Origin of the sequence: Paenibacillus sp. FSL R10-2748, from assembly GCF_038005565.1 — a bacterium.
Lineage (GTDB): Bacteria > Bacillota > Bacilli > Paenibacillales > Paenibacillaceae > Paenibacillus > Paenibacillus polymyxa_B.
In genome coordinates this window covers 57,672-115,342 of the sequence record NZ_JBBOTK010000008.1, presented here as the reverse complement: position 1 = coordinate 115,342, position 57,671 = coordinate 57,672, and the positions used below count along the sequence as shown (strand labels likewise).

Annotated in this window: 55 protein-coding genes (2 of these 55 cut by a window edge); 34 read left to right on the top strand and 21 right to left on the bottom strand. The window is 44.6% G+C overall.

The window, feature by feature from the left end; all coding sequences use genetic code 11:
* A protein-coding gene (locus tag NSS66_RS21475; RefSeq protein WP_076159906.1) for a sensor histidine kinase crosses the window boundary here: on the bottom strand, positions 1-1,134 show its 5' portion. 171 nt of this gene lie to the left of the window's left edge; only the first 1,134 of its 1,305 coding nucleotides appear in the window; it begins with the start codon at positions 1,132-1,134; the stop codon falls past the left edge of the window.
* Between the two features lie 211 nt (positions 1,135-1,345).
* On the opposite strand from NSS66_RS21475, the gene NSS66_RS21470 reads away from it, so the two are divergent.
* The 10 genes from NSS66_RS21470 (at position 1,346) to NSS66_RS21425 (ending at position 12,390) form a co-directional block, all read left to right on the top strand.
* A complete protein-coding gene (locus NSS66_RS21470) occupies positions 1,346-2,599 on the top strand; it encodes a cation:dicarboxylate symporter family transporter (RefSeq protein ID WP_023986561.1) in 1,254 nt (417 codons plus the stop codon).
* 257 nt (positions 2,600-2,856) lie between these two features.
* Complete coding sequence (locus tag NSS66_RS21465) at positions 2,857-4,368, top strand: methyl-accepting chemotaxis protein (RefSeq protein ID WP_023986562.1); 1,512 nt, start codon at positions 2,857-2,859, stop codon at positions 4,366-4,368.
* Between the two features lie 130 nt (positions 4,369-4,498).
* Positions 4,499-4,861 (top strand): DUF1304 domain-containing protein, encoded by a 363-nt coding sequence (locus NSS66_RS21460; protein ID WP_023986563.1) that lies wholly within the window; start codon positions 4,499-4,501, stop codon positions 4,859-4,861.
* A 156-nt stretch (positions 4,862-5,017) separates the two neighbouring features.
* On the top strand, positions 5,018-6,637 hold the full coding sequence (locus tag NSS66_RS21455) for an ABC transporter substrate-binding protein (protein WP_068938348.1): 1,620 nt from the start codon (positions 5,018-5,020) through the stop codon (positions 6,635-6,637).
* Between the two features lie 72 nt (positions 6,638-6,709).
* Positions 6,710-7,660: an ABC transporter permease gene (locus NSS66_RS21450; protein WP_023986565.1), complete on the top strand. Its 951-nt coding sequence runs from the start codon at positions 6,710-6,712 to the stop codon at positions 7,658-7,660.
* 4 nt (positions 7,661-7,664) lie between these two features.
* A complete protein-coding gene (locus tag NSS66_RS21445; protein WP_013308329.1) occupies positions 7,665-8,510 on the top strand; it encodes an ABC transporter permease in 846 nt (281 codons plus the stop codon).
* A gap of 58 nt (positions 8,511-8,568) precedes the next feature.
* Positions 8,569-9,606, top strand: coding sequence for an ABC transporter ATP-binding protein (locus tag NSS66_RS21440; protein ID WP_053324419.1), 1,038 nt, complete (start codon positions 8,569-8,571; stop codon positions 9,604-9,606).
* On the top strand, positions 9,599-10,561 hold the full coding sequence (locus NSS66_RS21435) for an ABC transporter ATP-binding protein (RefSeq protein ID WP_053324420.1): 963 nt from the start codon (positions 9,599-9,601) through the stop codon (positions 10,559-10,561). Before NSS66_RS21440 ends, NSS66_RS21435 begins: the two co-directional genes overlap by 8 nt.
* A 49-nt stretch (positions 10,562-10,610) precedes the next feature.
* The gene (locus NSS66_RS21430; RefSeq protein ID WP_340959727.1) at positions 10,611-11,069 is read left to right on the top strand and encodes a hypothetical protein; all 459 of its coding nucleotides are present in this window, start codon (positions 10,611-10,613) and stop codon (positions 11,067-11,069) included.
* A gap of 490 nt (positions 11,070-11,559) precedes the next feature.
* Entirely contained in the window at positions 11,560-12,390 is an 831-nt protein-coding gene (locus NSS66_RS21425; protein ID WP_340959726.1) for a hypothetical protein, read from the top strand.
* Positions 12,391-12,429: 39 nt separating this feature from the next.
* On the opposite strand, the gene NSS66_RS21420 is transcribed toward NSS66_RS21425, so the two are convergent.
* Positions 12,430-12,906: a L,D-transpeptidase gene (locus NSS66_RS21420; protein ID WP_023986571.1), complete on the bottom strand. Its 477-nt coding sequence runs from the start codon at positions 12,904-12,906 to the stop codon at positions 12,430-12,432.
* A gap of 459 nt (positions 12,907-13,365) precedes the next feature.
* Positions 13,366-13,581: a helix-turn-helix domain-containing protein gene (locus NSS66_RS21415; protein ID WP_235322351.1), complete on the bottom strand. Its 216-nt coding sequence runs from the start codon at positions 13,579-13,581 to the stop codon at positions 13,366-13,368.
* 1,354 nt (positions 13,582-14,935) lie between these two features.
* Between NSS66_RS21415 and NSS66_RS21410 the strand changes: the two genes are divergently transcribed.
* Complete coding sequence (locus tag NSS66_RS21410) at positions 14,936-15,259, top strand: hypothetical protein (protein ID WP_340959725.1); 324 nt, start codon at positions 14,936-14,938, stop codon at positions 15,257-15,259.
* Positions 15,260-15,449: 190 nt separating this feature from the next.
* Here the strand turns inward: NSS66_RS21410 and NSS66_RS21405 are convergent, their stop codons facing one another.
* On the bottom strand, positions 15,450-16,037 hold the full coding sequence (locus NSS66_RS21405; protein WP_340959791.1) for a Y-family DNA polymerase: 588 nt from the start codon (positions 16,035-16,037) through the stop codon (positions 15,450-15,452).
* Positions 16,038-16,868: 831 nt separating this feature from the next.
* Here NSS66_RS21405 and NSS66_RS21400 point away from each other — a divergent pair.
* Positions 16,869-17,360, top strand: coding sequence for a hypothetical protein (locus tag NSS66_RS21400; RefSeq protein WP_023986577.1), 492 nt, complete (start codon positions 16,869-16,871; stop codon positions 17,358-17,360).
* 70 nt (positions 17,361-17,430) lie between these two features.
* Here the strand turns inward: NSS66_RS21400 and NSS66_RS21395 are convergent, their stop codons facing one another.
* The 3 genes from NSS66_RS21395 to NSS66_RS21385 form a co-directional block, all read right to left on the bottom strand.
* Positions 17,431-17,895 (bottom strand): hypothetical protein, encoded by a 465-nt coding sequence (locus tag NSS66_RS21395; RefSeq protein WP_023986578.1) that lies wholly within the window; start codon positions 17,893-17,895, stop codon positions 17,431-17,433.
* 462 nt (positions 17,896-18,357) lie between these two features.
* Positions 18,358-18,573, bottom strand: coding sequence for a helix-turn-helix domain-containing protein (locus NSS66_RS21390; protein ID WP_235322353.1), 216 nt, complete (start codon positions 18,571-18,573; stop codon positions 18,358-18,360).
* On the bottom strand, positions 18,525-18,857 hold the full coding sequence (locus tag NSS66_RS21385) for a hypothetical protein (RefSeq protein WP_039275274.1): 333 nt from the start codon (positions 18,855-18,857) through the stop codon (positions 18,525-18,527). The genes NSS66_RS21390 and NSS66_RS21385 overlap by 49 nt, the downstream gene beginning before the upstream one ends.
* 361 nt (positions 18,858-19,218) lie before the next feature.
* On the opposite strand from NSS66_RS21385, the gene NSS66_RS21380 reads away from it, so the two are divergent.
* The 5 genes from NSS66_RS21380 to NSS66_RS21360 all read left to right on the top strand — a co-directional run bounded on the left by NSS66_RS21380 (position 19,219) and on the right by NSS66_RS21360 (position 26,917).
* Entirely contained in the window at positions 19,219-19,776 is a 558-nt protein-coding gene (locus NSS66_RS21380; protein ID WP_023986581.1) for a GNAT family N-acetyltransferase, read from the top strand.
* A gap of 271 nt (positions 19,777-20,047) precedes the next feature.
* Positions 20,048-22,720 carry a pyruvate, phosphate dikinase gene (ppdK, locus tag NSS66_RS21375; protein ID WP_340959724.1) on the top strand — a complete coding sequence of 891 codons (2,673 nt, stop codon included), beginning with the start codon at positions 20,048-20,050 and terminating at the stop codon, positions 22,718-22,720.
* Positions 22,721-22,938: 218 nt separating this feature from the next.
* On the top strand, positions 22,939-24,237 hold the full coding sequence (locus NSS66_RS21370; protein WP_340959723.1) for an ABC transporter substrate-binding protein: 1,299 nt from the start codon (positions 22,939-22,941) through the stop codon (positions 24,235-24,237).
* Positions 24,238-24,651: 414 nt separating this feature from the next.
* Positions 24,652-25,380 carry a LytR/AlgR family response regulator transcription factor gene (locus NSS66_RS21365; protein ID WP_023986584.1) on the top strand — a complete coding sequence of 243 codons (729 nt, stop codon included), beginning with the start codon at positions 24,652-24,654 and terminating at the stop codon, positions 25,378-25,380.
* Between the two features lie 433 nt (positions 25,381-25,813).
* A complete protein-coding gene (locus tag NSS66_RS21360) occupies positions 25,814-26,917 on the top strand; it encodes a hypothetical protein (protein ID WP_023986585.1) in 1,104 nt (367 codons plus the stop codon).
* 79 nt (positions 26,918-26,996) lie between these two features.
* Here the strand turns inward: NSS66_RS21360 and NSS66_RS21355 are convergent, their stop codons facing one another.
* Positions 26,997-27,833 carry a helix-turn-helix transcriptional regulator gene (locus NSS66_RS21355; RefSeq protein ID WP_340959721.1) on the bottom strand — a complete coding sequence of 279 codons (837 nt, stop codon included), beginning with the start codon at positions 27,831-27,833 and terminating at the stop codon, positions 26,997-26,999.
* A gap of 137 nt (positions 27,834-27,970) precedes the next feature.
* Here NSS66_RS21355 and NSS66_RS21350 point away from each other — a divergent pair, with 137 nt between their 5' ends.
* Complete coding sequence (locus tag NSS66_RS21350; RefSeq protein WP_028541935.1) at positions 27,971-29,257, top strand: Gfo/Idh/MocA family protein; 1,287 nt, start codon at positions 27,971-27,973, stop codon at positions 29,255-29,257.
* 111 nt (positions 29,258-29,368) lie between these two features.
* Here NSS66_RS21350 and NSS66_RS21345 read toward each other — a convergent pair whose 3' ends face one another.
* On the bottom strand, positions 29,369-30,205 hold the full coding sequence (locus NSS66_RS21345; RefSeq protein ID WP_340959720.1) for a carbonic anhydrase: 837 nt from the start codon (positions 30,203-30,205) through the stop codon (positions 29,369-29,371).
* Between the two features lie 218 nt (positions 30,206-30,423).
* Between NSS66_RS21345 and adhP the strand changes: the two genes are divergently transcribed.
* Positions 30,424-31,440: an alcohol dehydrogenase AdhP gene (gene adhP, locus NSS66_RS21340; RefSeq protein WP_209940812.1), complete on the top strand. Its 1,017-nt coding sequence runs from the start codon at positions 30,424-30,426 to the stop codon at positions 31,438-31,440.
* 76 nt (positions 31,441-31,516) lie between these two features.
* Here the strand turns inward: adhP and NSS66_RS21335 are convergent, their stop codons facing one another.
* Positions 31,517-31,882 (bottom strand): winged helix-turn-helix transcriptional regulator, encoded by a 366-nt coding sequence (locus NSS66_RS21335; protein ID WP_013308345.1) that lies wholly within the window; start codon positions 31,880-31,882, stop codon positions 31,517-31,519.
* 187 nt (positions 31,883-32,069) lie between these two features.
* On the opposite strand from NSS66_RS21335, the gene NSS66_RS21330 reads away from it, so the two are divergent.
* The 7 genes from NSS66_RS21330 to NSS66_RS21300 all read left to right on the top strand — a co-directional run bounded on the left by NSS66_RS21330 (position 32,070) and on the right by NSS66_RS21300 (position 40,005).
* A complete protein-coding gene (locus NSS66_RS21330; protein ID WP_023986590.1) occupies positions 32,070-33,266 on the top strand; it encodes an MFS transporter in 1,197 nt (398 codons plus the stop codon).
* A gap of 31 nt (positions 33,267-33,297) precedes the next feature.
* Positions 33,298-34,140 (top strand): aldo/keto reductase, encoded by an 843-nt coding sequence (locus tag NSS66_RS21325; RefSeq protein WP_340959718.1) that lies wholly within the window; start codon positions 33,298-33,300, stop codon positions 34,138-34,140.
* Between the two features lie 166 nt (positions 34,141-34,306).
* Positions 34,307-35,329, top strand: a complete 1,023-nt coding sequence (locus NSS66_RS21320) for a LacI family DNA-binding transcriptional regulator (RefSeq protein WP_023986592.1) — start codon at positions 34,307-34,309, stop codon at positions 35,327-35,329.
* 184 nt (positions 35,330-35,513) lie between these two features.
* The gene (locus NSS66_RS21315; RefSeq protein WP_340959717.1) at positions 35,514-36,989 is read left to right on the top strand and encodes a glycoside hydrolase family 32 protein; all 1,476 of its coding nucleotides are present in this window, start codon (positions 35,514-35,516) and stop codon (positions 36,987-36,989) included.
* 67 nt (positions 36,990-37,056) lie between these two features.
* Positions 37,057-38,475, top strand: a complete 1,419-nt coding sequence (locus tag NSS66_RS21310) for a sucrose-specific PTS transporter subunit IIBC (protein WP_023986594.1) — start codon at positions 37,057-37,059, stop codon at positions 38,473-38,475.
* 467 nt (positions 38,476-38,942) lie between these two features.
* The gene (locus NSS66_RS21305; protein WP_081391277.1) at positions 38,943-39,497 is read left to right on the top strand and encodes a hypothetical protein; all 555 of its coding nucleotides are present in this window, start codon (positions 38,943-38,945) and stop codon (positions 39,495-39,497) included.
* Between the two features lie 103 nt (positions 39,498-39,600).
* Positions 39,601-40,005 carry a hypothetical protein gene (locus tag NSS66_RS21300; RefSeq protein WP_023986596.1) on the top strand — a complete coding sequence of 135 codons (405 nt, stop codon included), beginning with the start codon at positions 39,601-39,603 and terminating at the stop codon, positions 40,003-40,005.
* A gap of 98 nt (positions 40,006-40,103) precedes the next feature.
* On the opposite strand, the gene NSS66_RS21295 is transcribed toward NSS66_RS21300, so the two are convergent.
* A complete protein-coding gene (locus tag NSS66_RS21295) occupies positions 40,104-40,892 on the bottom strand; it encodes a helix-turn-helix domain-containing protein (RefSeq protein ID WP_023986597.1) in 789 nt (262 codons plus the stop codon).
* Positions 40,893-41,071: 179 nt separating this feature from the next.
* On the opposite strand from NSS66_RS21295, the gene pyk reads away from it, so the two are divergent.
* Positions 41,072-42,487, top strand: a complete 1,416-nt coding sequence (pyk, locus tag NSS66_RS21290) for a pyruvate kinase (RefSeq protein WP_023986598.1) — start codon at positions 41,072-41,074, stop codon at positions 42,485-42,487.
* 126 nt (positions 42,488-42,613) lie between these two features.
* Here the strand turns inward: pyk and NSS66_RS21285 are convergent, their stop codons facing one another.
* The 7 genes from NSS66_RS21285 to NSS66_RS21255 form a co-directional block, all read right to left on the bottom strand.
* Positions 42,614-43,012: a hypothetical protein gene (locus NSS66_RS21285; protein ID WP_023986599.1), complete on the bottom strand. Its 399-nt coding sequence runs from the start codon at positions 43,010-43,012 to the stop codon at positions 42,614-42,616.
* Positions 43,013-43,268: 256 nt separating this feature from the next.
* Positions 43,269-44,408: a GerAB/ArcD/ProY family transporter gene (locus NSS66_RS21280; RefSeq protein ID WP_308457640.1), complete on the bottom strand. Its 1,140-nt coding sequence runs from the start codon at positions 44,406-44,408 to the stop codon at positions 43,269-43,271.
* Positions 44,380-45,531, bottom strand: a complete 1,152-nt coding sequence (locus NSS66_RS21275; RefSeq protein WP_023986601.1) for a GerAB/ArcD/ProY family transporter — start codon at positions 45,529-45,531, stop codon at positions 44,380-44,382. Before NSS66_RS21275 ends, NSS66_RS21280 begins: the two co-directional genes overlap by 29 nt.
* A 15-nt stretch (positions 45,532-45,546) precedes the next feature.
* A complete protein-coding gene (locus tag NSS66_RS21270; RefSeq protein ID WP_023986602.1) occupies positions 45,547-45,798 on the bottom strand; it encodes a hypothetical protein in 252 nt (83 codons plus the stop codon).
* 74 nt (positions 45,799-45,872) lie between these two features.
* Positions 45,873-47,078 carry a Ger(x)C family spore germination protein gene (locus NSS66_RS21265; protein WP_023986603.1) on the bottom strand — a complete coding sequence of 402 codons (1,206 nt, stop codon included), beginning with the start codon at positions 47,076-47,078 and terminating at the stop codon, positions 45,873-45,875.
* 36 nt (positions 47,079-47,114) lie between these two features.
* On the bottom strand, positions 47,115-48,710 hold the full coding sequence (locus NSS66_RS21260) for a spore germination protein (protein WP_076295736.1): 1,596 nt from the start codon (positions 48,708-48,710) through the stop codon (positions 47,115-47,117).
* Between the two features lie 153 nt (positions 48,711-48,863).
* On the bottom strand, positions 48,864-49,208 hold the full coding sequence (locus NSS66_RS21255; protein WP_023986605.1) for a DUF805 domain-containing protein: 345 nt from the start codon (positions 49,206-49,208) through the stop codon (positions 48,864-48,866).
* A gap of 430 nt (positions 49,209-49,638) precedes the next feature.
* On the opposite strand from NSS66_RS21255, the gene NSS66_RS21250 reads away from it, so the two are divergent.
* The 3 genes from NSS66_RS21250 to NSS66_RS21240 all read left to right on the top strand — a co-directional run bounded on the left by NSS66_RS21250 (position 49,639) and on the right by NSS66_RS21240 (position 53,008).
* Positions 49,639-52,074 (top strand): LamG-like jellyroll fold domain-containing protein, encoded by a 2,436-nt coding sequence (locus NSS66_RS21250; RefSeq protein ID WP_340959714.1) that lies wholly within the window; start codon positions 49,639-49,641, stop codon positions 52,072-52,074.
* A 386-nt stretch (positions 52,075-52,460) separates the two neighbouring features.
* Positions 52,461-52,661: a cold-shock protein gene (locus tag NSS66_RS21245; protein ID WP_007428290.1), complete on the top strand. Its 201-nt coding sequence runs from the start codon at positions 52,461-52,463 to the stop codon at positions 52,659-52,661.
* Positions 52,662-52,792: 131 nt separating this feature from the next.
* On the top strand, positions 52,793-53,008 hold the full coding sequence (locus tag NSS66_RS21240) for a cold-shock protein (protein WP_013308357.1): 216 nt from the start codon (positions 52,793-52,795) through the stop codon (positions 53,006-53,008).
* A 109-nt stretch (positions 53,009-53,117) separates the two neighbouring features.
* On the opposite strand, the gene NSS66_RS21235 is transcribed toward NSS66_RS21240, so the two are convergent.
* Positions 53,118-53,936, bottom strand: a complete 819-nt coding sequence (locus tag NSS66_RS21235; protein WP_023986607.1) for an alpha/beta fold hydrolase — start codon at positions 53,934-53,936, stop codon at positions 53,118-53,120.
* Between the two features lie 187 nt (positions 53,937-54,123).
* Between NSS66_RS21235 and NSS66_RS21230 the strand changes: the two genes are divergently transcribed.
* Entirely contained in the window at positions 54,124-54,456 is a 333-nt protein-coding gene (locus NSS66_RS21230) for a hypothetical protein (RefSeq protein ID WP_013308359.1), read from the top strand.
* Between the two features lie 51 nt (positions 54,457-54,507).
* On the opposite strand, the gene NSS66_RS21225 is transcribed toward NSS66_RS21230, so the two are convergent.
* Positions 54,508-55,053, bottom strand: coding sequence for a GNAT family N-acetyltransferase (locus tag NSS66_RS21225; RefSeq protein ID WP_071559460.1), 546 nt, complete (start codon positions 55,051-55,053; stop codon positions 54,508-54,510).
* Positions 55,054-55,243: 190 nt separating this feature from the next.
* The gene (locus NSS66_RS21220; protein WP_258297471.1) at positions 55,244-55,816 is read right to left on the bottom strand and encodes a hypothetical protein; all 573 of its coding nucleotides are present in this window, start codon (positions 55,814-55,816) and stop codon (positions 55,244-55,246) included.
* Positions 55,817-56,029: 213 nt separating this feature from the next.
* Here NSS66_RS21220 and NSS66_RS21215 point away from each other — a divergent pair, with 213 nt between their 5' ends.
* The 3 genes in view from NSS66_RS21215 to NSS66_RS21205 are tightly spaced (each overlapping or abutting the next) and all read left to right on the top strand, a layout consistent with a single transcriptional unit that may run on beyond the window.
* Entirely contained in the window at positions 56,030-56,443 is a 414-nt protein-coding gene (locus NSS66_RS21215; RefSeq protein ID WP_258297472.1) for a GntR family transcriptional regulator, read from the top strand.
* A complete protein-coding gene (locus NSS66_RS21210) occupies positions 56,440-57,153 on the top strand; it encodes an ABC transporter ATP-binding protein (RefSeq protein ID WP_023986611.1) in 714 nt (237 codons plus the stop codon). The genes NSS66_RS21215 and NSS66_RS21210 overlap by 4 nt, the downstream gene beginning before the upstream one ends.
* A protein-coding gene (locus NSS66_RS21205; RefSeq protein ID WP_023986612.1) for an ABC-2 transporter permease crosses the window boundary here: on the top strand, positions 57,150-57,671 show its 5' portion. Its footprint extends 246 nt past the window's final position; only the first 522 of its 768 coding nucleotides appear in the window; it begins with the start codon at positions 57,150-57,152; its stop codon lies off the right edge, out of view. The genes NSS66_RS21210 and NSS66_RS21205 overlap by 4 nt, the downstream gene beginning before the upstream one ends.

Here is a 57,671-nt window from a genome sequence, read left to right as displayed (position 1 = left end):
ATCATACTTGGTCGTGTACCCTGGTGTGAAGACCGTTTCCCGTTTCCGCTGAGGAATACCCGGACCGTTGTCGGTAACACTAAAGGAAGCTATATCCTCTTTTCCCGGGAGACAACGAATGGAAACGTCGATCCTTCCGTTGTCCTTCATTGCTTCAACCGCATTGGCTGTCAGGTTATTAATAAGTGTCAAAACGGTATAAACATGCAGCTTGGGTAACAAAGGATCGACATCTAGGGTAAAACGAATGGACTTGTCCAGCGATTGCGCATATTTGCTGTTCGTTCGGATGATTAGCTCCCCAAGCTCTTGAGAAGCCATGTAATGGACTCCGCTTTCGGCATCAATCAGCTTGGACAAACCAGCAAAAATCCGCTGGCTGTCTTTTTTAATCTCGTGAACCTGTCCGGAAATACGAAGTGCCTGTCTGGCGTAATGTTCTCTATCCTTCAGAGATTCATCCTGCTGTAGCTCACGGTACAGCTCGTAGCTTTCACGAGTGATTTGTTCTGCATGTGATAGTGTTTTGCCTAACTGGACCGACTCCTCATACAAGTCCGATACAAGGAGTAAAATTCGCTCTGTCTGCTGCCTTTGTGCCTCTTCATGCTGAACCGATTGATTTAGCCGAATCATATTATAAAACCCAAGCACGAAGAAGCTGCGGATCATAGCCATGAAAGCTACTTTGCTGATCTTAATGATGTCCCAGAAATCGCCGTCCATGCTCCACCGGACGCTAAGTTCCGACACACTTGCGGCAACCTCAATCCCTACAGAGAGGATGCCCACGCGGAGTGCGCGGTAAGGCTCAGCATTAATGTTAAGGACCTGGAAGAGCAGACCGTAGACCATGTAATAAAAAAAGGTAGGGCCATGTAGTGTCAGCAACTCTTCAAAGGGAAGACCGGGCTGAGTGTAATGATTGAGTAAGATGCGAAAGGCCACTACAGCTATCCCTGCAAGCACTCCCGATAATGCAGGCGGAATATGACGAATAGATAACAGAAAGAAAAAAAATACAGGCGTACCAAAGCTGAGACGGAATGTATTAGCGAACGGGTGAATATTCAGCTCACCTGCGAGCGGTACAAATACAAGCATGAGCAGGAAAAGGAGCGTATTCAACTTCATCCATATTCACCTCCTGGGTATTCAGTCAGAAAGGCAATGTGAGCTAAATTCACAGGCTCGCCGTTAAAGTTTGTGAATTTATAGAAAAAAATAAATGTGGCTGTAGATAATTGTCGTTTTTTATAGATCAGATTGTAGTATAAATAACATCATTTGAATATTAAGAACAGCATACTGCAAAAATATACAAATCAGCCAGGGGGGACACGAAGTGAAAAAGATTAATTTGACGATGCAAATCTTTATCGGTCTGGCTTTAGGTATTATTATTGGTGCCTTATTTTACGGCAATTCAGGGGTGGAAGTCTACTTAAAGCCAATCGGCGATATTTTCATCCGCTTGATCAAGATGATTGTCGTGCCTATTGTGATCTCAACGCTCATTATCGGCGTTGCCGGCGTGGGAGACATGAAAAAACTAGGTAAACTTGGCGGCAAGTCTATTCTGTACTTTGAGATTGTAACGACAATCGCCATCCTTTTCGGACTGCTTGTTGCCAACTTGGTTCGACCGGGTGACGGCGTGGATATGTCCCACCTGGCCAAGAGTGATATTCATTCCTATGTGGAGACTGCAGAGAAGTCAGGCCATAGCTTTATAGATACGATTGTGCATATTGTTCCTACCAATATTATTCAAGCTCTGGGCGAGGGAGATATGCTGGCTATTATATTCTTCTCCGTACTGTTTGGACTAGGGGTAGCGGCGATTGGTGACAAGGGCAAGCCCGTGCTGAATTTCTTTGAAGGCGTAGCCGACGCCATGTTCTGGGTAACCAATCAGGTCATGCGCCTGGCTCCGTTCGGAGTATTCGCACTGATTGGAACGACAGTGGCCAAGTTTGGATTGGCCTCGTTATGGCCATTATTGAAGCTTGTTTTGTCGGTGTACGGCTCCATGGCGCTGTTCATTGTGATTGTTTTTGGAATTATCGCCAAGCTTTGCGGTACCCGTCTCTGGACCATGATTAAAATTTTGAAAAGTGAGCTGTTGCTTGCATATTCGACGGCCAGTTCGGAAAGTGTTCTGCCTAAGATCATGGAGAAGATGGAGAAGTTCGGATGTCCTAAAGGAATTACTTCCTTTGTCATTCCGATTGGGTATTCTTTTAATCTGGACGGTTCCACCCTGTATCAGGCACTGGCTGCGATTTTCATTGCCCAAATGTACGGCATTGACCTGCCAATCACGACACAAATCACGCTGGTGCTAGTTTTGATTATTTCATCCAAAGGTATTGCAGGGGTGCCGGGTGCTTCCTTTGTCGTTTTGCTTGCTACACTTGGAGCAGTGAATCTCCCGCTGGAAGGTTTGGCTTTTATCGCTGGTATTGATCGCATTCTGGATATGGCGCGTACGGTAGTCAATGTATTAGGCAACTCGCTTGCCGCTGTGGTCATGTCCAAATGGGAAGGCCAATATGATAAAGAAAAGGGCGAAGAATACGTTGCTTCAATTAAATAAGATGCGACGAACTGAATAGTTGACAGAAAGAGCACCTTTGTGAAGTATTGCGAAGGTGCTCTTTTCGTTTCCAGACTTATTAAGACCTTTCCTTTTTCGACATTTTTCGATGTTTTTTGTATGAATATATAGGTATATGGACATAAAAATGATTCTTATTACCTATGCAATTTTAGATTTATTTATAATGATTCTTAATAAAATTCCGATATTAAACTATATCGTTTTATATATTGGCTTAGAAGGGAAGAGCATATATGTTTTTTAAAAAAAATGAGACCGACTCACTTGCTCCTTTAGTAGAAGAAAGCCGCAAACTTTCACAAAGAATACAGCAGAAGGATTATTCCGCCGCAATACAAGTTTCAACCAAATCTTCCGAGGTTCAAGAAATCGCAAACAATGTCAACCAAGCGCTTGAGTCCATGAAAAAGGATGCTCAACATGTTGACATCCGTCTGAAGCTTGTTACCAAGGCTATAGAGATTGGCTTATGGGACATGGAGGTGGTTGCGGGTGATCCCGTCAATCCAAGTAATACGTTCACATGGTCAGAAGAATTTCGTGCTATGCTGGGGTATCAGAGCGAAAAGGACTTCCCCAATGTATTAAACAGCTGGGCATCCCGGCTGCACCCCGAAGATCATGATAGGTCATTGGCAGCTTTGTCAGATCATTTGCTGGATTTTACGGGAAAGACGCCTTATGACGTACAGTATCGTTTGAAGCTGAAGCATGGAGAATACCGCTGGTTCCGGGCTACCGGAACGACGATCCGCGATCAGCAGGGAGTGCCGCTTCGAATTGCGGGTGCTCTATTGGATGTGCACGACCAGAAGATTAAGTCCGAGGAGTTGCAGGCTCTAGTTACAAGATATGATCTCATCAATCGTGTTTTGGTGGAGGCTCCATATGATGTCATTCTGGCTGATGGAGACATTGAGAACCCGGATAATATATTTTGGTGGTCCCAGCAATTCCGCCACACCTTGGGCTTTAAGGATGAGCAGGACTTCCCGAGTGTACTAAGCAGTTGGAGTTCGCGTATACATCCTGACGATGCCGAGCATGCGTTTAAGGCTGTAGTTGATCATTTAAATGACTATTCAGATCGTACGCCATATGACATGGTGTGTCGCTTGCAAAGTAAAAATGGCGAATATCGCTGGTATCAAAACAGTGGAAGAAGCATACGCGATAGCAAGGGAGTGCCTATTCGTATTGCCGGGACCATTCGTGATATCACAGTGGAAAAGGAAAAGCAGGCTGTCGCGGATGAGCTTACGCTCAAAATCCAGCATCTCTCCGATTCCATTACGGAAATGGTGAACGGCGTTAACTCGGTTAGTAACCAGGCGCAGGAGCTGGCAACAGCTCAGGAGCAATCGACAGAGGCAGCGAATCAAGCCAAAGTCAGTGCAGAAGAAACCCAAAATATTTCCAACTTCATTAAAGAGATTGCGAATCAAACAAATCTGCTGGGTCTGAATGCTGCCATTGAAGCATCGCGTGCGGGCGAGCAGGGGCGGGGTTTTGCGGTAGTCGCAGATGAAGTGAGAAAACTCGCCATTCACAGTGCTGATGCAACCGGAAATATCGAGACCAGTCTGGACGAAATGAAGACACTCATCGAGCGGATTTTGCACAATATCGGTAACATGTCTACGCTGACACAGACACAAGCCGCGCTAACGCAGCAAGTGAATGCGTCTACGGACGAGATCAACAGCATGTCCAAATCTTTGTTGGATTTTGCAAGAACGATGTAAGGCTTCATGTAGAAATGAGGCCGGGCCTTAGGCTCGGTCTCTTTACTGTTTTTGGAAGATGAACTATACTTTTCGAGGATAGATCTAAAAATCACCTCATAGTAACTTTATGTGGAAAAGAGGAATATACTTGAGCTTACTTAGTTCAATATTGGTCGGAATTGTAGCTCTGGAGCATGTGTACATTCTAATATTGGAAATGTTTCTGTGGACGACTCCGCGGGCGATGCGTACGTTCGGCACCTCGAAGGAGCTGGCAGAAGCAAGCAAATCCCTGGCTGCAAATCAGGGGCTGTACAACGGCTTTTTGGCAGCCGGATTGGTGTGGGGCTTGTTCTATCCAGATACTGTGATCGGGCGGCAAATCCAATTATTCTTTGTCATTTGTGTGGTAGTGGCTGCGTTGTATGGTGCATTAACTGCTAATAAGTCTATTTTATTAAAGCAAGGCCTGCCTGCCATCCTGGCACTGATCAGTTTGTGGATACTCTGAAGACACCCTTACCGGGTGTTTTTTTCTAGATTCGATCACATAATGTCTGGAATGCTAATGACAAGGGGAATAAACAGTTTTTGATCGATTGTAAATCCGACTATTCCGATTTATAATAAATTTATTACATACTAAGAGGACACGGGGGCTAGAGCGATGCGTCGTAATTTGACTGGTGTATTGGTATTAATTGTATTAATGTTGGTTGTAAGTGCATGCTCCGGCGGGAATTCTGGATCTACGTCTGAGACGAATGGGAATACGCCTGGTACAGCTACCACAACAGCTGATAACGGACAGCCTAAAGATGGCGGCAGCCTGATCATTGGCGTACAAGCTGATCCGGTGGTGCTGAATCCAAACTATGCGGGTGATCGGGTAAGTCTGACGATAGACCAGGCGATATTCGCACCATTGTTTCAAGTGAACAATGGCAAAAAGACATTTTATTTGGCAGACAGTCTGACTCCTTCAGCAGACAAGCTGACTTATACACTAAAACTGAAAAAAGATCTGACTTGGCATGATGGCGAGAAGCTGACAGCTGACGATGTCGTTTTCACCATTAACAAAATTTTGGACGAGAAGCAGCACAGCTTTTTGAGAAGTAATTTTATGGTTAATGGCAAACCGGTACAGGCGAGCAAGGTTGATGATACAACGGTCGATTTCAAGCTTCCTCAGCCAGCTCCTGCTTTTGAGGCAGCACTGGTACAGGTATCCCCGATTCCGAAGCACATTTTCGAGAATGAAGCGGATATTGAGAAAAGCACGAAAAACAACTCTCCGATTGGATCAGGTCCTTTCAAATTTAAAGAGTACAAAACTGGTGAGTACGTTACACTCGAACGGTTCGATAACTATGTTGGCGGCAAGCCGCATCTGGATTCAGTAACATACCGGATTGTTAAAGATTCGAATGCTGCGAATTTGGCCCTTCAAAATGGTGAGATCAATGTAAACTATCTCGATCCGCAAAATGTAGAGACCATTAAAGCAACAGATAAGTTTGACATTTTCCCTTACAGCGAAGGTCGCTTGGCTTATCTGATGTTTAATGAAAACAGTGATACGAAGCAGTTGAACAAAAAAGAAGTACGTCAGGCGCTTTCTTATGCATTGAATCAGGATGAATTGATTCAAGTCTCCTATGGCTCCAAGGATTATGCAGATACTGCGAAATCTGCTCTGACACAGGATGTACTGTATCACACGAACGACGTTGCATTTTTCAATAATGATGTGAACAAGGCGAAGGAGCTGCTGAAATCGGCTGGAGCTGAAGGACTGAAGCTGCGCATTATCATTCCGGGCGGCAACAAGGTACAGGAAGCACAAGCGCTCTATATCCAGCAGAAGTTCAAGGACATAGGCGTTCAGCTGGACGTGAACAGCATGGATTCCTCGGCATGGTCGCAAAAGTTCGTCGATACGAATGCCAAGGACTTCGATCTGGCGATCAGCGGCTATATCATGGGGTATGACCCTGATGCATATCGTATTTTGTATAGCACCGGATCGTCCTCCAATTATTCGCATTATTCAAATAAAGAAGTGGATAAGCTGCTGGAAGAGGGCGCGGGTGAGTCGGATACGACTAAACGTGGAGAAATTTATAAAAAGGTACAAGAGCTGCTGGCTGAGGATGCTGTCATCTACCCGATTGCTTACACCAAGACTATTGTAGCCTTCGACAAGCAGTATGGCGGTATTGATCAGGCTGTGTTGAAGCCGGTCGTGATTTTCGAGGATTTGTCCAAAATTTATCACAAATAAGACAGGGTTTTCAAAAATAAGCTGGGCTAACCAGCTTATTTTTTTCGAAAACAGCAAGGGGAAGGGAAACGTATGAGACAACTCATCGCCAGAAGGTTGCTGCAAGTTATACCGATGCTATTTTTTGTGTCCATCGTCTGCTTCGGCTTGATCAAGCTGGCTCCAGGTGATCCGGTTCTCTCTTTTGTTACACCGAATATGCATCTGGAAGACATTGAACGAATGAGGCATAGCTTGGGGCTGGACCAGCCCGCTTATGTGCAGTACATATTATGGCTTAAAAAGAGCCTAACGGGTGATCTCGGCTACTCGCTAATTAATCACCAGCCTGTGCTGGATCAGATTCTCGATCGTCTACCGGCTACAGCCGGGTTAATGGGCGCATCTATCATACTGGCTGTGCTGATTGCAATTCCACTCGGTTTGACGGCTGCGGCTAATCGGAATCGCTGGATCGACAAGCTCATTAATCTGATGTCGTACATCGGGATTTCTGTTCCGCTGTTTTGGCTCGGTATTTTACTTATTTATTTATTTGCGATTTATCTGCACTGGCTTCCGAGTACAGGGATGCGTACCATCGGTACGGATTCGGTGCTGGATGTGATTAAGCATGGAATTTTACCATGTTTTGTACTGGCCTTCGGCTTTCTGTCTGTGTATGTGAGGTACATCCGTTCCAGCACGATTACGCAGCTCAAGGAAGAGTATGTGCAGATTCAATACGCGTTTGGGTCTGGAAAAAGACTGGTTTTGTTTCGACATGTGCTCAAGCATGTGCTGCTGCCCATCATTACGCTGCTCGGAATGTCGGTTGCGGACCTGGTGGCTGGAGCCATTGTGACGGAGACGGTATTTTCCTGGCCGGGCATTGGCTCGCTGGGCATGACGGCGGTAAAAGGAATGGATTATCCCGTCATCATGGGGATTACTTTATTTTCCGCTCTGCTGCTGATCCTGGGTAATCTGCTTGCAGATATCTTATACAGCATTGCGGACCCGAGAATTAAATCAACGAGGTGAATTCATGAATCGGAGCAAATGGCGCAACATCGGGATCGAGCTGATGACGAGCAAAATGGGCGCCGTCGCCCTCATACTATTGATCGTATTCTCGCTGGGGGCGATTTTCGCATTTTTATCGCCGCAGGACCCGAATAAGTTGAACGTGCTGGAGCGTCTCCAACCGCCGGGAGCGGCACACTGGTTTGGGACGGATGATTATGGGCGGGACTATTTTACAAGAGCACTGTACGGTGGACGTGTATCATTGCTGGTAGGTTTTGCGTCCATGATTATTGCGACCAGTATCGGTGCAGTGGTAGGTATTGTGAGCGGATATTTTGGAGGATGGATCGACAATCTGCTTATGCGGGTTTTGGAGCTGATCATGTCGATTCCGTCTTTCTTGGTTATTTTGCTGCTGAGTGTGTTTTTGAAGCCGGGCGTCGGCAATATCATTGTTATTATCGCCCTGCTCATGTGGATGAACATTGCCCGGGTGGTTCGTGCAGAGACAATGACGTTGCGCGAACGGGAGTATGTACTATACGCCAAAGCTTCGGGACAAAGTACGTTTGGTATTATTATGAAGCACATCGTACCGAATCTGATTCCGGTAATTATCGTAGGGGCGACGAACAATATCGCTTCAGCGATTATGATGGAATCGTCACTGAGCTTCCTCGGCTTTGGTGTTCAGCTACCTAACGCTACGTGGGGCAGTATGCTGAATAATGCCCAAGGATATATTGCACAGGCCCCATATATGGCATTATTCCCGGGTCTACTTATTTTACTGACTGTGTTGAGCTTTAATGTTTTGGGAGATGTGTTGCGTGTAGGCTTTGAACCCAAATTAGTAAAACGATGATTCATAGCACAGATCCATTACAAATGGCTCCAGGAGCGACAGGAAGGAGCGAAACACAATGACGGAACATCTATTGTCCGTCGAACAGCTGGAGGTCTCCTTTTTCACTCGTGAAGGGGAAAATCAGGCAGTTCGAGGGGTTAGTTTTCATATTGATGCTGGAGAAACGGTAGGAATCGTAGGAGAATCCGGCAGCGGCAAAAGTGTTACAGCGAAAGCGATCATGTCGATGATCGCCCCGCCGGGCAAGCGGCTGAACGGCGATATCCGTTATCGGGGACAAAGTCTGACCGCCCTGACGGAAAAGCAATGGCGCAAAATACGCGGAAACCAGATTGCGATGGTCTTTCAGGACCCGATGACCTCACTGAATCCGGTCAAAAAGGTTGGCTATCACCTGGTTGAGGTGATCCGCAGACATCGAGGACTGAGCAAGGAAGCGGCTACGCAAGCAGCTGTAGAACTGCTGCGACAAGTAGGCATTACCGAGCCGGAGCGCCGAATGAACCAATACCCGCATCAATTCAGTGGCGGGATGCGCCAGCGGGTGATGATTGCCATGGCGCTCTCGTGCAGCCCGGAGCTGCTGATTGCAGATGAGCCGACTACAGCGCTGGACGTGACGATTCAGGCGCAAATCTTGGAGCTGCTCAAGACGCTGAAGCAGCAATCCGACATGTCGATTGCTCTGATCACCCATGACCTGGGCGTCGTCGCCCAGGTGTGTAGCCGTGTCATCGTCATGTACGGCGGTATGGTGATGGAGGAGGGGCGCGTGGACGATATCTTTTATCGTCCGGGCCACCCGTATACGCAGGGCCTGCTGCGTTCTGTGCCCCAGCGCACGAACGGCTTCCGCGAGCGGCTGGTGCCGATTGAGGGCACGCCGCCAGACCTGCTGAACCCGCCATCGGGCTGTCCGTTCATGGAACGGTGCCCGCATGCGTTTGCCCGCTGTGTGGAGCGGCCGCCGATGGTGGAGCTGCGCCCGGATCAGCGAGCAGCCTGCTGGTTGAACGAGCCGGACGCAGTGCCTGCTGGAGTCTACGAGACGCCCGAAGCGGGGCAAGCGGAAGGGGGGAATAACGGTGAGTGAAGCAAACGATGTATTGGGTGAGCATCAGCCCTTGGTAGAGGTACACCAGCTTAAGAAGCATTTTGTGACCGCAAAGGATTTGTTAGGGCGTAGCTCTGAGGTGCTCAAGGCGGTGGATGGCGTGAGCTTTCAAATCAAGCGTGGTGAGACGTTCGGACTGGTCGGTGAGTCAGGTAGTGGGAAATCAACGGTTGGACGCTGTCTGACACGGTTATACGATTATACAGAAGGTATGGTACGCTTTGACGGTCAGGATATTTCCAAGCTGAACGACAAACAGCTCAAGCCGCTGCGTCGGCGCATTCAGAGCATTTTTCAGGACCCATATTCCTCTCTTAATCCGGGTATGAACGTGCTTGACCTGATCGGTGAGCCGATGGATATTCACAGATTGCATCAGGGGAGTGAGCGTAAGGATGCTGTAGTGGCTTTGCTTGAAAAGGTAGGGCTGAAGCGGGAACATCTGTATCGCTACTCGCACGAGTTCAGCGGCGGGCAGCGCCAGCGGATTTCCATCGCTCGTGCTCTCTCCGTGAACCCCGAGTTCATCGTCTGTGACGAGCCGATTTCGGCACTGGATGTGTCCATCCAGGCGCAGGTCATTAACACGCTGGAGGATCTCCAGCAGGAGTTCGGGCTGACGTACCTGTTCATCGCCCATGACTTGTCGATGGTGCGGCATATTTCAGACCGAATCGGTGTGATGTACCATGGGCGACTGGTAGAAGTAGCTGATGCAGATGAGTTGTATGAGCAGCCCGCTCACCCTTATACGCAGGCGCTGCTGTCCTCCATCCCTGTGCCTGATCCGAGAGCAGTCGGAGAGCGGGAGGGACTGGAGGGGGGCTTGGCCCAACCAGACGGCTCATTAGTATGGGACAAGGATAACAACAGTGCAACCGAGCTGAGAGAAATCAGTCCCGGCCATTATGTAGCATACCCGGTTAACCGTTAGGGTTAAGAGCGGTTGTACGATGTGCATGACCCAAAGGAGGTAAAAAACGATGACTGAATCGACAAAAAGAGTACGTATTTCCCAATGGGACGCGCTCTTGCTGGAATCATTACGCTCTTTAGGCTGGTCCCAAGAGGAATTAATCCGTCGGGTGCAGCAAAATGAGCTGCCAACGGACGGACCATCCGATTTTGATTATACAGAGCTTGTCACCGGGCTGGCGTCCAAAGAGCCGGAGGTGTTTGTCAGCGCGGTAACGGACGGATATCAGATCAAGTACAATACGATCCGGGGTATTCGTTCGTGGATTGCCGTTGCGTTCGGGCGGGAGCCTGAGCTGTCACTGGAGGAAGGAAGCGAAGCTGTTACATCCGAACTGACGAAGGCTGAGTATGATCGGCTGGAGAGAGTGCTGTCGTTAGGCTGGTTCATCCAGGAATTACGTCCCGCGGCTGGCGAGACTTCAGGATTATACCGAATTGTACCTGCTGCACAGATTAAAAGTTGACTTTGTAGGGCTCGTTCTGCAAAATCAACAGAAGTGGAAAATGTCCAAGGTGAAAAGGCTACAGCCGATAACTGGTGTACTTAGAGAACTTTATTTGAAGTCAGGGAGTCAATGTGCTTTTCCTGATTGTGTTAAACGGATTGTGATTGTGGATATGGATTTTACTAAACTAGATAAGTAACGGTAAGGCTGGGCGGTTGCTCAGCTTTTTTCTTTACGCATGGAGTCGGTATGTCTGTAATCCCGTGAAAGCGCGCTTGCCAGCCCCAATGTCGTCCAACCTTATGGCGGAATGTTTGACTTGGGATGGTCTGCTAGAGCGGGCGAAAGTATCACCCTTGCCTTAACGTTTTCCAATTGTTATGTAATTATTTTCAATAAACAAGAAACAAATTCACGATTTTCACGTCTATGTATATAGATATAGTTTTAGGAAAACCTTGGATCAAGACCTGTAGAACAATAATTTTTTTACAAAGGAGCAATTAAAATGAAAAATCTAAGATTAAAATACGCTACTGCTTTCCTGTCGAGTGTAGTGCTTGTGGGAAGTGTAAGTGGTTTTTCTATTGCCAATGCTAATAGTACATTACGCCCTAATACGTATGTTCAAAGTTCAGTTAATGCTGTAAATCCATCTGTGTATCAGTCCATAACTAAGTTTAAAAAGAGCGAGACCCCAAATCAGTTGATTTGGAAGGAGAACAACATTTCGTTAGTGGCAAAAAAAATTGAGCTAGAAAATGCACCAAGTTCTGAGAAAAGTGTTATTACATCAATAACGATCAAAAAAGGAGAAAAGAGTTATACCATTAAAACAGATGGATATAATGATAAACTGCGTGATATATCGAGCGCAGTATTATCTCCTTCTAATACATGGTTGGCTATACAGGCACAGCGGAGTGCAGGAGATACGTTACTACTGATCAATCTTAAAACCGGAAAATCTACCATTGTAAATGATCTTTTAAAGGCTAAAGGCAAAAAAAATATAGAATCAATTACTGCTTATAACTGGTCACCTAAAGAAGATCAAATTGCCTTTTCGTACGGTGATACATCAAGCAGCTCCATAGCTATATATAACACAAATAAGGATGCCTTTATATATCTTCCTAGGGAAACGGATTACATCAGCACAAGTCTGATTTTATGGCATAAAAATGGGAAAAATTTAGACTATATAAGTGAGTATCCATCTGACCAAAAGAAATTATACAGATACTCAATGGACAGCAGAAAAGTGAAACCTGTTAAAAAAATTAGCCAGAGAGAATTTCAACAATGGTTCAAACTTGATAAATACAAATCAAATTAATACAAAAAAGGGCGGAGTTTTACCTCCGCTCTTAATTTTTTAGCTTTCGCTTATTGTGATCTTACCAGAACTACCGTTTTGCTCAAGAACTTGAATTAGTGCTCTTTGATCGCTGTTAGTAAGTCTAATGCAACCGTATGTTGGACGCAAAGGATACCATGTTAAAGATGTGCTCTTAGCAGGATCTCCGCCATGAATCATAATTTCGTCGCGGCCATTATTTGTAGCAGTCAGGAAGTTTCCACTTACCGCTTGATTCAGCCACACACGCTTATAAGGACCATAAGAGTAGTCAGAATCACCTTTAGCATAAACAATTGTTTTCGCGACACCCGTAGGAATGTCTGCATATTTAAGTCTCCAGTTCGTATGATCCTGACCGTTTTTTGCATCATTTGATCCACGGCCTAAAGCTTCTACAGGTCCAAATACCAAACTGCCACTATCATTATAAACTTTCAGTGTTCCTTTGTAATCTCGATTAGATGGAAAATTAGCAATAATGTGATAACCCATTGTTAAACGCCTCCATTAGTTTAGTTGAGAGTGGATTTGATGGAGTCGCTAACATCTAAATGGCTCCACATTCTTTGATGTTAGTCTTCAATTCCCTCTCACTTATGTAGGTGATTTAAGGCTGTGAATTACAACCAATCGTGAAAAATGCGAATACATAAAATTTTTTCAATTCATGTACTTTGCTCGATTATCCCCTACACTTATATAGGAGTTGGGGACTGTAACTACACAACCTGAATATGAACTTTTTCTAGATCGAGAAAATCCCTCTCTAAATTTGAATAGCCCCTCTAGCTAGAATAGATCCTGGGATAAACCTTTGGATTATCCTGTATAATTTAAAATTATGCTCAAGATGTGAGAAGAGTTGAGGAGTATATTCCAACTCGACCACAGCAAAAACTAAATAAGCTGCCTCCGGTAGAGTAACTGGAAGCAGCTTATCGCTAAGGACTCTTATTTTTTCATGATAAACTCAAGAAGTTCGGTTTTCATACTCTGGATGGCATCCTCTTTTGGCATAAGGATAAATTTACTTAATCGTTTAATATCTGGATCGAAATATTGGAAAATTGCATTCATAGCCTCTACATCGGATTTGGTTTGGGCAAGTTCTACTAATTTCATAAACTCATCATCTGACATAAATCGTGAAGCACCTTCTTTTTCCATTTGTTCACCGCCTGTTGTGTAATATGTAGTTCCTTGGCAACTTGGCCTTCCTTTTTATCGTTTATGTAAATTTCATAGATGACCTTTTTGCCTACCTCAGACCTTAGTCTATTAATGTATGATTTCATCATTATTTTGTTATCAGATTCTTCCGAAAACGAGGTTTGAAAGAGATTAGGCTTGGATTCTAAAGAAATTTCACGTTTCCGATTTCGTTTTGTACGATACTGCATTCTCCAAGCAATTCTATAAAGCTCGCGTCGGTAATCTTCGATAGCACCCATCGGAAATTTCCTCCCTTATGTTCATATACGTACATATAAGGTAGGAGTTCTCAAAATCAATATAACAACCAATTTATAGAATCAATTTTCTTTTTTTAGCGAATATAATAAAATTTTGAATTCTTTTGGAATTATCTGAAATTGCCGTGCAGAAACCCCTAAAATTCCGTGAAGAACCCGGGCGATTATATCGGCTTGTGTTGGTTCTTTTTTTGTTGGAAAAGTGGGGTGTATCATCCATCTGGCTCAGAAAAACTGGTGGTTGCAGGGGGATATATCATGGGATGGTTAGCAGAGGGCGTAAAAACGAAAAATTGACTTGACCATTCAGGAAGCTACTATAGTTGATGTTGATTATAGTGGGTCAACCATGCGGATCAACAGTAGGTATCAATCTCACGTTTAGTTGTGAAGAGTGAAAGAAAAGATTCTTCATTGAATCCAGCAGTGCTGGTTATGTAGGTATATTTATGTATAAAATGATATATATTTTTTCTTTTCTAGGCTTAATTCAAAAGGTTCATTAAAAAAAAGCGAGCATCTTGCAGCTGTTGGTATATAACTTGTGCCGTGTCGTTTAGGTAATCAGACAGAAGAAGTATTTCGTCCCATACATGCTGTGTAAATTTGAGATGTAGCAGCTCCACATTTTTGTCCATTGTATGATGATCGGACAACAGGTAGGTGAGATCTTTAACTGATATGATTTCATCCATTATAAATACCGTCTTTCATTGGTTATTATTTAGAATTAGATATTTTTACGCCAATCGGCATAAAAATTTTGTGAAGAGTCAGGATACTTTTAAAGGATTACGATACGACCCAAACTATCCAAGGGTCTAATGATTCCCGTGGTTTTCACCCTGTCCACCTCCGTTATTTGATCCAATAATACCAATATATCTTTAATTTTGCCTTTGCTAATAGGCTAAATTTACACAATTTGATTTGCTGAGATCAAAAAGAGAGGCAGGGGCTGTCTCTCTGAATGGTATGATATTAAAGTAGCATCTAATTGTACATTCCAGTAAGATATATTTAAAAATTTATGTTAGAAAGAGGTAATTATGTTAAAACATCATTTTTCAAAAAAATTGAGACAATCCATTGGAAAGGGAGAGTGTTTTTCTTTAATTCGATGGATGGTTATCTTGTTACTAGCTTTAAGTGTTTCTTTAGCTATGGCTGTTTACGGGATCTTATCAATAGATCTACCGAATTGGATAAAGCCACTGCCACCAAGCAACTGGATTGGATTTTATGGAAGTATGTTCGGGGCATTCCTCAACGGATCGGTGACCATATTTATTTTTAACGAAACACTTAGAGAAAATCGGAAGACGAATAGTGAAAATAAGCGAGTCCAAAGTTTACCGCTGCTGAAGCTATGAAGGTGTTATTGATATTGCCGGTTCGAAACATAGTGTATAAAAACTTCAATCTAGTCGTTTCGTTTAGAGATATTTTAGGGAATCACTACCATCAAACTTATAAACTAGGTTTCTCCAGCAACGATGGTCTTCCTATATTAACCTTAAAATGTACCACATCACCCATGTGGAAGACTGATAAAAAAGATTCCTATTTCATACATACGGAGTGACTTAAAAAAAGAATAGTACAAAGGTCTGTACTGCATAAAACAAGGGAGTAACGCCGAATATATAAAAGCGACCATAGAAGGTCGCTTTTTACATTTAGACAAATTGAGTAGCTCTGTAGAAGGGCTAAGCGAATTGTATATTCTTGCTGATAAATCCCTGTTGAATTAATCCTTTTCTTCATCTTTCTTTCAATCCCCCATATGTCTTTCACCAGCGGCGGCCACAGCAGGTGGGGAATATCCTGGTACGTGCATTCTGCGATCCCTGTTTTCTTGGAGTAATTGTCCAACTCCAATTTTGCAAGGAGCTTGTTCGGACCGATTCCAGCTGTGGACGGTAATCTAAGCTGCATAAGAATATCTTTCTGGATACGTTGAACTGCTTCGAGTGTTGTCCCGTGTAGGTGTGCTGTGGCATCTAAGGTAATCCAACTCTCATCAACGGAATATGTAGAAATAGCTTCAGTCGGTACGTACTGGTTTAGTAATTTAGTAATAGTCATAGATGTGTCCAGGTACAGTCCCATCTGAGCATTTACCATCTGGATACGCGGATCGGGAGGGATTTCATATAGTCGGTTTCCTGTCCGGATACCGAATTGTTTTTTAAAGCTGGAGAAGCCACAAGAATTACGGAGCCGGGGCGATTTTTATCGCCTACAACTGCTAAGAGGGTAGTAAGTGGGCCGAGCCCTCTGTCTACAGCTTCAATGGAAGCATAAAAGACTGGCAATAAATACAGGCGACCTCGTGATGGGGAAGTTTTGAGTAGTCAATCATGCTGTACCCCCTCTCAATATAGAACATTTGTTCTTGTGAATATATCACGAAAGTCCTTAGTATATTCATTATAATTTTTTCCTTTTTGGCGATAGAGTAAGTGTCATACAAGGTAAGGGAAATATTTAAAATCTTTATGCCACAAACCAATGCCGATATTAACAAGTAAAACAAGCCCCAAAAAACCTAGACAATCTAAATACCAGAGTATGGAATATGTATGTAGTTATTGTATAATAATTGTAAATACAGTGAGAGGAGAGAACATGCTAAAGAATCCAAATTTCCTTATTTTAATAATTTTCTTGGCTACATTAACAGTGCGAATTGTATATAATAATCCACCCATTATATTTATGACTGGTTGATGGGTATATACGCTATCCGTTTGATTGGCCGGACGTTGTACGAAAAATACCAGAATAATCATAGGACCAGTAATGTAACCGATACGATTGTAGAAGTGATTATGGTTATGATTTCAGTCGAAATTGTTCTGTTTTTATTTATGTCACAAGAAACATGGATGCATAAGTTGCTTTTTTTAATCGGAGAATCCTATTTTCTCATTTTATACTTTTTAAAGAAATCATACTAAAAAATAAGGAAGTGAATTGATGAAGAATCGAACTATTAAGATTGCAGTTGTTATTGTTTTAGTACTAGCATGGGGCATTTATGGCACTTATTATTTTTTGAATTTAAATACCTCTATTCAAAAAGCTGTGTTGGATCAGGTCGATATGGATAATGTCTATCTTCAGATTATAAGAACGCACACTAAAATTACTAATGAACCAGTCGATTATAACGTGCATGTGATGGAAAAGAGTGGAGTTAAAGCAATTTTGGATCAATTATCTGGCATTGAGCTTAAAAAAACAAGCGGAATGAATAACGGGGATAAAGTTCCTTTTTACTATACTATTATCATCCGCCCGAAAAGCAATCAGGATTCAACATTGAAGTATGAAATTACATTTAAGAATAATAAGTTAGTATCTATCTTTAATCAGGAAAAAAATTATAGGCAGGAATATATGATAACAAACGAATTCGACTACCACTCGTTCAAAAATTCAATCGATAAACTTTTCCAGAAGGAGTAGTTAGTTTGTATGAAAAAAGGTCGGTTGTCAAACTCAACCGACCTTTTTCTCAGTTATTTAGGAATCAGTCTTAGAAAACTTCCCATCCATTTCCGGAGTGTGCTTTTTGCACAACGCCATTACCCGAAATAAAACGGATAACGGTACCGTCTTGTAGAGTGTACTCAAGGAACGGGAATTTAATCTGATAAAGATCGTATCTTCCACCGTAAAGGGCAATTTGAGTGTTGATTTTATCAATGCCCGCAATACCGTCGCTAATGACATTTTCGACTGTCGAACCCGTGCCTGAGGCAAATAGCGTAGAGGCGAGGGAAGCAATTCCCATTGCTACCCCTACTGGTGTACTTGCAACGAAGACCAGCCCCAGAACCGTAGCTGTTATTCCTGTCAGCCCTGCTACGATTGCAGCTGTGTTGGCAGAACCACCTCTGAAATTACCGCTCTCTAATGCGACACGTTGTGCTTCACTCATTTTTAGTAATTGATACGGACTTGCCGTTACTGTTGCTGCATACTCTCGTGATCTTGCCATAATATATCAACCTCCTGATTTTTTGTGAGGAATTGATGGAGTCGCTGACATCTAAATGGCTCCACATTTATTTGATATCAGTCTTCAATTCTCATTCACTTATGTAGGTGATTTAAGGCTGTGAATTACAACCAAATCGTGAAAATTACGAAGACATGAATCTTCTCTTATTCATGTGCTTTGCTCCGATTATCCCCTACACATATGTAGGAGTTGGGGGCTGTAACTACACAACCTGAACATGCATTTTTTTCTGGATAAAGAAATTCCCCTTCTGAGCCCCTTAGAATATATATTGGAATACCCCGCTGGTTTATCCAATATAATATCCGAAATATGGGCAAGGAAAAATAAGAGTTGAGGAGTGTGTTGGATTTATTTTACAACAGACCTCAACCACAGCAAAAGCTAAATAAGCTGCCTCCAGTAGAGTAACCGGAAGCAGCTTATCGCCAAGGACTCTTATTTTTTCATGATAAACTCAAGAAGTTCGGTTTTCATACTCTGGATGGCATCTTCTTTTGGCATACGGATAAATTTACTTAATCGTTTAATATCTGGATCGAAATATTGAAAAATTGCATTCATAGCCTCTACATCGGATTTGGTTTGGGCAAGTTCTACTAATTTCATAAACTCATCATCTGACATAAATCGTGAAGTGCCTTCTTTTTCCATTTGTTCACCGCCTGTTGTGTAATATGTAGTTCCTTGGCAACTTGGCCTTCCGTTTTATCGTTTATGTAAATTTCATAGATGACCTTTTTGCCTACCTCAGACCTTAGTCTATTAATATATGATTGCATCATTATTTTGTTATCAGACTCTTCCGAAAACGAGGTTTGAAAGAGATTAGGCTTGGATTCTAAAGAAATTTCACGTTTCCGATTGCGTTTTGTATGATACTGCATTCTCCAAGCAATTCTATAAAGCTCGCGTCGGTAATCTTCGATAGCACCCATCAAAATTTCCTCCCCTTGTTCAAATACGTACATATAAGGTAGGAGTTCTCAAAATCAATATAACAACCAATTTGTAGAATCAATTTTCTTTTTTTGGCGAATATAATAAAATTTTGAATTATTTTGGAACTATTTGAAATTTCCTTATAGAGAGCCTCTAAAATTCTGTGAAGGGTATGGGCGATATGGGAAGCTACTAGAAGACCAAGTGTATGCTGGTATGGATGACGAGCAGGAGCAAAAAGAATCATGTCTGGCAAGCGGAAGGAACCGCTGTTGCAAAAAAGAACAGGTGAAGTCAGACGCTCATTTTTTATGCTATATTTTATACATAAGGAAAATTTGAGAGTTGAGGTGCAGCATGACATCAATGACTATTGTCAAATCATCCGTCACACCAGAATTAATGGCTTTTCAGGCAAGCACTGAAGATCAGGCTGAGGTTCAGGAGTTAATTTTAAAGACGGCCAGATGGCTGCACAGCAAAGGCTCCACGCAATGGGGCAACTTACTTAAAGGAAAAGATGATCACAACTTGGGCGGCGCTATTGCACGCGGAGAAGTGGTTATTTTCCGAGCATCGGAGGACCATAGCCTGGCAGGCGCAGTGATCTTGCAGCAGCAGCCCAGTGCATGGGACCGTAAGTTGTGGGGACTAGACGAAACGGATTCTGAAGGAGGAACCTCAGTATATCTGCATCGTTTGGTTGTGGATCGCGATAGCACCGGGAAGGGGCTAGGCCGTGAGCTGATGCAATGGATTGAACAAGGCATCCACTTCACAGGCAAGGATCGAATCCGTTTAGACTGTATTGCGGGCAATGACAAGCTTAGCGAGTTTTACAGACAATGCGGTTATACGTATATAGGCGAAACGAACGGCTATAATATTTTTGAAAAGATGCTAACAGAGATGTAGAAAAATAAAATCTGAGCTGAGCAAAGGGACGTCTAAACAGATGTCCTTTTTGTTTTTTTAAGTCGTGTCATTCTATCCCGATATACGTCTAATTCCGAATTAAAGTGTTTTATAAATAAGTTTATTCATTAATTAAAACATCATAAATGAATGTTATAGGTATATATTACGTCATATATATTGAAATTTCCTCCTGATTTGTGTTACAACTTTAAATAGACATATAGATTAATTCAGGCATGTATCTCGATAAGTGGAGGGAATGAATTTAATGCTGAAAAGAGTGTACTCATTTAACGAAGGTAAGTTGGGGATGAAAGCGCTACTAGGAGGAAAAGGCGCTAATCTCGCGGAAATGACGACACTGGGTCTCCCGATCCCTCCCGGCTTCACGGTGACCACCGAGGCGTGCCGAGCCTACTTTGCTTCAGGCGGCAAGCTTCCGGAGGGCTTATTGGGGGAGATCGTAATCGCCCTGCACGACATTGAGGAAGCGCAGTCGGCTATATTCGGAGATACGGAGCGGCCTTTGCTGGTATCTGTCCGTTCAGGCTCGGTAACCTCAATGCCCGGTATGATGGATACGATTCTGAATCTGGGTCTGAATGATGAAACCGTGCGTGGATTGGCAGAACAGTCGAGAAATGAAACCTTCGCCTATGACTGTTACCGCAGATTTATTCAAATGTTCGGCGAGGTCGTGCTAGGGATAGACTCCATCCATTTTAATCAGCTTCAGGAGCAGAGCAAGCAAACCAACGGGCGTGTCAGTGACCAAGAGGTTAGCGCAGGAGAATGGAAGGAACTGATCGCAAATTATAAAGATCTTGTCGCAGAGCGGAGTGGACAGCCGTTTCCACAGGATGTGTATCAGCAACTGCAACTGGCGGTGGAGGCTGTATTCCGCAGTTGGAACAATATGCGTGCCAAGGTTTACCGGAAGGCTTTCGGCATTCCAGATGAACAAGGAACAGCAGTGAGCATTCAGGCCATGGTGTTTGGCAATCTCGGCAACGATAGCGGAACCGGAGTGCTCTTCACTCGCAATCCCTCCACAGGTGTGAAGGAACTGTACGGTGAGTATATGGTAAATGCTCAGGGAGAGGACGTCGTGGCAGGAATAAGAACGCCTAACCCTATTCCACAACTTTTGGAAGAGCTGCCGCTAGTCTATGATCGTCTGGAAGAGCTGGCCTCATTGCTGGAGTGTCATTACCGGGATATGCAGGATATCGAATTTACGATTGAAAAAGGCAATTTGTATCTGCTACAGACGCGCAGCGGCAAAAGAACGGCGCAGGCGGCTGTAAAAATAGCTGTGGATCTGGTGGAGGAAGGGATTATCAGCAAAGAGGAGGCTATCCAGCGGATCGAACCGTCCCACATGGACCAGCTGCTGCATCGCTCCATTGATACTTCCACACCGCTGGAGGCAATTACCCAAGGTTTGCCAGCCTCGCCTGGCGCAGCGAGTGGGCGTATTGTATTCGACGCGGATACGGCAGTGAACTGGACTAAGGATGGGCAAAAAGTCATCCTGGTCAGTGTGGAGACCTCACCCGATGATGTTCACGGAATCATTGCCGCCGAAGGGGTGCTGACGAGTCGAGGTGGGATGACCAGCCATGCTGCTGTGGTTGCAAGGGGCATGGGTAAACCCTGCATTTGCGGCTGTGACGCGCTGAGCATTGATCTGAGCAGTCGGGGCGTCAGTATCGGTACCCTGACCTTTCAGGAAGGGGAGGATATTTCACTCGATTCGACCACCGGACAGGTGTACCAAGGCAGTCTGTCGCTCAATGAGCCGGTTATTACACCGGAGTTACTGAAGCTGCTGGAGATTGCGGACGGCATTCGGACGTTAAAGGTCTACACTAATGCGGATACGCCACTCGACGCAGTCAAAGCCCGTGAATTTGGAGCCGAAGGCATCGGGCTATGTCGGACGGAGCATATGTTTTTCTCTGGCAATCGTCTACCTATCGTTCAGGCGATGATTTTGGCCGATGATCAGGAGGAGCGGATTCTTCATTTGAATCGTCTGCTCCAAATGCAACAATTTGACTTTGAGGCTATGTTCAGTGCGATGGACGGTTTACCGATGACGATTCGCCTGCTGGACCCGCCGTTACATGAGTTCCTGCCGAATCTGGAACAGCTTCAGGAGCGACATCGGGAGCTTGTGCTTTCCGGCGGCCATGCGGAGGAGCTCCAGCGTCTTAAAAGCACTATCTCCAAGGTTCATGAACTACGGGAAATTAACCCTATGCTGGGTCTGCGCGGTGTTCGGCTGGGCATTCTGTTTCCAGAGATATACGACATGCAGATTGAAGCGATCTTTAAGGCCGCGGAAGCGGCACTACGCAGGGGCGTGGATGTGAGACCGGGGATTATGATTCCGCTGGTCGGTCACTCCAATGAACTCAAGCAAATGAGGGAACTGGTTGATAAGGTAGCCGTTCAGGTGCTTAGCGAGGAATTTAAGTGGTTCAAGTATCGGGTGGGCACCATGATTGAGGTTCCAAGAGCAGCCCTGCTGGCAGATAGCGTGGCCCAGTACGCGGACTTTTTCTCCTTTGGAACCAATGATCTGACGCAAATGACCTTTGGTTACAGTCGAGATGATGCTGAAGGTAAATTCCTCGGCTCCTATATGGAAAAAAACATACTGGAAACGAACCCTTTTCAGGTGTTGGATCAGGATGGCGTAGGCAAGCTGATCGAATGGGCTGTTGTCAAAGGCAGGGCAAAAAAGCCTTTTCTGGAGACAGGTATCTGCGGCGAGCATGGCGGGGATAGTGAGTCTATTCTCTTTTGTCACCGCAGCGGACTGGACTATGTCAGTTGCTCACCGTACCGGGTGCCATTTGCCCGCATTGCCGCTGCCCAAGCAGCTTTGCTTGTCAGAGCGGAGCAACCTGAGGGAGCGTTGTCCGCTTTGTAGCTTATTAGCATATTCAAGGCAGCCTTGCTTCAAAGGCTGCCTTGTTCGTTTTACAGCAACATTGATATGCAGATCTCGTCGAGAACAATAAATTTTATATAGAAATGAAAATGGGGATATCGTGTCTCGCCCTCCTACATATGATGATAGGGAAAGTTTTGTAAGCGTTTCAAAAAAAGAAGACATACAACCAAGTGAAGCTACAGGAGGCGGTTAAGGTGGACAATTACATGAGCTGGATAAAGATTGGATTTTTCCTCAGCGTTCTGTTTTTGCTTGCAGCGGCATGCAGTACCTCTCCCAAAATAAAGAACACAGACGGGCAAAAAGTGCGGCTTACGATGCTGGCTTGGGGTAATCCTGCGGAGGTGAAGGTGTATCAGCGGGCGCTGGATGCATTTGAAAAGGAAAACCTATATATCGAGGTTAAGCTGGTGCCTGTGCCGGGAGACCAATATGAGCAAAAGCTGCTGACACAGCTTCAGGAAAGTCGCGGACCGGATGTGTTTTATGCGTATGAACCGACGATTGCGCGTTTGATCGGGGCGAAGCAGGTGCAGCCTTTGGGTGAGTTTTTAAATAGTGATGCGAGTGATGTGAAGGCTGAGGATTTTCCGGAAGGATTGTGGGGACCGGCAAAGCGTGACGGGGAAATCTATGGGGTCACTCCCGACTCCAACCCGATGGTCATGTATTACAACAAAAAGGTATTTAAGGAAGCAGGCGTGAAGACGCCGCAAGAATACTATGACGAAGGCAAGTGGAACTGGGATGCTTTTGAGGAGGTTACATCCAAGCTGAAGGCAGCTGGAAAGCAGGGTTATATTGCGGAAAACTGGTGGGCTCACTGGTATTCATGGGTGTGGTCGAATGGCGGTCAGATCTTTGATGAACAAGGCAAATATGTGCTGGACCACAATGAAAAGGGCAAGGAAGCCTTCAGTTTTATGTACGATATGGTGAAAAAGGGAAATGCGGTATATCTCGGCTCGCTTCCCAAAGGGCAAGGGGCTGACGCGATGTTCATGTCCAATCAAGTCGGCATGCTGGCGGCGGGAAGATGGCTGGAGCCCTTGTTTAGTCAAAATAAAAGCCTCGACTTCGATTATATCTACTGGCCATCCAATACCGGTAAGAATGAGCCCGTCGCCATTCCGGTTGCCTATGTAGCTGTAAACAAAAATAGTCCGCATGTGCAAGAGGCCATGAAGCTGGCAGCATTCTACGTCTCTGTGAAGGGGCAGGAGGCGCGGCTAGTTGAAGGCGGGAATGCCATGGGTACACTTGCTGCGGCAGATGAGAGCATTAAGAAAAAGGCGACAATTGAGCATTCAAGCTATTTGACTGAAGGATGTAACATAGGGCATGCTCATGGATCTGCACTGGCCTATGATGCTCAGGTGCCGGGGTTGAACTCGGATATCACGGAAACCATCGACCTGATGTTCCTGGGCAAGCAGGATGCTGCGGCAACCATTGAAAAGTTGAATCAGATCATATCCAAGGCGGTCAAGTAGGCACGGGATGGGCTGTGACCGGGGAGGAAGGTGACAAGATGCAGAAAAAGCATCAAGCGCTGTGGGGCTGCCTTTTCATTGGCCCCCAGCTTCTGGGTCTGTTAAGCTTTTGTTAAAAATTGTTTTCCAGGTTCTGATTAGTTACCCCTTAAAAAGTCAGAGTTTCGCCTTAAAAACAAGCAAGGAATTCGAGTCGCCCATGTAGAAGTTGTTGTTGTCGAGGGAAAAAAGATTCCAAATAAGTCGTCTCGTGCTACGCCGTATTATGAAGGAAACCCGTCTGAAGATGAATTGCCCGTCCCCGTCATAGAATCACATATCAAGCAATTCGGTAAAGCGCCGCAGGCTGTAGCCACCGACCATAAATTTTCAACACTTGTATCTTAACTGTACAAATGAAGGAAGTGGTATGCCGTGAAGGTCGTAATTTGTGAAGACGAATGTTATTGGCGCGATGCGTTAAAAGCGTCTATATCTCGGTGGGCTTTAAATAAAAATATAGAGCTGCAATGTGCTGATTTTTATTCGTCCCAGAAATTAATTCAATATCTTAATGCTCACATAGATATAGACGTAGTTTTGCTCGATATTTCGCTAAGTAGTGAAGAAGATATTGATGGGATGACTACAGCAAAGCATATCCGAAAAATGGGCAATCGGGTACCTATCATTTTTGTTACCGTTGATTCTGCTCGTGCTATTGACGGATATTTAGTGGAAGCAATGGGCTTCTTGAAAAAACCTATTGACGAGAAGCGACTTTCGCTATTTTTGGATAGAGTAGTGAAGCAAAAAAAACCGGAGCGAGTGTTCACTATCATAGCAGAGTCCACCATAAATAGTGTTCGTCAAAGTGATATAGTTTTTGTGGAAGTGAATAATCATACGATAATCTATCATACAACAAAAGAGGAAATCTATCTTAGAGGAACCTTAAACAAAGTGATGCAGTTATTAGGCTGTGAAAATTTTATCCAGATACATAGGTCGTATGTAATTGCAAAATCTAAAATCTACAGAGTAAAAATAACTTATCCATATTCCGTCGATATTTTTAATGGTCATGAGATTACCAATCTCCCTGTGAGCAGGAATTATATTACTAACCTGCTTGAGGTATATTCAGATGATGTATTGCAGTGAATATTATAAATACAGTATGCTTTCTTGAAGTCTTTTGAACGAAATGTAGCGTCGTACTGATACCCTTGGCGTAATCAGTCCTATCATCAGAAAGGCATGCCCAAATTAATGAAGGGTGCCGCGAAACAGCTAATTTACAGCTGGTTTGCGACACCCTCTTTTAGTTGTCCGGACGGAAATTTACTCGTATTTCATGCTGTTTACGACATCAACATACTATCTACGCCAGTCCATTGAAATTTCTTCTGTACTATTTAATAATCTAGACACAACAGAAGAAACGATTGACTCATATTCAAAACTACGAAAGGAGAATGCGAGTGATATAGACTTTTACGTTATGCATCTTAGAGATGATCATGTAGATGACTTCCTAGAACGAAGCTTACTAATTTTTTGAAAATAAGTATCTCAATCGTGAAAGGAGTACATTATGAAATTTGTCAGAAAAAGTGTTAGTTTTATTTTGGCAATACTGCTCATGTACAGTGTTTCAGTAGTTCCCTCTTTCGCGGCAAGTGAAACAACGTCGCAAGCGGCTAAGGAAGAGACGAAGAAGGCAGAAATTCAATCCATGTCCTCGATACCGTATTCTGCAATGGATACTCAAAAATTTGAAAATCTAGATGAAATATCTCCGGACGAAGCGAAAAAGATTTCCACAGATTCAACCCAGAGCAGAACCGTTAAACCGCAAAGCGCATGGGGTATCTCTGAACCTGTATTTGTAGGAGATGGCACTCTCAGTGATTCATTTGATAGCTACGCGGTTTCTCTCACTGCAAAGCAGCTATCATTCCTAAAGCTGGATTCCAGCAATCCAAATCTGTTGGCTATTCTGTACAATGTCAATGCCAACGGCTCGTTAGGCAGTTCTACTGGATGGGGTGTTAAAGCAAACGGAGGTCAAGCATACATTAATATCCCGGCAGGTAAATATGCGATTGTAATTGGTTCTGCGACAGGTGAAGAAAAAGGCAGCTATAAATTGATGTGGAATGCTTCCAATCCATCGGGTGCCTCTGCCATTATCAATTGTACAGCTGACCTTTCCAGAGTCGTATTGTATTATGATCTTTCAACGATCCGCAGCAACGGAGATAATATCTTAACGGGACTCAATTGGGAAAACCACGAAACCTGGTATACCCCAAATGGGTATTCCGCTAGAGATATGAGCATTTCAGTAGCTGAAGTAAAGGGCGTATATTTGGGGTCGTTCTCCAGTAGTGCACCCTATTCTGCTCCAAATGCATTACTGATTGAAATCAATAAGGGGTCATGGCTGTATAGTAACAGCTATTATCGTAATGTAAAAGGAGATGTAACCCATATTATGGATTACACCGATCCTTCGGGTCTTCAAACTCCGAGAACCTTTGGAACAGGGGAAGCCGATTTTTCGTATGGTCCTAATTACATCGTTATTAATTTGGACACATTCCAGGTTTGCGAGTTCTTAAGTCCATTCAATTATTTTTATACTTCAGATGGTGGCCGCACCTATTCGCTTACCAAGCTACAAAAAATATCTTAAATCGAAATCTTCATCATTGTCTAAAAGCAAATTATTGAAGGCATCACCTTGATGGGAGTTAAGGAGTAGGGGCATTCCTCTACTCCTTTTTGTATTTTTTTCGGTACTGTAGCGGGGTGTGCCCGGTAAGATGCTTGAATACACGACCAAAGTGAGCAATGCTGTCAAAGCCCGTTTTTTCAGCAATGGAGGTTACTTTCCAGCTCGTTTCTCTCAAATACGCACGAGCCTGCTGCACCCGCACATCCTGAAGATATTCTACTAAAGTAAAACCTGTTGTCTGCTTGAAAATACGGCACAAATACGTGCTGCTAATATAAAAATGCTCAGCCAGCTGATCTAGCGACAGGCTCTCGTCATAATGAGCATGCAGGTATGCAATGACCGAGTACACGCGCTGCTGCTTTTCGCTACGTTCCGGTGCAATGGTATCGGCAGTGGCCGATTGTATGCGCCGGATGCGGATAAGGAGCTGGAGTAGCAAGCTTTGGAGATATAGTTGGCGGTAGGCATGTTCTTGGTGGTATTCATCTAGCATTTGCCGGAATAGATGCTCCAGCTCGCATTGTTCTTCCGCGGAGGGGCGAAGCAGAAAGCTTTTTTCTGGCAGAAGAAGCTGGTTCTGATCGCTGGAGGGAGAGACATTCATTGACGAGGCTGCAAATTCTTCATCAAAGTTAATCAAAATCCGTTCATGGCTACCACTACCCTTGTTACTCGTACGGTGAAAATCATGTTTGCTGATCCAAATCAGATCGCCCTTCTGGAGTGCGTAAACCCGCTGATTAATGTAGTAGTAGCGCTCTCCTGCCAGCAAATAATAGATTTCGTGCGCTTGGTGGACATGGTCGGCAGACATGCTGAATGGCACCATCCGCAGTGCTTGCTCGATGGCAAAACGGGGTGTAGCGATCATATCGATAGTCTCCTTTAATAAAAAATGCATAAGGATAATATATGTACACTTTACGGGAAAAATCATAATAAAAGCGAAGATTTCGCTCTTTCTTATACTATAAAATAAAAGCAATTCATGTAAAGGGTGTGAACCAATTGCCTAAAATCAAATATGCACTTGTGGGTACCGGAGGAAGAGCCGAATTTTTTTACGGTGAAGTTGTTACCGTTTTCAAAGATACCTCGGAGCTGATCGCGTTCTGTGACGTCAATCAGACGAGAATGGATTATGCCAATCGGCTGTTGCAGGAGAAATACGAGCATGAGCCGATTCCGACCTATAAAGCTCACGAGTTTGATCGGATGATCGCGGAGACGAAGCCAGATATCGTCATTGTCACGACCATTGACCGGGTGCATCATCGGTATATTATCCGGGCGATGGAGCTGGGCTGTGATGTCATTTCCGAGAAGCCGATGACGGTGGATGAAGATAAATGCCAAGACATTTTGGATGCCATAGATCGCACGGGACGGAAACTGCGCGTCACCTTTAACTACCGCTATGCACCACACAATACGAAAATCCGTGAGGTCATCATGGACGGAACGCTCGGAGAGGTGCTGTCGGTCAATTTCGAATGGCTGCTGAATACACAGCATGGCGCGGATTATTTCCGTCGGTGGCACCGAGACAAGCGCAATAGCGGCGGTTTGCTGGTGCACAAGTCGACGCATCATTTTGATCTGATGAACTTCTGGCTTGGCTCAAAACCGGAGACGGTGTATGCGATGGGGGATCTGAAATTTTACGGACGGGAAAATGCGGAGCAGCGTGGCGTGACGGATTTTTATCAACGAGCTTACGGCAGCAAGGCAGCGGAAAATGACCCCTTTGCGCTACATCTGGACCGTAACGAGCATCTAAAAAGTATGTATCTGGACGCTGAGCATGAGGATGGCTATGTGCGGGATCAAAGCGTATTTGGCGACAATATCAGCATTGAAGATACGCTGAGTGTCATGGTGAAGTATCAGAACAAGACGGTGATGAACTATTCACTGAATGCTTACATGCCTTGGGAGGGCTTTATCATCGTATTTAACGGCACAAAGGGACGGATGGAGGTTCGGGTATCCGAGCAATCTTATGTTAATTCCGGCGGCAGCAAGGCAGATGAGGGTGCACTAAAAGAGAAGACCATCACCATCTATCCCCACTTTGCAGCACCTTATGAGGTCGAAGTGGAGGAAGGCCAGGGGGGGCATGGCGGAGGAGATCCAGTTATGCTGCGTGATATTTTTGATAAGCCGGCAGAGGATCGGTTTCATCGTGCGGCCTCACATATCGACGGTGCATGGTCCATTTTAACAGGCATCGCCGCCAACCGTTCTATGCGTACAGGTCAGCCAGTGAAGGTGGAGGAACTGGTGCGCTTGTAATGAGCAGTAAATTTAATACCCAAAAGCCCCCTCTAACTAGATGAATAGAGGGGGCTTTTGGGTTGTATTTATATATAGAATGCACCTTACATCTTACGGCACTTTATTTTATTATTTATCGGCAGTCAGTTCCCGGGTTCCCAGCTGTTGTACAGGACGATGGTTATCGGGGAAAATGGCAGCAAACTGGTTGATTTGGTCTGCGGACATTTCAATAGGCTGCTCCAGCACTGTCCAATTGACATGTTCTGTGCATGGCGGGGTAGTCAGCGATCCGTTGTAACGAACGGAGTGCAGGTCTTTTGGCAGCAGCGTAGCGAGATTTATTTCTTCATCCAGAGCTGCTTCTTGGGAAATATCTTTCGGCAGTTTGGACCAGATGCGGTTGAAAGCCTTGTTTTCTTTGCCACTTTGGATAAGGACCCCTAAGACTGCTGTGCTTCCGTTGTCGCTTTGATGGACAAAATGAAGCTCCATTTCAGCATTTTTACCATCTATTTGGTGTTCGCTCGGGTGATGAAAATGAAACTGCTTTAAAGTGAATTTAGTACCGTCCAGCACGATGTTATTGTTGGCATCGGCAACACTGATTTGCACAGTGTGCCCATTATTTAAAATGGATGCTTTCGTATTGGTGTAATGAACTTGCAGAGGTTGCTGCGTTTGCGATGCTTCAAGATGGGTATGCTCTATATTGACAGGAGATTGTTCGTGGCCGTTACCACATGCTACAAAGTCTTTTTCCAGTTCTCCCCAATGTTCCGGTCCCCGATCTCCTGCATAGGACCAGTGTGGGCCTTCCTGAACAACTGCATGAGCGTTGTTAGCCGATGAGGATGAAGTGCTGGTGGTACTAGAAATGGCGGGCTGTGAATTGCATCCTGTTACCGACACGACCAAGATAATGGCAAATATGCTGAACAGGCAACCTTTCCAGTTTTTTTTCATGTTTCTTTATCCTTCTTCCAAAATAGAGTATGTGAAACTTTTTACATTGTAAATTATTGTACAAAGTTCCTACAAGGGTCCAAGGACTTAGAAAGAAGCGTTTTTCGATTAAATAGCTTTAAGTTAGATTTATATTTGTCCTTTTTGGGCAAAAATTACTATAATAATGAAGTGTATATTACAAAATAATTCCATATCTAATTAAAGGAGAGATCTACATGAAAGCAGCAATTGTTACAAAAGACAAGAAAGTCAGTGTAGAAGAGAAACCTTTACGCTCCCTGAAGCATGGGGAAGCGTTAGTCCAAGTAGAATACTGCGGAGTCTGCCACACAGATTTACATGTAAAAAATGCAGATTTCGGTGATGTTACAGGCAGAGTTCTGGGGCATGAAGGTATTGGAAAAATCATTGAATTAGGCGAAGGAGTAACCAGTCTTAAGATTGGTGATCGCGTAAGTATTGCCTGGATGTTCGAAAGCTGCGGTCACTGCGAATATTGCCTAACCGGGCGGGAAACGCTGTGTCGTGAAGTTAAAAATGCCGGATATACGGTAGACGGTGCAATGGCAGAGCAATGTATTGTCACAGCTGACTACGCGGTCAAAGTACCAGATAGTCTTGACCCTGCTGCTGCAAGTAGTGTAACTTGCGCAGGGGTTACAACATATAAAGCAGTTAAAGTAAGTGAAATCAAACCAGGACAATGGATCGGTATCTTCGGCATTGGTGGCTTGGGTAACCTGGCTGTGCAATATGCCAAAAATGTATTCAATGCTAAAGTTGTAGCCTTTGACATTAGTGATGAAAAACTAGAACTGGCTAAACAAATTGGTGCTGACTATATCGTTAACAGCATGAAAGAAGATCCGGTCGCCCGAGCTAAGGAGTTAACAAACGGTGCTGGTCTGGACGCAACCGTGGTTACTGCTGTTGCCAAAACACCTTTCAACCAGGCCATCGACGTTGTAAAGGCTGGCGCGCGTGTTGTAGCTGTAGGTCTTCCAACTGATAAGATGGATCTGGACATTCCACGTCTGGTTCTGGACGGCATTCAAGTTATTGGCTCCTTGGTCGGCACTCGTGAAGACCTTAAAGAAGCGTTCCAGTTCGCTGCAGAAGGTAAAGTCGTCCCTCTTGTACAAAAACGTCCGATCGAAGACATTAATGAGATCTTCGAGGAGATGGAGCAGGGCAAAATCCAAGGACGCATGGTCATCGATTTCACAAATTAAAATGATGTCCAATTCGTAACCCTTGGAATTCGGAGAGAGAAGCGCCTGCTGATGTATGCAGGCGCTCTTTTTGGCTTTACAGCTTATTCAGAATGTTATCTTCCAAAACCGCAGACTTATCCCCGTATTCTTTAATAATATGTCTTTCTCCCCAAGCACAAAGAGAATCTAAAATGCCTTTCAGACTACATCCATATTCACTAAGCTCGTACTCCACTTTGGGTGGAACCTGATTATAGCTAATCCGATTGACAATGCCGTCTTCCTCTAATTCACGAAGCTGCTGAGTCAGCATTTTTTGTGTTATGGAAGGCATCATCCGTTTTAATTCGCTTGTCCGCATCTTTCCATGTGTCAAATGACACAGAATCACGCATTTCCATTTCCCGCCAATCACCTCTAACGTCGCCTCAACAGAGATGTTGTATTTTTTCTTCCCCAATGCAGATCCCCCCATGTGTATCACTTCTGTTATACATACCTTAACAGCCTGTTTTAATCAAAAAGAACTTTATCTAGGGTACTTTTTAGTACCTATATCACTAAAAAGTACGTACTGTTCATATTTGCTTGAATAACTCATAATAACATCTGCTGGTCGAAGATTTCTATAGATAGGAGTGAAAAACATGTCGCCAGAATCAAAACGAAGTATCTGGCCATTACTGGCTCTAGCCGTAAGCGCCTTTGCGATTGGAACAACCGAGTTCATCAGCGTGGGACTACTTCCCCTGATTGCTGAAGACTTGCATATATCTGTAACGATGTCTGCACTAACTGTAACGCTATATGCATTAGGGGTTACCATCGGGGCACCTGTCTTGACCTCATTAACATCAAGTGTTCCCCGTAAAACGTTGCTGCTGTGGATCATGATTATATTTATTGCAGGTAATAGCCTCGCTGCGGTCTCTAGCGGAATTGCCTTGCTGCTGATTGCACGTGTGATCTCAGCGTTCGCCCATGGGGTGTTCATGTCTATCGGTTCCACCATCGCGGCCGATCTTGTGCCGGATGATCGGCGAGCGAGTGCTATTTCCATTATGTTCTCCGGGTTGACCGTAGCCACAGTCACAGGTGTACCTTTGGGTACCTACATTGGGCAGCAATGGGGTTGGCGGGCTGCATTTATGGCGATTGTGGTCGTCGGTGTAGTGGCACTCATCGCCAATCTGATTCTGCTGCCATCTACGCTGCGCAAAGGGAACAAGACTCCTTTCCGCGAGCAGGTCAAACTGGTTACCAATGGTCGCTTGCTACTCGCATTTATCATTACAGCTTTGGGGTATGGAGGCACATTTGTGGTGTTTACTTATTTATCTCCATTACTTCACGACATAACCGGATTTCAGCAAAGTACGGTAACGTTTATACTTTTGCTGTATGGAATTGCGATTGCCATCGGGAATGTTATTGGCGGAAAAGCAGCCAACCGCAAGCCGCTTTCAGCTTTGTTTTACATGTTTCTGATTCAAGCAGTGATCCTTTTTCTCCTGTTGTTCACGGCACCTTTTAAAACGGCAGGACTGATTACGATCTTCTTTATGGGATTGCTTGCGTTTATGAACGTGCCCGGGCTACAGGTATATGTAGTCATGTTGGCCGAAAGGTTTGCACCCAAAGCTGTCGATGTTGCCTCTGCTGTTAATATTGCAGCTTTCAACGCAGGGATAGCCATCGGAGCTTATGTAGGCGGGATTGTAACGGATTCACTCGGTCTCATTCATACGGCCTGGATCGGGAGCATTATGGTTTTCGTTGCGGTTCTGCTCACAGGCTGGAGTCGTATGCTCGAAAAAAGGGATACAACCACCATTACAGGTTAAAGCTTTTAAAAAATAGAGAGGAAGATACAAAATGACACAAAACTTACAAAGCACAACATTGTTAAACAATGGAGTTCACATGCCTTGGTTTGGCATTGGGGTATTTAAAGTGGAAGAAGGTTCGGAGCTGGTCGATGCTATAAAGGCTGCTGTAAAGCATGGCTACCGCAGTATAGATACAGCTGCAATCTATGCGAATGAAAGCAGTGTAGGGCAGGCTATTCAGGAAGCCCTTCAGGAAAATAATCTGTCCAGAGAAGAACTGTTCGTCACGTCCAAAGTGTGGAATGCAGATTTAGGCTATGAAGAGACACGAGCAGCTTATGAAGCCAGTCTGGACAAGCTGGGTCTGGAATATCTGGATCTATATCTGATTCATTGGCCAGTTCAAGGAAAGTATAAAGAAGCTTGGAGAGCTTTGGAATCCTTGTATAAAGAAGGACGGATTAAGGCGATTGGAGTCAGCAACTTCCAGATTCATCATTTGGAAGATCTCATGAAGGATGCTGAAATTAAGCCAATGATCAATCAGGTGGAGTTCCATCCACAATTAACCCAAGCCGAGCTGTTGCAATTCTGTCAAAAGAACGACATTCAAATGGAAGCCTGGTCTCCGTTAATGCAAGGCCAATTGCTCGATCATCCGGTACTGCAAGACATAGCGACCAAGTACGGCAAATCGGTGGCGCAAGTGATTTTACGCTGGGATGTGCAGCAGGGAGTTGTCACCATTCCCAAGTCTACCAAGGCGCATCGGATCGTCGAAAATGCCGACATTTTTGACTTCGAACTGACGCGCGAGGATATGGATCGAATTCAGGCGTTAAATGCCGATCTTCGAGTAGGTCCAGATCCGGATAACTTTGATTTTTAAAATTACGTTCATTATGATACGCCGTTTCCTTCTTCAGAAGGGACGGCGTTTTGTGCATGATGGGTCTGGAGCCACAGCAATCCAATCCCGCCATATGGTATTATAGGGTTATGTGAAAAGAGACGTTTTGGAAGCATATGAATATGAAAAATCTCCGGGGGACTTCATGAATAAGACGATTGCAGATATAGCCCAAATGGCTGGTGTATCCAAGAGCACGGTATCCCGTTTTTTGAACGGCGGGTCTGTCAGCGTGGATACGAAACGTAAAATTGAAAAAGTGGTTAAAGCCACGGGGTATGTGCCCAATGCCTTTGCCCAGAGTCTTAAGGCGAAGCGGACCAACATTATCGGCACCGTTGTGCCGCGTCTGGATTCTTTTGCGACATCCCATACGCTGATGGGGATTGATGAGGAGCTGCGTTCTCAGCATTATCAGATGCTGATCTCTAATACGAGCCAGGATGTACAGCGTGAAATTGAAGCTATTTATGAGCTGGGCCGACAAAAGATTTCGGGTATCATTTTGCTGGCTGCTCAAATCACAGACGACCATCTGACCGCGATTCGTGACATCGGTATTCCGGTGTTGCTGGTGGGCCAGCAGCACGAGCAGCTTCATAGCCTTATCCATGATGACTATCGTGCAGGATATGATATCGGCACGTACGTTTTGTCACAGGGACACCGCGAAATTGCCTACGTTGGTGTTACTGAAAAGGATGTTGCCGTCGGTGTGCAGCGCAAGGAGGGCTTTAGGCAGGCTGTTCGCGATGCATTGCCTGCTGAGTCTCATACGGACGATGCGATGCGAGCAGCAGGGTATGATATCAGATACTATGAGACCGGATTTAAAATGTCCGATGCACGGATTGCTGCATCCGCCATTTTGGACCATTTCAAGCCATCGTTAATGGTGTGTGCTACGGATAATATCGCGCTGGGCGTAATCAATGCGGCTTATTCCAGAGGGATTGTCATTCCGTCGGATTTGTCGGTAACTGGCTTTGGGGGATACGATATTACGGAGGTCATTCACCCTGCCCTGACAACCGTTCAATATCCGTATATGGAGGCTGGACGTGTAGCAGCGCAAAATATTATGCGGCTGGTAGAACATAAATCGGTAGAAAAAGTGACGGTCATGAATTATTCCCTTATCGAAAGAGAAAGCGTTGACAAACGCTGAACAAGTGGATTATAATTTCTTCGAAACCGGTTCCATAGCATTCGGGCACAAATGGAATCGGTTGCAAATCCATGGATGAGTATATTTTTTTAATCGCATGGGAACCGGTTCCGATAGAATGTTTTTTTCATTGATTTGGAACCGGTTCCTGAAGCGAAAGTTTTAATAAAAATGAGGTACACCTATGAAAATGACAAGAGAACAAAAGTATCGAATGATCGAGCAGGCAGAGCCCGGTGAAATAGCCAGCTTGGAGGAGAAAGTGGAGCAATGTCACTGGCGGCAGGCGTTTCATATCCAGCCACCGACAGGTTTGCTCAATGACCCCAATGGCTTTTCATATTACCAAGGTGAATACCACTTATTTTATCAGTGGTTTCCGCTCGGAACGGATCATGGGATGAAATACTGGTATCATCTGAAATCGAAAGATTTGGTCACATGGAATAGTGCCGGCATTGGCATCGCACCTGGGGATTATTTTGATTCGCATGGGGCTTATTCGGGCAGCGCACTGGAGCATGAGGGCAAGTTATATATGCTGTATACGGGAAATGCACGAGATGAAGACTGGATCAGACATCCTTATCAATGCATGGCTGTTATGGACGAGAATGGTCACATTACTAAATGGGAGCACCCCGTTATTTCCAATGTGCCAGAAGGGTATACAGACCATTTTCGTGATCCCAAGCTATGGAAAGACGGCGATAGCTTTTACTGTGTGATTGGTGCCCAGAGAACGAATTTAACAGGCTGCGCCGTCCTCTACCGATCAACCGACCTTCGTACGTGGCAGTTTGAGGGAGAATTGTGCACAGGCCTGGAATCGTTTGGCTACATGTGGGAATGTCCAGATTATTTTGAACTGAACGAAGCGGGGGTCTTGATCTTTTCTCCTCAGGGCTTGGAGCCTTCTGGGGATGAAAATCACAATATTTATCAATCGGGCTATGTAATCGGCAAGCCGTTGGATACCGGGACAAGAAGACTGGAGCACGGTGCATTCCACGAGCTCGATAGAGGCTTTGACTTCTATGCGCCACAGACGATGATTGACCCACAGGGGCGGCGTATTATGGTGGCATGGATGGGCCTGCCGGATATCGAATATCCCACAGATCCGAACGGATGGGCTCATTGTCTGACATTACCAAGGGAGCTTACGCTTCATGAGGGCAAACTCTTGCAGCGGCCGATCCCTGAGCTAACTACGCTACGTAGAAATCGTGAGGATCGGGTAGCTGACACGTTATTCTCAGAGAGCAAAACCTATGAAGGATTTACAGGTACGGCCTATGAGCTGATCTGTGAGGTAGATCTTTTGAGCGCTAAGGTGTTTGGTATTGAATTCCGTGCGAGTGAGACTGAGAAGACGGTGATTAAATATAATGCCGTCAGCCGCAAACTTGTATTGGACCGTTCGCAATCAGGTGAGCCTGTAGCCACTTCGTATGGTGAGGTACGGCAGTGTTCATGGGTTAAAGATCATATCAAACTACATTTGTTTGTAGATACGTCTTCAGTTGAGATTTTCGTCAATGATGGGGAAGAGGTGTTCACCAGTCGTATTTTTCCGCATCCAGAGAGTGACGAAATACGCTTTTTTGCCGACAAGGGAGAGGCTCTCTTCCAGGCGGTAAAATGGGATTTTACATGAGCAGGCTAAAACATCAAGTGGTTCGTTAATCATCAAACATAACGGAATGAACGAGAGGATGAACATCATGGCGGAAAACAGAGAAATAGCTAAAGAAGTGATCCAGGCAATCGGTGGGCAAGAAAATATTGCATCTTTTGCTCATTGTGCGACGCGCTTGCGAATTATGGTGCATGACAAGGAGAAGATTGATCAGAAAAAAGTTGAGGAGATCGACAAGGTCAAGGGTGCTTTTTTCAATTCCGGGCAATATCAGATTATTTTTGGTACGGGTACGGTAAATCGAATTTTTGAAGAGGTCGAAAAGCTTGGCGTAACCGGTTCATCTAAAGAAGAGGTGAAGAGTCAGGCGAAAAAAGAAGGAAACGTCTTCCAACGCTCCATCCGTACCTTTGGCGATGTGTTTGTACCGATTATTCCTGTACTGGTTGCTACGGGGCTGTTCATGGGGCTACGTGGCTTGCTCACTCAGCCGCAAATTCTCGCTCTACTCGGCATGACGCCACAGGACATTTCACCCAATTTTCTATTATACACACAAGTATTAACGGATACGGCCTTTGCTTTTCTGCCAGCGTTAGTCGCATGGTCAGCCTTTAGAGTATTTGGTGGCAGTCCAGTGCTGGGTATCGTTCTTGGTCTGATGCTGGTAAACCCGGCCTTGCCCAACGCTTATAGTGTTGCGGACGGCTCAGCTCACCCGTTGACGATGTTCGGATTCATTCCTGTGGTGGGCTATCAAGGCTCAGTATTGCCAGCTTTCTTCGTGGGCTTGATCGGAGCCAAGCTGGAGCGGGCGCTGCGCAAACGGGTGCCTGAAGCGCTAGATCTGATTCTTACACCGTTTTTAACACTGTTAATCATGATCACTTTGGGATTGTTTGCCATCGGTCCGATTTTCCATTCACTCGAAGAATGGGTGCTGCACGGAACAACGTTTGTGCTGGATTTACCTTTCGGTATTGCAGGGATTGTCATCGGTTTCTTGCATCAGATTATCGTCGTTACAGGTGTGCATCATATATTTAATTTCTTGGAGATTCAATTGCTTGAAAAGAACGGCGCAAACGCCTTTAACGCCATCATTACCTGCGCTATGGCTGCTCAAGGTGCTGCCTGTCTGGCGGTTGGACTGAAAACGAAGAATAGCAAGCTGAAAGCGTTAGCACTTCCTTCCTCGTTGTCTGCTTTTCTAGGGATTACGGAGCCGGCTATTTTCGGGGTCAACCTGAGATACATGAAGCCTTTTGTCATGGGCCTCATCGGTGGTGCGGTTGGCGGTTTTATCGCTTCAGTCTTCCATTTGGCGGCTACAGGTATGGCAGTTACGGTCATTCCGGGCACGTTGCTCTACATGAATCATCAGCTTCCGCTTTACATTTTGGCGAACTTGGCTGCTATGGTTGTAGCGTTTGTCCTGACCTGGATGTTTGGCTATAACGATAAAATGTTGGAAGAGGTCAAAACAGCGGGTTCTTCAACTTAATATCATTTCAAAATAAGCACGGATACGCATATGAATGAACTATAACGGTCGCCCTACTTTGGAGCGCTCTTGGCCCTTGTTGAAAAGGGATGCTAGAGAAGCTTCCAGGTGGGGAGACCTTTTTTTATAGACTTTATCATTACGTATCCGGTTACGTAATTTGACTTTGGCCAACAGTCGGCTCATAACGCAATGAGTTTCAGAGCATCTCAATGAAATGGACTTTGGACGTTAGTCCGTTTTCAAACGCTCAATAGACTGAAAATGTTCCCTTATGCTGAATGGTTGTCCATTTTTATCTGTCAGACTTCTGGAAGGAGACAAAATATTGTGTCAATGAGGTAAAAATTACAAATAGTATGCACACTATGAGTATTTTGCGTGTTATTATATAAATGTTGTTAAAATTTAGTATTTGGGATTCAATTATTCGTGAAAAAAATTTCTTGTAACTATGATTAGTTGTCATGCTGGTAGCCATCGGATTGACCCCAGCAAGCTCCTATGCAGATTCCTCTTCATCGGCTAAAGAATCTTCCCCACAGTCTTTTTTTCCAGCATATTCTTCAATTGCTAATTCGGATTCACTATTGAGCGGTTTGACGCTTGAAGAATATAATGAAGTTATCAAAAATGCGAAACCCATAGAATCAATTGCTGTTGAAAAAGAAAAGACTCAACTCGATCAAAAGATTTCTCCTATGTCATTGGGAGCATGGTCATTTAGTCACCATTCTCGAGACGATGGGGCTATTTACTCTAATAAGTTTTCGGTTAATAACGCAGCTATCCTGAATTTCCATGTAGTACAATGGGCAGATGGTAGTTCTTGGTCTAGCCCTGAAGTAGGTTACCTGCTCGTGAACAAAAATTATCTGGGAGAGGTTTTTGCCGTTTATGGAAGATATACAGATGAAAATAGGGATTTTCAAATTAAAGCTCCAGGTTTTGGACAATATCAGGTAATGGTACTTAACCTCAATGATTATACGATTTCAGGAAATGGATACGTTACGTTTTAATACTATTTTATTTAACGATTATTATGTTTTTTTATGAACTCGTTGTAATACTAATATTTTTTAAAATACGTAATACATCTTTTGGGAAGGGAGGTGTGTGCGTGTGAACAAGCGACTAAGAACAAGTGTTGTTGTCTTAGGTCTAACTGTTCTTATCGGAGGGGTTATAACCGTCATTCAAAGCCAAACTTTTGCTAATGAAATTAAAACTGAGGTTAAAGTAACCGGCGATTCTAAAACCAGTGTAACCAAAACTGAGACTAAGGCAACCGATGATTCTAACTGGCTCTCACCAGAGAGAAAGAAAGAACTAACTCATCTAGCTCAATCTAAACAACCCCATGTCCTGTTAACTGAGCACGGAGATTTTTATCCCGTTAAGGTCCCAAACAAGTTTCAAAGCGATCAGGTTGCAAATTTGGATAATAAGGGGGAAGAAATAACTACTAAAACAAAGCAGGTCATTTTAAGAAATTTCACCTACGAAAAAAAAGAGGAAGAAAACTAATTTTCCCAGAGAACGCTCGAAAAAATGAGCGTTCTTTTTTCTAGCTTCAAATTTAAAATTGCTTCGTATCATCTTCCCATAATCCTATTTCTGTAGTTCTAAACGATTGAGGAACGTTCATCCAGAAATTCGGACGGCGAGCAGCCTGTCAACCGTTTGAAGATTCGATGAAAATAGGAAACATCACTATATCCCACATACTCCGAAATTTCACGAATCGTTAGCCGGGACTCGGTCAGCATGTAGATGGCGGTTTTAATACGTTGTGTATGTACATGCTCACTGATCGTTTGGCGTGTTACCTCACGCAGCAGCGTCGCGGCATAATTGGGGGTTTTACGGATGGCGTCGCCAAGCTCCTCCTTGGTTACCTTTTCCCGGTAATGGTTCTGGATATACTGTTTCATATGTTCTACATGTCGCTCTCGATCGCAAGAAATGGCGCCTTTGTCCCATTCCTGATTCATATATATCATGGCCTCGGTCAGCAGACAGTCAGCCATCATGGTGTAGTAGCTTGGGTGTTCAGTCCATTGAAAGTACATCGATTTGATCCGTTCATGCAGCATATCGTAGCATCCAGGTTTGATCAACAACGGCTTGTCAGTATTCAGTATGGGAAGTGTGCTGTTCGTACATGTTTTGCGGCAATGTATCACATACTTGGTATGAAAAAGCGTAGGAATGCTCTTGCCATAGTAATCCAGATGACCGGGTAAAAGCAGTGTTTCACCCTTACCGAGAATGAATTTGCAATCGTTCACCCAATATACACATTTGCCAAAGGTGACCAAAATGAACAGTAAGTCATCGTTGTCGCTATTTGCACTAGCCTTTTCATACCAGTCCACACCGTTGTCCTGCCGTATATCCACCAATGTAATCACGAAACTCACTCCCCGATGTCTTCAACATTCATTATACTGTAGTACATTCATCATACTATAGTTCATAGTCTTGGTGCACGGGTACAGGTAGAATAGAGCCATATAAGTTTAATGTAGATAGAGAAGCAAAGTGGAATAGAAAACCATACAGTAAAGACATTCAGGAGGATGACATTACTATGCTTAAAACGAAAATTATTTGTACTATGGGACCTGCCTGTGACTCCATTCATTTGTTAAAAGAAATGATTCAGGCTGGTATGACTGTAGCCCGCTTGAATATGGCTCACGGTGAACTGGAAGATCACGTTAAACGTATCGAAAATGTGCGGCAGGCTGCGAAGGAAATGAATACCTTTATACCTGTCATGATGGATATTAAAGGACCAGAAATACGGATTGGCAAGCTGAGAGAGGCATCTTGTCTGTTGAAACCAGGTAGCCAGCTCATTCTGACCACAGAAGAGATTCTAGGGGACGAGCATCGTATTTCAGTGAATTACCCGGATATGCCGAAGGACATCAAACCAGGCGACCGCATTCTCATTGACGACGGTTTGGTTGATCTGACTGTAACCTCCATCGAGGGTACGGAAATGATTTGTAATATTGTAAGTGGCGGTATTTTGAAGCCAAGAAAAGGTGTAAACCTGCCAGGGATTCATACGACCCTTCCAGGCGTGACGGAGCGAGATGTGAGGCACATCCAATTTGGGGTGGAGCAGCGTGTTGAGCTTATTGCGGCTTCTTTTGTGCGTAAAGGCGACGATATCCGTGAAATCCGTGAAATTTTGAAGGGACATCATGCTGAGCATGTACAAATTTATTCCAAAATTGAAAATGCTGAAGGCATGGAAAACCTGGATGATATTATCGAAGCTTCCGATGGTATTATGGTAGCCCGTGGCGATCTGGGCGTCGAAGTGCCGATTCAAGATGTGCCTGTGATGCAAAAAGAAATGATCGACAAGTGTAATCTGGTCGGCAAGCCCGTTATCGTAGCTACCCACATGCTGGAATCCATGCAGGTGAACCCACGTCCGACGAGAGCCGAAGTTAGTGACGTGTTTAATGCTGTTATGCAAGGAGCCGATGTTGTTATGCTGTCGGGCGAATCTGCTGCAGGTAAATATCCTGTCGAGTCTGTACGGACCATGGCCGCTGTAGCTGCCAGAGCAGAATCACAATTCGATTATCAGGAGCAGTTCGATAAGCGCAGAGCGCGTCAAAGCACCAACATTACCGAAGTGATTAGTCAGGGAGCGGTGAGTTCGTCCCTGGAGCTGGATGCGAAAGCGATTATTACGTCGACTGCCAGCGGATTTACGGCACGTATGGTATCCAAATATCGTCCGAAGGCACCTATTATTGCGGTTACTCCGAATAATACGGTATTCGCTAAAATTTGCCTGTTATCCGGTGTGTTCCCGATCAAAGGGGATAAAGTAGCTACAACGGATGAAATGTTCGAATCCTCCATCCGTAACGCCCTGAATGCAGGATATATCCATAAAGGGGATACTGTAGTTCTGTCGGCAGGTGTTCCTGTCGCTGAGGCAGGTACTACGAACTTGATCCGAGTATATCAAGTGTAAGTTAAAACAAAATACAGACAGCCAAAAGGCGCTCATCCCATCGGAGAGCGCCTTTTTGACATGAATTCGGAAGCACCTCTGAGGGGTCATGGACTACGGCGTAAAGCGGGCCAAGTGTGTCACTGCTTACAGCCCGAACACACTTTTAGCAACGACCTGTGTCAATTCTGCCTTATGGGCTTCGTATTGCTCAGGCGTAATGCTCTTATTGGCCAGTCGTTGATCCAACTGCTCCGTTAACTGAGCTACCTGTAAATCAACAACAGCCTGTGCGTCCTGTTTATTGGATTGTGCAATATCTGCCAAGGTTTGACCGTTATATAACGCATCATACAATTGCTCATCCGAGGATGCGCCCAGTGTTTTCAAAAGTTCATCATCCTTGGAAGCTTCATTATCCTGTACCTGAGGGGCTCTCTCTGGAGCCAGTGTAGCAGCATTAGCCCGACTTCCCCAAGTAGAAGACTGCCCAATAGATAACGCCAGCAACAGTGTACAAATGACCATAATTCGTTTTCGATTCATAAGTGTAAATCTCCTTTGTGTTTCATTCAATTTCTGCCAGGGTGGAGCCTTATATGGATATCCAACGGGAGTAATGTTTATGCCTTTAGCCGATCCGGCTTTATGTAATTACCAGATTCTAATATACATCATACACACCCAATCTTAGCGCCAGCTTAATACTCGTTTAAAATAAACTAAAAGAGGAGGATGTAAACAGGTAACAGCAAAAAAATTTCATCGATGCTCGTAGGAGGGCTCGTACGATGGATGTGATCTATCCTTCGGTCCCTATTTTTTTCTTTGACCAGATTTTTCGTATCCCATGCATACAGAGCAGCAGCAGAGGCAGAAAAAGGCCCATAGATAAGGAAAAAGGTGTCCATATTTTTGCATCCCAGGATTGCTGGTATGGGACATTTGGGTATATGATCACCGACATGACGATCAGGATCATTCCGATAGGGAAGATCAGCGGACGATCATCTTTTAGATTAAAGATTTGGCTAATGGCTATCATAATCGATTGCATATACAGAGCCAGCCTGAAAAAGAGCGAAATAAACCACATAGCGGCCATGATCGCTTCAATACGCTGAAGAAAATTTCCAATGTTTATTTTTTGGGCTAATGAATAGCTCGGATACATACTTCTTGCTGTTAATTCATGGCCGAAAACCAAAACGGCCAATACAATGACCACAACCAGAATCAACCCGCCAATCAGTCCCCCTGTTAAAAAAGCCCTGCGCGCTTGATCGGGCTGATCGACAAACGGAAAAATCATGAGAAAAACAATATGGGTCAGAAACGCAATACTAATAAAGGACAAGGCGGCAGACCAAACGGGTCCGCCTCCCTTCTCCAGCATCGGTTGGGCGTTCTCCAGTTTGATATTGGATACGACTAAAATGACAAAAGCTGTATACAGCAAAATGAACAAGGGAAACAATAGTTCAGCAGAACGGGCTACCGTTTCCAGTCCCAGGCGCACGCCCATCAATACAATGAGCGCAAAGAGGATGTTGACCGCTTGCATCGGCGTTTCCGGCATCATTTGAGTAGTCAAAAAATTCCCCGAATCATACAACACCGCAGCAGGACCCCCCAGAAAAAACATAACCATAAACAGCAGAGCAACAGACTTCCCCAACCACTTGCCCAAAAGGGTCTCCATGATTTCAATCAGGGTCATCTGTGGATACAGGATGGTAATCGTGTTGTACAGCCATATCAACAGCAGCCCGGAGCCCACTCCGACGAGTGCTGCGATCCATGCATCCTGTTTAGCAGTGGCGGCCATAACGGAAGGGATGACGAGGATTGCAGTGCCGATTGTAAATAATATCGTTAAGATCAACAATTGCCGTGTGGAGATTTTAACTTGCTTAGGCACCATCTTCACCTCTATCTTCACGTTTATCATCCGGCTTGTTATTCTTCTTTGTCCCCAACCTTTTCAGGGCATGTATACTGAGCAGCAGTAAGGGAAGAAACAACCCGATTGATAGTGAATAAGGAACCCACGTCTTTGTATCATAGATTTGTTGATATGGGACATTGGGATACACGATGACGGACATGATGACTAAAATCATCCCGAGAGGAAGCACCAGTTGCCGGTCGTTTTTCAAACGAAAGATTTGGGCTATTGCTGTCACAGTAGTGTGCATGTACAGCGTGATTCTGAAAAAGAGTGAAATAAACCACATGGTAGCCATAATTGCTTCGATACGCTGTAAAAAATTGCCGATGTTAATTTTTTTGGCTAACGCATAGCTAGGATAAATATTTCTTGCCGTTAAATCAGGACCTAATACAAAAACTGCCAGTGCAACCACCACGACCAACATTAATCCGCCAATTAGGCTGCCTATGAAAAAAGCTTTACGGGTTTGATCGGAACGATTTACAGAAGCCGGGAAGATCATGAGCAGAATAATATGAGGTATAAACACAGTGCTAACAAAGGACAGGGCAGCAGGCCAAATAGGTCCCAATCCCGCCTCTAATACAGGTTGAATGTTTTCTAATTTAATATTGGACACCACTAAACCTGTAAAAGAAATATAAAGAAGAGTAAATAACGGAAACATCAGTTCGGCAGAACGGACCAGCACTTCCAGGCCCAGCCGAACAGCCAACAATATAATAAGCGCAAAAAGGATATTTACCGCTAGAATTGGTGTTTCTGGTATCATTTGAGTAGTCATAAAATTCCCTAAATAAAATAAAACGGGAGCGGGAGCATTGATGAAAAGTGTGGTGAAAAACAGAAGACCGACGGCTTTGCCTAACCATTTTCCGAGCAGGGTTTCCATAATCCCAATCAGAGTCATCTCTGGATACAGAGCTGCAATCTTGCTGTACAAATACAAGACAAGGAGCCCGGCCCCGACCCCGACGAGCGCGGCAATCCACGCATCTTGTTTGGCTACCAACGCCATGCCTGAAGGAATGATGAGGATTGCACTCCCGATCGTAAATAGAGCCGTTAATATCATAATTTGGCGTGCTGAGATTTTGATCTGTGCGGGCACCTATTTCACCTCGTCTTATTTTATTAGACCGATATGGGTCAGGAAATCACTGAAAGGTCTATATACCGCTGTTATCCAATCCAGAGGAGTTGGAATAAGCCAGTTTAATGCCTTGGCGCAGCAAATTCCGACGGCAAAAAGGAGAAGGATGGAGAATAACCAAAGCTCTTTTTTTAACCCCTTTTTCCACATGTAGGGGACCTCGATCAAGCTGATTGCAGCAGCGGTTAGTAATATGCCCAGAACTTTCACCATATGAGATAGCATCTTGGGAAACACCTTCTTTTGTAGGGTAAGGTTCTATACAGGAGCCAGATCCCCCGCCGTATCTGACAAGGGATTTACTCCTTAATATCATTCAAAAATGAGCTGCCAATCGTGCCCAAGCGCCGAATCTTGAAATTGACCTTGATATTTACGGGTAATTCTGCAAAGTGCTCATAATCCCAATTTTTTTTAATGGATTTCCAGGTTCTCGGGTCAGCGCGGTGAATGGCTTCACCGAATCCGAAAATGTCAGCTTTGTATGATTTTTGAGCTTTTCTGACAGCCATTTTCATAATCTCTTCTATCTTTTCTTCCTCTTTCTTCTCAATGTCATAAATCGTCCCCACCTGGGTCAGATCCAGGTCATTACACTCGACTTCTCCCACGTTGGCCTCAACCTGCATTTTTATATTGACCTGGGGCTCCCCCCTATAAACGTTCCCTTTTATAGTTGTTTGGGTACGAATGATTTCCGAAACGACTTTGCCGCCTCTGGGGCAAGCTACAAAGCCGACAGAGCTCTGCACTTTGCCGCGGATGAAATTGTAGCCTCTACTTTCAGTTTCATTTAACCACCCGATTAATCGATCTTTTCTAAATACAGCAAGTCCGGAATACTGTAATCGGGCGGATGGGGCGATCTCTTGCACATTGCCGCTTGTTTCTCCCGTTTCTTTATTGCCAACGATTCGGAGTCCTGTCAAGACAGGCTGCATTCCTTCACTGGTGAGTGCTGATACCAATTCATCCAAAGTTACTGTCGTACTGGGTGACCAGTTTTTTTGTGATGTTTCCAGAGAGGAGAAAAGGTCGTTTGCGGGAATCGGATCTAAGGGCGTCATAATTTTTAACGTATCCTCCGCACTAGTGCCCTTGGACACTACAATATAAAAATCGGTTCGGAACTGATGATATCTGGAGAGTAAATCTAAAGATTTCGCCATTCCTTCGGTGGCCATCGATTCACCGATTACACATATACGCAGATGAGAAAAATACATTCTCCGGGGGCTAATCGTTGTTATTTTTCGGATCGCTTCAAATATGGTATCCGCTTCTTCTGTATACAAGGTGGCTGGAGCACCACCGCCTGCTCCTTTTTTGGCCGATGCTTTTCCAGGGTCCACCACTTGGAGAGAGACCCGGAATTGATCTCCTTGTTTATCAATCCCCATACCAACGGCGATGGCAAGTTCATTCAACTCCCTGCGATTCCAACAGCCCGTCAGAAGTAAAACGAGTGCAAGAATCAGGCACAGAATCGCTATCTTCCGCTTCATGATTATCCACTCCTTTCCGACTGTTTCTCTTTTCTTTTATTCCCTTGATTTGCGAGGTGGAGCGCTGTTTCGACGTTTGACATTCTTCTGATCGACTAACCGTGGACGTGAAGTCATCATCCAGTGAGGAAACCGAAATATGGTGTCTTTGGTGTCCGTCGGTATTAGAGGTGCAAAAGGAGTCATATAGGGAACACCGAACGAACGAAGGCTGCACATATGCAGGACCAGGGCAATGCCTCCAACGATAATCCCGAACAGCCCAAAGGAAGCGGCAAGTCCCATCAAGGGGAACCGCAGCATACGAAAAGCGATGGACATATTATAGGCAGGGAGAACAAAGCTTGAAATCGCCGTAATCGATACGACAATAACCATTGCTGCAGATATGATGCCCGCCTCGACGGCAGCTTGCCCGATGACGAGTGTGCCTACGATAGAGACGGCTGCCCCGATGTACTTCGGCATACGAACTCCAGCTTCCCGCAATATTTCAAAAGTTAATTCCATCATGAGTGCTTCGATAAAGGCGGGGAAGGGAACGGCCTCCCGCTGTGCTGCCAGACCGATCAGCAGTGAGGTCGGCAGCATTTCCTGATGAAACGTAGTGATGGCAATATATAGGGACGGACCTAACAGGGAGATAAAAACTCCGGTGTAACGAAGAACCCGGATGAAGCTGCTGATGTCCGCACGCTGATAATAATCCTCCGCCGCATGCAGGAAGGAAACAAACAGCGCAGGTACGACAAGCACAAACGGGGTCCCATCCACCAGGATCGCGATTTTTCCTTCCAACAGCTCGGCGGCGATGACGTCTGGACGTTCGGAGTTATATACTGTTGGAAAAGGGGTGAAAGTTTCGTCCTGGATTAACTCCTCGATATAACCGCTTTCGAGAATGCCGTCTACATCAATGCGATTCAATCGCTCATGCACTTCCTCGACCAATTTAGGGTTCACGATCCCTTTGATATACATGACAGCGACTTCGGTCTGGGTTACACGACCGATTTGTTTGGTTTCCAGCCACAAATTCGGATCTTTAATCTTACGCCGAATCAATGCCGTATTCGTGCGCAGTGTCTCAGAAAATCCTTCCCGCGGCCCACGGACGACATTTTCCGAGGCAGGCTCGGTGACACCGCGATCCTTCCATCCACGTGCGCTGGCTACTATTCCCTGTGTCTCACCGTCAATCAAAATGACAGCATCCCCGGACAACAGCGCGTTATATAAGGTTTCAAAGTCGATAATCTCCCGGATGCTTCCAATGGTTAGGGCATAATCTTTCAATACTTGCATGACACTAGAGGAGTTCTGGAGCCTGCACTCTACGTCTCTGGACAAGCTACTATCCAGCATCATCGATTCCATAATGAAGTCGGAGACTATATTTTTGTCCGCCAAACCGTCCGTATAGAGAATTGCAATGAGCTGGTCACCATCTTTGCCGATACGAACTTCTCTTATGATGATGTCAGTGCTGTTACCGAGTGCTTGTCTGATTTGCTGAAGATTGCTTCCGATATTCGCACTGAGCTGCTCTCCTGAATGCTCAGACTTACTTTCGCTGTGCTGGACTGGCGGCTTTTTAACTTTGTTAGGGGGGGTTCTTTTCCGAAAACGCATGAACGTTCTCCCTCTCTTTGAGGATACTTTTTAATCCAGTATGGACGCAGGGGTCTCCAGATAAACTTACTGCTGAAATTTCGATGGGGGAGATACAGATATGAAAAAAACCTCCTTCACAAAAGTGAAAGAGGTTTTAGACATCTACAACCATTACAATTTAGGGTTTTTCCCATACTTATTGTCGCCAGGCTGACTGTCTTGGCATGTGAATACAATCAAAATAATTGACCCTACCAGAGGAATCAGAGCGATTAGAATCCACCATCCGCTTCTGCCTGTATCATGCAGTCTACGGGCCAGGACGGCCAAGGATGGCAGCAGGACAGCCAAAGAATAAATGTAAGTCAATATCGGTGATAAGCCAACAAGACTATCGATCAGACTGATTACAAAGCTAACGATTACACTAAATAGGATAAACATCCAATACTCTGTACGTCTTGCTCTACCTTGGAATCCTACATAGTTTTTTAATGCATTTAAATACCATTGCATATATTTTTCACCTCCTTATAAAATCTAAACGGTTCTTTACAGTATCCGTAAAATTGTCCTTTTAGGTATATCGGCAGGAAACATATAAAATTTTACTTGTAAAATTATAACTTTAAACTAGAAATTTACGCAATACATTTATTAATGTTAATAATTCGATGAATAATTTATAAAAATATAAAATTACATATTGAATTTTCCATATCCATTGAATAATATAGAGGTACGGTTAACCGCTAGGTTTGAAACGTCCTTCTTAACAGAAGGTGCTTTTATTTTCAAATCAAGTGAAAGCGCTTTAATGATGAAAAAGGAGGGATGAGCAACATTAAATTCGAGGCTGAAGAAGTTAATACAAACATAATCCTGACCGCTTTCTCAATATTTTTTTATGTTATCAGGGATGTTCAAAACGAGAGGAGATTGATTTATGAAGCAATCATTTGTTCGTAAAGTAACAGCAGCTTCACTGGCAGGTGCGCTGTTGTTGCCTGCTTCTTTGGTAGGCGCCGAGCAAACACTCAATTCAGATACAGATGGAATTCAAAATGTGGGGCAAACTTCCCTTCAAGCTCAAGACCTAGAAAACTTTTCAATTCAAAGTAAAAAGGCTGTCTCTTTCAAGGAGACTTCCGTACATGATCCATCCATCCTGAAAGTGAAAGACACATTTTATATTTTCGGCTCACATCTGGCGGCTGCCAAGTCCAAAGACCTCATGAATTGGGATACGATTGCTACAGGAGTGGCGAATGGTAATGCATTGATTCCCAACGTCAAAGAAGAATTAAAGGAAGCACTGGATTGGGCACAGACAGACACCCTGTGGGCAGCTGATGTCATTCAACTGGCAGATGGCAAGTTCTATATGTATTATAACGCTTGCAAGGGTGACTCACCTCGTTCAGCAATGGGCCTAGCAGTTGCTGATAAAATTGAAGGGCCTTATAAGAATAAAGGCATTTTTCTAAAATCCGGCATGTGGGACCAACCGAGTGAGGATGGGACGATCTATGACGCAACCAAGCATCCAAATGCCGTAGACCCGGACACCTTTTATGATAAGAACGGCAAACTGTGGATGGTATATGGCTCCTACTCAGGAGGCATCTTCATTATGCAGATGGATGAAAAAACAGGGAAGCCGCTCCCTGGTCAAGGCTACGGTAAAAAGCTGACAGGCGGTAATCATGCTCGTATGGAAGGGCCGTACATACAATACAGTCCGCAAACGGACTACTATTACTTGTTCCTGTCCTATGGTGGATTGTCAGCGGATGGCGGATACAACCTGCGGGTGGCTCGGTCCAAAACACCGGATGGTCCTTTCTACGATGCTGAAGGCAATGATATGATCAAGGTCAAGGCGAATCCTGACAAACCACTTTTTGATGACGCTTCCATTGAACCATACGGTGTCAAACTGATAGGTAATTACCTGATTCCAAGAGAAATTGGTGATCCGGGTACTGGACTGGGTGCAGGTTATGTGTCACCCGGACACAACTCGGCTTATTATGATCCCAAGACGAAAAAGCATTTTGTCATTTTCCATTCCCGTTTACCGGGGAGAGGCGAACAGTTTGAAGTGCGGGTACATGAAATGTTCATGAACGCTGACGGTTGGCCTGTGGTTGCTCCTTATCGTTATTCGGGAGATGAAGATTCACTGAAAAAGCTGTCAGAAAAGGATGTCCTCGGTCAATATTCGTATGTAAATCACGGGAAGGAAATTTCGGCAAATATTAAGCAAGCCGTTAACGTCAGTCTGGATAGTGGCGGCAAGCTGTCTGGTGGAGTGAACGGTACATGGAAGTTGGGGGCAGGCAATCAGCTGGAAATTACAGCAGAGGGCACGAAGTACAAAGGTGTATTCCTGCGGCACCGTGATCCAGACACAGGTGCCAAGACGCTTGCTTTTACCGCGTTGTCCTCCAAGGGTGTTGCGGTATGGGGTTCGCTAAAGCCTGACCTGAAGGCCAGCAAGATTGTAGCTGCTGTGCAGAAGGATCTGAGCCTGGGCGATACGAGCAATGTTCTTTATAATCTGACGCTACCTACTCAAGCAGCACAAGATACCACTATTTCATGGGAATCCACCCACCCGGAGAATATTTCTGTGACAGGTGAAGTATACCGTCCAGAAGCCAGCTCTCAGCCTGTAACAGTTACATTGACAGCGACCATCAAAAAGGACAAAGCCACAGCTAAGAAAAACTTTACAGCCATTGTTCCCGGGCAGGCCCAAGGTCCTCAGCTCGCACGCTATTCGTGGAGTGAAGATCAAGGAACTTCGGTTGTCGACAGCACATACAATCAATTCAATGGTAAGACCTATGGTGGTGCTGCATGGGATAAAGACGGGAAGCTTGGCGGTGCGCTTGTCCTAAACGGTAAGGATGGTTACGTGCAACTACCAAATACAGTAACAGATGCGAAGGATTTTACCTTTTCCGCTTGGGTGAACTGGAAGGGCGGTGCAGCTTGGCAACGGATTTTTGACTTCGGCAACGGCCAAGCCCGGCATATGTTTCTTACCCCTTCCCAAGGAAACGGTGTGCTCCAATTTACAATCCATGAGGGTACGGATCAAAGCTTGCTTTCCAAATCATCATTACCTCTAAACCAGTGGACGCATGTAGCGGTTACACTGGAAGGGAATACAGGAAAGCTGTATGTAAATGGTGAGGAAGTAGCCGTTAATGACAGCATTACCTTTAATCCCAATGAGTTGCTGACGAGCGAAGCTTATCTTGGCAAAAGCCGTTTTGCCGCCGATGCTTACTTCAATGGCAGCCTGGATGAAGTTCAATTGTATAACAAAGCGCTGACAGCAGAGGAAATTAAAGCACTGGCAGAATTGTAATTCAAAATGAGCAAATAAACGCAGGAGATGAGCTTTTAGTAAGAAGTTCGTCTCCTGCACAATGTTTTGTATATTTATTTCTTGATTGCTGGTATAATAGGAAGCAACTGCGGATATAATGTTTTAAGTAGGCGTTAATGACTCACTCCCGCCGAATGAACACAGCTTTGAAGCAGCAATAGAAGACATAAGCACTCTGCATAAATTAAATTCACCAGTGCTTGCGTTTTCAATACACTTATGGTAATATGAGTATATTGAAATTGTGACCTGAGATTCACATATTGTAGAGGGTTATTGTTTTAGGTTGAAATAACCTTGTGCAATATGTGAATTTTTATTTGTCAAAAATAAAGGTCATATAAATACATTTTGGAGGTAATTCCATGCAAACAGGTACAGTTAAATGGTTTAACGCAGAAAAAGGTTTCGGTTTCATCGAGGTTGAAGGTGGAAGCGACGTATTCGTACATTTCTCCGCAATCCAAGGCGAAGGTTTCAAATCTTTGGACGAAGGCCAACGCGTAGAATTCAACGTAGTTGAAGGAAACCGTGGACCACAAGCTGAGAACGTTGTAAAACTGTAATTTAAAATTACAGCCTACTTCAGATGCCCCGAACATAGCGTTTGGGGCATTTGTTTTTATCTGTTCACAAGACCGTTTTTGAACTGATTACATCTTATCGCTTTATAAATCATGAAGAAAGAGGGATGTTTATGTACAATTCACGGAAAAAGCCAATGGATGAGATTCCTGAGGAAATTACAACTGTCTGGAATTGCGCCAGCGATACATGTAACGGCTGGATGCGGGATAACTTCGCTTTTTCTGTCGAGCCGACATGCCCCATTTGCGGTTCTGCCATGGTGAAGGGCGAGAAAAAGCTGGCTGTTTTAAATAATACGAGCTTTAATCATACCAAACAATCCTAAACGGATAAATGTTTGTAGTGAAAGATGCCCCATAGCCATTAACGGCGCTGAGGCGTCTTTTTTGTTTTTTATAAATATGAATTATACATAAGAATGAACAGGTTTTCAATTATGGTGTGGAGGATGGGGCTAGTATGCTCAGTAAGATAGAATTAAATTCGGGTAGCGCTTCGTAAAATACACCGTGCCCGCTTCGTTCGAAAGGAATAAGCTTTGATCCGGCAATTCCTTTTTGAGTTTGGACAGCCAGGGGGAAAGGACAGACCCGATCCAGCTTGCCGTGTAGAATCCAAGTAGGCACGTGTATACATGGTAGGTCAGCGCGCAAATCAGAGTCACGCAGTGAATACAAAGTACAAGCCATGCTATGAACTGTAGCCGCGAAACCCTGATCACGTAACCAATCGCGTAAGCTCTGGCTAACGGGATTGGCAAACAACATCTCGCCAAAAGAAGTTACCAGTTGTGGACGATCTGTATAGGCTTGTTTGATGAGTTTATCTACCTCTGTGACAGGAGTACCGTAAGGGAAGTCGCTGGTTGGGGTGAATCGGGGCGTAGCTGCTCCGATCAAGATCAACTGATTGACGCCAAATCCCCGGTGCCTGCTCATGTAGCGTGTGACCACAGCTCCCCCCATCGAAAAACCGATCAGCCGTACCTGGTTTAACTGAAGCGCCTGCATAACAGCCAGCAGATCGTCCGCCAATCGATCATAATTGTATCCATGCCATGGTCGATCAGACTTGCCGAACCCCCTAAGATCAACCTGAATACAGCGATACCCGTAAGCAGGCAACAAGGCGGCCTGATATTCGTACATTCGGTGATCCAGCGGCCAGCCGTGAACCATCAGAACAGGGATGCCTTCTCCAATATCCTCGACATACAGCTTCACGCCGCGTTCCACCTCAATATAATATCCCATCGTGTTCACCCCTTTAGAAATCACGAAATTTCATTCTCTCTCACATATATGTAGCCAGGGCTTAGCTCATTCGAAAAAGGGATGAGACTGTCACGATATAAGCATATATTATGTTAAAAAATGTATGTCATCCTAGATAGGGATGGGATATAATTATGGAATGAAACAGCATCGGGAGAGTGGAACAATGACACCATCAAAAACATTAAAATGGATTACAGGCGGATTGGAGCTGTTTTTAGCTATTCCCGTTTTGGGCGGGCTGCTCGTCGTAAATTCCGCGTATACTATATTGTTCTTTATGCTGATTTTCCACATTGTTACGTTGGTGCTATCGGTGACGAATAGAGAGTCTTATTATGGATCTATTTTAGGGATCGTGACCTCGGTTATTGGATGGATTCCGATTGTGGGCTGGTTGATGCATTTGATCTCAGGCATATTTTTGATGATTACCGCAGCCCAGCAGCCGCGTGATCAGTATCGTAATCGCAATCCTTATGATGATTATCGCTACTAGGGGATGTGTGGCGATACAAAGATGAAAGATCCTGTTGAACAGGGTCTTTTTTTATTTATGAAATCTCCCCATGATTATGGTGTTGTAGTATTTGCCATCTGAAAGAACCTTATCGTTTTTTAATAACCCTTCGATCTCAAATCCATGTTTTTTATAGAGCTCAATGGCTTTATCATTCGTTTCCAAAACTTGTAGAGTTATTTTCTTGATGCCATTGGAGTCAGCCCAAGAAATAGATTTTTTTAAAAGATTCGTCCCGATCCCATAACCCCAAAAATCCTTTAGTACGCATACGCCAAATTCAACTTTATGAGAGAATCTGCTCAGAACATGGCCCTCACATCTTGAAAAGCCGACGATTTTATCATGAACTACCGCAACTAAAAATAGGTTTCTGTTATTCTCTGTATCTGATTCAATGAGCTGTTCAAAACCGGATGTACTTATAAACGCTTCTCCCTTCTCTCTGTCTAAATTTTCAGTCTCTCCATCAATTAGCAAACGGATTTCAGACAAATTCTTCGCATCTTGAATCATGGCAGATCTGATCGTATAGCTCATTCCTCGTATATCAAATTCCTGTTTATTTATTTTCATTACATTCTCCTTATTATGAATTTTAGTGAAAAATGACCTCTGGATCATGTTAGTCTACCACATATTATCTTGTTTACATGACAAATAAGCCTGTCTCCTTATGTTGTATCGCAGCAGGGGACAGGCTTATTGATTTCTCTATCCGTACAGGGAAGCCGGATAGAGATTTATTATACATGGGTGGCTTTAGCTATTTCTGCTTAGCAGAGGCTTTAGCTGCATTGGTTTTAGCAGGAGCCTTGGCTGCATCTCCTTGGGCAGGAGCTTTACCTGCATCCGCTTTACCGCCATCTACTGGTGGTTTGGAGGGTTTTACGCCATTCACCATATCTGTCATCATTTTTTTTAGATTAGAGACACGTTGGTTATATTCAGTTGCTGTAATCTTGCCGTTTTGTTTTTCCGTAGCCAGTTTCGCTTTCATATCTGAAACCATCACATCAATAACGGAATTTACGCTCACGCCTTGTGCTTTGGCGATCGTAGCAAGGGATTTACCTGCTTTCAACTGTGTATCCAACTGACTGGAGGACAATTTCAATAATTTCAGGAGAGCTTTGTTCTCAGCATAGTTTCCTCCTGCGATTTTAGGGCCGTTAGCATCGCCGGGGTTACCCTTAGGTGTCTGTGCTTTGTCTGCGATGGGAGCCTTCTCAGGTGTAGTTGAAGCAGCATGGGCTGCGCTTGTGGAGTACAGTGCCCCGCCTCCTAAAAATGCCAAGGCCATCGTTCCGGCCAAAATTGCTTTCTTGGTGCTCTTCATCTTCATTTTCCACCTTTCGGTTATGGTTTGTTTGGTACGTGATACATCATAAGGGATCAACTTGAATGCTATCTGAGTGCAAGCTGAGCTTTTACTGAATGAAATTTGGAGAGCGAGACTAACATTTTAGTAAGATGGTACTTGTATTACGTGTATTAAGTGATATAATACACTACAGGCACAATAGATGCAGCCGATTAGGGGGAAACACCCATGGAAGAACAACGGGTTGGCTCGTTCCGATTTTTAATTGACTTCAGCCAGCCATTATATGAACAAATATTAAATCAAGTACGAAGCTCCATTGCTAAAGGGGAGATCGAAATGGGAAGTAAAATGCCATCTGTTCGTGATCTGGCGCAGGAATTACGCATGAATCCAAATACTGTGATGCGGGCGTATCAGGAGCTGGAGCGGGACGGATTGACTGAGAAGCGGCGCGGGTTAGGCACTTATGTTACTTCGTCCAGTGAACGGATTGCCAGCTTTAGGGAACAATTGGCCATAACATATATAGAGCAGTTTCTCGGACAGATGAGCAGCCTGGGGTTATCGTGGGAAGATGTACAGCAGTATATAAGAAGCAAACAGGACGGAAATGACGAGGGAGGAGGCGAAGGGGCATGACGGAATCTATTGTGGTTGCGAGTCATCTGACGAAGCAATATGAAAGTAAAAAAGCGCTGGACCACTTGGATGTCGTCATTCCGGCGGGACGCATTGTAGGGGTGCTTGGACCCAATGGCTGTGGGAAGTCCAGCTTTTTTCGAGCAATCACCGGATTAATTCGGCCAGATGGGGGCGAGCTTCAGGTGTTGGGGCAAAAGCCGGGTTGGGAAACCAATCGTGGTATATCCTACCTGCCTGACCGGGCTCGCTGGTACCCCAATCATACGGTGCAGCAGACACTGGAGTGGGGGGAATCCTTTTTGCCTGGCTTCAATATAAAAGATGCTTATAAACTTGCTGATCATATGGACGTGGAGTTGGAGTTGAAAATGGCCGGGTTGAGTCGCGGACAGGAGGCACGTGTGCTACTGATTTTATGTCTGGCGCGTGAGGTTCCGCTCATGATCCTGGATGAACCGTTTGCGGGCATTGATGTCCTCTCCAGAGAGGCGATTGTGGCTGGGATTATTGATTATTTGGAGGGTCGCCAGCAGTCTATACTCATTAGCACGCATGATATTCAGGAAGTGGAAGGCTTGTTTGACTACACGGTCATGATGGACCGCGGACGGGTTATATGGTCTGGTGATTCGGACGATCTGCGTGCAGAGCATGGCTCGCTGAATCAGGTGTTCCGCAATTTGTACAAAAAGGAGTGGAAGGCGTGAATTCATCAGGGCTGTTCAAAGATTTGATACGCCATGAATTTCGAAATAAAGGAAGCTGGAGAAAGCAGAGCCGCAATCGACTACCGAGATCGTGGAGACTTGTGTATTTCTCATTATTTCTAATTGCGGCGTTCGTTATTTCCTTGTATTTCGCACTTCATAACCAACTCGAATTGACAAGGCTGTGGTATGTCACCCTGGGTTTGCCGTACATGATCATTTTCATGGGTGTGGGAAGTCTGAGAAGAGAATGGGAGAATGACACCTACGGATGGTGGCTGACTCTGCCCTATCCGCGTATGTGGCTGATTAGCGCCAAATGGATTGCTGCTATTTTACAAGCCGTGGTCGTGACCTTGTCCCTGTTTGTGGTAGGTTCTCTGTACGCGCTGTTCATCTCATCCACCATCCAGCCTTATACGTTTGCGGATGCAGCGTCCTTTATTATAGCTGGATTGAACTGGTTTGTGATGATTATCGCCTTCACACCGTTGGTTATTGCGCTGGGTCTGCTGACG

What these genes read in the sequence shown, in the direction of transcription:
- NSS66_RS21455 (WP_068938348.1), top strand. Translation starts at nt 5,018, where the DNA reads ATGCGTCGTAATTTGACTGGTGTATTGGTATTAATTGTATTAATGTTG.
- NSS66_RS21330 (WP_023986590.1), top strand. Translation starts at nt 32,070, where the DNA reads ATGTCGCCAGAATCAAAACGAAGTATCTGGCCATTACTGGCTCTAGCC.
- NSS66_RS21220 (WP_258297471.1), bottom strand. Translation starts at nt 55,816, where the DNA reads ATGAAGAGCACCAAGAAAGCAATTTTGGCCGGAACGATGGCCTTGGCA.
- NSS66_RS21385 (WP_039275274.1), bottom strand. Translation starts at nt 18,857, where the DNA reads ATGGGTGCTATCGAAGATTACCGACGCGAGCTTTATAGAATTGCTTGG.
- NSS66_RS21360 (WP_023986585.1), top strand. Translation starts at nt 25,814, where the DNA reads ATGAAATTTGTCAGAAAAAGTGTTAGTTTTATTTTGGCAATACTGCTC.
- pyk (WP_023986598.1), top strand. Translation starts at nt 41,072, where the DNA reads ATGCTTAAAACGAAAATTATTTGTACTATGGGACCTGCCTGTGACTCC.
- NSS66_RS21425 (WP_340959726.1), top strand. Translation starts at nt 11,560, where the DNA reads ATGAAAAATCTAAGATTAAAATACGCTACTGCTTTCCTGTCGAGTGTA.
- adhP (WP_209940812.1), top strand. Translation starts at nt 30,424, where the DNA reads ATGAAAGCAGCAATTGTTACAAAAGACAAGAAAGTCAGTGTAGAAGAG.
- NSS66_RS21345 (WP_340959720.1), bottom strand. Translation starts at nt 30,205, where the DNA reads ATGAAAAAAAACTGGAAAGGTTGCCTGTTCAGCATATTTGCCATTATC.
- NSS66_RS21380 (WP_023986581.1), top strand. Translation starts at nt 19,219, where the DNA reads ATGACATCAATGACTATTGTCAAATCATCCGTCACACCAGAATTAATG.
- NSS66_RS21320 (WP_023986592.1), top strand. Translation starts at nt 34,307, where the DNA reads ATGAATAAGACGATTGCAGATATAGCCCAAATGGCTGGTGTATCCAAG.
- NSS66_RS21410 (WP_340959725.1), top strand. Translation starts at nt 14,936, where the DNA reads ATGTTAAAACATCATTTTTCAAAAAAATTGAGACAATCCATTGGAAAG.
- NSS66_RS21305 (WP_081391277.1), top strand. Translation starts at nt 38,943, where the DNA reads ATGCTGGTAGCCATCGGATTGACCCCAGCAAGCTCCTATGCAGATTCC.
- NSS66_RS21230 (WP_013308359.1), top strand. Translation starts at nt 54,124, where the DNA reads ATGACACCATCAAAAACATTAAAATGGATTACAGGCGGATTGGAGCTG.
- NSS66_RS21250 (WP_340959714.1), top strand. Translation starts at nt 49,639, where the DNA reads ATGAAGCAATCATTTGTTCGTAAAGTAACAGCAGCTTCACTGGCAGGT.
- NSS66_RS21225 (WP_071559460.1), bottom strand. Translation starts at nt 55,053, where the DNA reads ATGAAAATAAATAAACAGGAATTTGATATACGAGGAATGAGCTATACG.
- NSS66_RS21215 (WP_258297472.1), top strand. Translation starts at nt 56,030, where the DNA reads ATGGAAGAACAACGGGTTGGCTCGTTCCGATTTTTAATTGACTTCAGC.
- NSS66_RS21440 (WP_053324419.1), top strand. Translation starts at nt 8,569, where the DNA reads ATGACGGAACATCTATTGTCCGTCGAACAGCTGGAGGTCTCCTTTTTC.
- NSS66_RS21240 (WP_013308357.1), top strand. Translation starts at nt 52,793, where the DNA reads ATGTACAATTCACGGAAAAAGCCAATGGATGAGATTCCTGAGGAAATT.
- NSS66_RS21400 (WP_023986577.1), top strand. Translation starts at nt 16,869, where the DNA reads ATGAAGAATCGAACTATTAAGATTGCAGTTGTTATTGTTTTAGTACTA.
- NSS66_RS21450 (WP_023986565.1), top strand. Translation starts at nt 6,710, where the DNA reads ATGAGACAACTCATCGCCAGAAGGTTGCTGCAAGTTATACCGATGCTA.
- NSS66_RS21260 (WP_076295736.1), bottom strand. Translation starts at nt 48,710, where the DNA reads ATGCGTTTTCGGAAAAGAACCCCCCCTAACAAAGTTAAAAAGCCGCCA.
- NSS66_RS21265 (WP_023986603.1), bottom strand. Translation starts at nt 47,078, where the DNA reads ATGAAGCGGAAGATAGCGATTCTGTGCCTGATTCTTGCACTCGTTTTA.
- ppdK (WP_340959724.1), top strand. Translation starts at nt 20,048, where the DNA reads ATGCTGAAAAGAGTGTACTCATTTAACGAAGGTAAGTTGGGGATGAAA.
- NSS66_RS21430 (WP_340959727.1), top strand. Translation starts at nt 10,611, where the DNA reads ATGACTGAATCGACAAAAAGAGTACGTATTTCCCAATGGGACGCGCTC.
- NSS66_RS21245 (WP_007428290.1), top strand. Translation starts at nt 52,461, where the DNA reads ATGCAAACAGGTACAGTTAAATGGTTTAACGCAGAAAAAGGTTTCGGT.
- NSS66_RS21235 (WP_023986607.1), bottom strand. Translation starts at nt 53,936, where the DNA reads ATGGGATATTATATTGAGGTGGAACGCGGCGTGAAGCTGTATGTCGAG.
- NSS66_RS21255 (WP_023986605.1), bottom strand. Translation starts at nt 49,208, where the DNA reads ATGCAATGGTATTTAAATGCATTAAAAAACTATGTAGGATTCCAAGGT.
- NSS66_RS21310 (WP_023986594.1), top strand. Translation starts at nt 37,057, where the DNA reads ATGGCGGAAAACAGAGAAATAGCTAAAGAAGTGATCCAGGCAATCGGT.
- NSS66_RS21315 (WP_340959717.1), top strand. Translation starts at nt 35,514, where the DNA reads ATGAAAATGACAAGAGAACAAAAGTATCGAATGATCGAGCAGGCAGAG.
- NSS66_RS21270 (WP_023986602.1), bottom strand. Translation starts at nt 45,798, where the DNA reads ATGCTATCTCATATGGTGAAAGTTCTGGGCATATTACTAACCGCTGCT.
- NSS66_RS21355 (WP_340959721.1), bottom strand. Translation starts at nt 27,833, where the DNA reads ATGATCGCTACACCCCGTTTTGCCATCGAGCAAGCACTGCGGATGGTG.
- NSS66_RS21395 (WP_023986578.1), bottom strand. Translation starts at nt 17,895, where the DNA reads ATGGCAAGATCACGAGAGTATGCAGCAACAGTAACGGCAAGTCCGTAT.
- NSS66_RS21420 (WP_023986571.1), bottom strand. Translation starts at nt 12,906, where the DNA reads ATGGGTTATCACATTATTGCTAATTTTCCATCTAATCGAGATTACAAA.
- NSS66_RS21415 (WP_235322351.1), bottom strand. Translation starts at nt 13,581, where the DNA reads ATGGAAAAAGAAGGTGCTTCACGATTTATGTCAGATGATGAGTTTATG.
- NSS66_RS21465 (WP_023986562.1), top strand. Translation starts at nt 2,857, where the DNA reads ATGTTTTTTAAAAAAAATGAGACCGACTCACTTGCTCCTTTAGTAGAA.
- NSS66_RS21445 (WP_013308329.1), top strand. Translation starts at nt 7,665, where the DNA reads ATGAATCGGAGCAAATGGCGCAACATCGGGATCGAGCTGATGACGAGC.
- NSS66_RS21325 (WP_340959718.1), top strand. Translation starts at nt 33,298, where the DNA reads ATGACACAAAACTTACAAAGCACAACATTGTTAAACAATGGAGTTCAC.
- NSS66_RS21210 (WP_023986611.1), top strand. Translation starts at nt 56,440, where the DNA reads ATGACGGAATCTATTGTGGTTGCGAGTCATCTGACGAAGCAATATGAA.
- NSS66_RS21285 (WP_023986599.1), bottom strand. Translation starts at nt 43,012, where the DNA reads ATGAATCGAAAACGAATTATGGTCATTTGTACACTGTTGCTGGCGTTA.
- NSS66_RS21390 (WP_235322353.1), bottom strand. Translation starts at nt 18,573, where the DNA reads ATGGAAAAAGAAGGCACTTCACGATTTATGTCAGATGATGAGTTTATG.